The sequence below is a fragment of the Allocellulophaga tsushimaensis genome, from assembly GCF_055383085.1.
The window spans coordinates 749,731-807,401 of the sequence record NZ_AP039451.1 but is presented as its reverse complement, the minus strand read 5'-3'; the positions used below and the strand labels follow the sequence as shown (position 1 = coordinate 807,401).

The 57,671-nt window shown below is 31.7% G+C and carries 58 protein-coding genes (2 of these 58 only partly in view); 32 read left to right on the top strand and 26 right to left on the bottom strand.

Annotated elements, in window-relative coordinates:
* Positions 1 to 5 carry the final stretch of a dethiobiotin synthase gene (gene bioD / locus ACZ451_RS03615; protein ID WP_464215729.1) on the top strand. The gene continues 613 nt to the left of window position 1, outside the view, so the window shows 5 of its 618 coding nt (coding positions 614-618); its start codon lies beyond the left edge, outside the window; its stop codon occupies positions 3 to 5.
* A 10-nt stretch (positions 6 to 15) separates the two neighbouring features.
* Entirely contained in the window at positions 16 to 1,392 is a 1,377-nt protein-coding gene (locus tag ACZ451_RS03610; RefSeq protein ID WP_464215728.1) for a glycosyltransferase family 39 protein, read from the top strand.
* Positions 1,393 to 1,417: 25 nt separating this feature from the next.
* Here the strand turns inward: ACZ451_RS03610 and ACZ451_RS03605 are convergent, their stop codons facing one another.
* On the bottom strand, positions 1,418 to 2,902 hold the full coding sequence (locus ACZ451_RS03605) for an ArnT family glycosyltransferase (RefSeq protein WP_464215727.1): 1,485 nt from the start codon (positions 2,900 to 2,902) through the stop codon (positions 1,418 to 1,420).
* 74 nt (positions 2,903 to 2,976) lie between these two features.
* Between ACZ451_RS03605 and bioA the strand changes: the two genes are divergently transcribed.
* Positions 2,977 to 4,245, top strand: coding sequence for an adenosylmethionine--8-amino-7-oxononanoate transaminase (gene bioA, locus ACZ451_RS03600; RefSeq protein WP_464215726.1), 1,269 nt, complete (start codon positions 2,977 to 2,979; stop codon positions 4,243 to 4,245).
* Here bioA and ACZ451_RS03595 read toward each other — a convergent pair.
* Positions 4,242 to 5,003 carry a glycosyltransferase gene (locus ACZ451_RS03595; RefSeq protein WP_464215725.1) on the bottom strand — a complete coding sequence of 254 codons (762 nt, stop codon included), beginning with the start codon at positions 5,001 to 5,003 and terminating at the stop codon, positions 4,242 to 4,244. The two genes, bioA and ACZ451_RS03595, sit on opposite strands and share 4 nt — an antisense overlap.
* Before the next feature lie 110 nt (positions 5,004 to 5,113).
* Positions 5,114 to 5,551 carry a cytochrome c oxidase assembly factor Coa1 family protein gene (locus tag ACZ451_RS03590; protein ID WP_464215724.1) on the bottom strand — a complete coding sequence of 146 codons (438 nt, stop codon included), beginning with the start codon at positions 5,549 to 5,551 and terminating at the stop codon, positions 5,114 to 5,116.
* A 127-nt stretch (positions 5,552 to 5,678) separates the two neighbouring features.
* Here ACZ451_RS03590 and ACZ451_RS03585 point away from each other — a divergent pair, with 127 nt between their 5' ends.
* Genes ACZ451_RS03585 through ACZ451_RS03575 form a run of 3 tightly spaced genes read left to right on the top strand, consistent with a single transcriptional unit; the run spans position 5,679 to position 8,920 of the window.
* Complete coding sequence (locus ACZ451_RS03585) at positions 5,679 to 6,887, top strand: beta-ketoacyl synthase N-terminal-like domain-containing protein (protein WP_464215723.1); 1,209 nt, start codon at positions 5,679 to 5,681, stop codon at positions 6,885 to 6,887.
* A gap of 24 nt (positions 6,888 to 6,911) precedes the next feature.
* The gene (locus ACZ451_RS03580) at positions 6,912 to 7,490 is read left to right on the top strand and encodes a hypothetical protein (RefSeq protein WP_464215722.1); all 579 of its coding nucleotides are present in this window, start codon (positions 6,912 to 6,914) and stop codon (positions 7,488 to 7,490) included.
* A gap of 8 nt (positions 7,491 to 7,498) precedes the next feature.
* Complete coding sequence (locus ACZ451_RS03575; protein ID WP_464215721.1) at positions 7,499 to 8,920, top strand: flotillin family protein; 1,422 nt, start codon at positions 7,499 to 7,501, stop codon at positions 8,918 to 8,920.
* A gap of 207 nt (positions 8,921 to 9,127) precedes the next feature.
* On the opposite strand, the gene ACZ451_RS03570 is transcribed toward ACZ451_RS03575, so the two are convergent.
* Both ACZ451_RS03570 and ACZ451_RS03565 read right to left on the bottom strand, forming a co-directional pair.
* Positions 9,128 to 9,874 carry a hypothetical protein gene (locus tag ACZ451_RS03570; RefSeq protein ID WP_464215720.1) on the bottom strand — a complete coding sequence of 249 codons (747 nt, stop codon included), beginning with the start codon at positions 9,872 to 9,874 and terminating at the stop codon, positions 9,128 to 9,130.
* A 76-nt stretch (positions 9,875 to 9,950) separates the two neighbouring features.
* A complete protein-coding gene (locus ACZ451_RS03565) occupies positions 9,951 to 11,162 on the bottom strand; it encodes a family 16 glycosylhydrolase (protein ID WP_464215719.1) in 1,212 nt (403 codons plus the stop codon).
* A 208-nt stretch (positions 11,163 to 11,370) separates the two neighbouring features.
* Between ACZ451_RS03565 and bioB the strand changes: the two genes are divergently transcribed.
* Together bioB and ACZ451_RS03555 are read left to right on the top strand one after the other, a co-directional pair.
* A complete protein-coding gene (gene bioB, locus ACZ451_RS03560; RefSeq protein ID WP_464215718.1) occupies positions 11,371 to 12,459 on the top strand; it encodes a biotin synthase BioB in 1,089 nt (362 codons plus the stop codon).
* Between the two features lie 131 nt (positions 12,460 to 12,590).
* A complete protein-coding gene (locus tag ACZ451_RS03555) occupies positions 12,591 to 13,430 on the top strand; it encodes a cupin-like domain-containing protein (protein WP_464215717.1) in 840 nt (279 codons plus the stop codon).
* Between the two features lie 130 nt (positions 13,431 to 13,560).
* On the opposite strand, the gene ACZ451_RS03550 is transcribed toward ACZ451_RS03555, so the two are convergent.
* The 7 genes from ACZ451_RS03550 to ACZ451_RS03520 all read right to left on the bottom strand — a co-directional run bounded on the left by ACZ451_RS03550 (position 13,561) and on the right by ACZ451_RS03520 (position 17,648).
* On the bottom strand, positions 13,561 to 14,034 hold the full coding sequence (locus ACZ451_RS03550; protein ID WP_464215716.1) for a regulatory protein RecX: 474 nt from the start codon (positions 14,032 to 14,034) through the stop codon (positions 13,561 to 13,563).
* A 90-nt stretch (positions 14,035 to 14,124) separates the two neighbouring features.
* A complete protein-coding gene (locus tag ACZ451_RS03545) occupies positions 14,125 to 14,316 on the bottom strand; it encodes a type II toxin-antitoxin system antitoxin (RefSeq protein ID WP_464215715.1) in 192 nt (63 codons plus the stop codon).
* Positions 14,317 to 14,325: 9 nt separating this feature from the next.
* Positions 14,326 to 15,183 (bottom strand): SPFH domain-containing protein, encoded by an 858-nt coding sequence (locus ACZ451_RS03540; protein ID WP_464215714.1) that lies wholly within the window; start codon positions 15,181 to 15,183, stop codon positions 14,326 to 14,328.
* Positions 15,184 to 15,328: 145 nt separating this feature from the next.
* Positions 15,329 to 15,871: a DUF5655 domain-containing protein gene (locus ACZ451_RS03535; protein ID WP_464215713.1), complete on the bottom strand. Its 543-nt coding sequence runs from the start codon at positions 15,869 to 15,871 to the stop codon at positions 15,329 to 15,331.
* A gap of 72 nt (positions 15,872 to 15,943) precedes the next feature.
* Entirely contained in the window at positions 15,944 to 16,225 is a 282-nt protein-coding gene (locus tag ACZ451_RS03530) for a DUF1272 domain-containing protein (RefSeq protein WP_464215712.1), read from the bottom strand.
* Positions 16,226 to 16,229: 4 nt separating this feature from the next.
* Complete coding sequence (locus tag ACZ451_RS03525; protein WP_464215711.1) at positions 16,230 to 16,745, bottom strand: GNAT family N-acetyltransferase; 516 nt, start codon at positions 16,743 to 16,745, stop codon at positions 16,230 to 16,232.
* A 243-nt stretch (positions 16,746 to 16,988) separates the two neighbouring features.
* Positions 16,989 to 17,648: a pyridoxamine 5'-phosphate oxidase family protein gene (locus ACZ451_RS03520; protein ID WP_464215710.1), complete on the bottom strand. Its 660-nt coding sequence runs from the start codon at positions 17,646 to 17,648 to the stop codon at positions 16,989 to 16,991.
* Between the two features lie 291 nt (positions 17,649 to 17,939).
* On the opposite strand from ACZ451_RS03520, the gene ACZ451_RS03515 reads away from it, so the two are divergent.
* Both ACZ451_RS03515 and ACZ451_RS03510 read left to right on the top strand, forming a co-directional pair.
* Positions 17,940 to 19,445 (top strand): aminotransferase-like domain-containing protein, encoded by a 1,506-nt coding sequence (locus ACZ451_RS03515; protein WP_464215709.1) that lies wholly within the window; start codon positions 17,940 to 17,942, stop codon positions 19,443 to 19,445.
* A gap of 58 nt (positions 19,446 to 19,503) precedes the next feature.
* A complete protein-coding gene (locus ACZ451_RS03510; RefSeq protein ID WP_464215708.1) occupies positions 19,504 to 20,238 on the top strand; it encodes a hypothetical protein in 735 nt (244 codons plus the stop codon).
* 65 nt (positions 20,239 to 20,303) lie between these two features.
* Here ACZ451_RS03510 and ACZ451_RS03505 read toward each other — a convergent pair whose 3' ends face one another.
* From ACZ451_RS03505 to ACZ451_RS03490, 4 genes are all read right to left on the bottom strand, one after another.
* The gene (locus tag ACZ451_RS03505; protein WP_464215707.1) at positions 20,304 to 20,915 is read right to left on the bottom strand and encodes a hypothetical protein; all 612 of its coding nucleotides are present in this window, start codon (positions 20,913 to 20,915) and stop codon (positions 20,304 to 20,306) included.
* A gap of 18 nt (positions 20,916 to 20,933) precedes the next feature.
* Positions 20,934 to 21,134 carry a DUF4177 domain-containing protein gene (locus ACZ451_RS03500; RefSeq protein ID WP_464215706.1) on the bottom strand — a complete coding sequence of 67 codons (201 nt, stop codon included), beginning with the start codon at positions 21,132 to 21,134 and terminating at the stop codon, positions 20,934 to 20,936.
* Between the two features lie 119 nt (positions 21,135 to 21,253).
* The gene (locus ACZ451_RS03495) at positions 21,254 to 22,804 is read right to left on the bottom strand and encodes an Rne/Rng family ribonuclease (RefSeq protein ID WP_464215705.1); all 1,551 of its coding nucleotides are present in this window, start codon (positions 22,802 to 22,804) and stop codon (positions 21,254 to 21,256) included.
* A gap of 276 nt (positions 22,805 to 23,080) precedes the next feature.
* Positions 23,081 to 23,371 (bottom strand): HU family DNA-binding protein, encoded by a 291-nt coding sequence (locus ACZ451_RS03490; RefSeq protein ID WP_013549904.1) that lies wholly within the window; start codon positions 23,369 to 23,371, stop codon positions 23,081 to 23,083.
* A gap of 129 nt (positions 23,372 to 23,500) precedes the next feature.
* Here ACZ451_RS03490 and mutY point away from each other — a divergent pair, with 129 nt between their 5' ends.
* The 11 genes from mutY (at position 23,501) to ACZ451_RS03435 (ending at position 37,038) form a co-directional block, all read left to right on the top strand.
* Positions 23,501 to 24,535 (top strand): A/G-specific adenine glycosylase, encoded by a 1,035-nt coding sequence (mutY, locus tag ACZ451_RS03485; protein ID WP_464215704.1) that lies wholly within the window; start codon positions 23,501 to 23,503, stop codon positions 24,533 to 24,535.
* Positions 24,536 to 24,611: 76 nt separating this feature from the next.
* Entirely contained in the window at positions 24,612 to 25,091 is a 480-nt protein-coding gene (locus tag ACZ451_RS03480) for a single-stranded DNA-binding protein (RefSeq protein WP_464215703.1), read from the top strand.
* Between the two features lie 16 nt (positions 25,092 to 25,107).
* A complete protein-coding gene (locus ACZ451_RS03475) occupies positions 25,108 to 26,433 on the top strand; it encodes a gliding motility-associated protein GldE (RefSeq protein ID WP_464215702.1) in 1,326 nt (441 codons plus the stop codon).
* 13 nt (positions 26,434 to 26,446) lie between these two features.
* Positions 26,447 to 26,986 carry a gliding motility lipoprotein GldD gene (gldD, locus tag ACZ451_RS03470; RefSeq protein WP_464215701.1) on the top strand — a complete coding sequence of 180 codons (540 nt, stop codon included), beginning with the start codon at positions 26,447 to 26,449 and terminating at the stop codon, positions 26,984 to 26,986.
* A 39-nt stretch (positions 26,987 to 27,025) separates the two neighbouring features.
* On the top strand, positions 27,026 to 27,328 hold the full coding sequence (locus tag ACZ451_RS03465) for an immunity 53 family protein (protein WP_464215700.1): 303 nt from the start codon (positions 27,026 to 27,028) through the stop codon (positions 27,326 to 27,328).
* A 160-nt stretch (positions 27,329 to 27,488) separates the two neighbouring features.
* On the top strand, positions 27,489 to 29,636 hold the full coding sequence (locus ACZ451_RS03460) for a VIT and vWA domain-containing protein (protein WP_464215699.1): 2,148 nt from the start codon (positions 27,489 to 27,491) through the stop codon (positions 29,634 to 29,636).
* A 367-nt stretch (positions 29,637 to 30,003) separates the two neighbouring features.
* Positions 30,004 to 30,552 (top strand): hypothetical protein, encoded by a 549-nt coding sequence (locus tag ACZ451_RS03455; RefSeq protein ID WP_464215698.1) that lies wholly within the window; start codon positions 30,004 to 30,006, stop codon positions 30,550 to 30,552.
* Between the two features lie 423 nt (positions 30,553 to 30,975).
* On the top strand, positions 30,976 to 31,884 hold the full coding sequence (locus tag ACZ451_RS03450; RefSeq protein WP_464215697.1) for an SH3 domain-containing protein: 909 nt from the start codon (positions 30,976 to 30,978) through the stop codon (positions 31,882 to 31,884).
* A gap of 168 nt (positions 31,885 to 32,052) precedes the next feature.
* Positions 32,053 to 33,075, top strand: coding sequence for a hypothetical protein (locus tag ACZ451_RS03445; RefSeq protein WP_464215696.1), 1,023 nt, complete (start codon positions 32,053 to 32,055; stop codon positions 33,073 to 33,075).
* A gap of 167 nt (positions 33,076 to 33,242) precedes the next feature.
* The gene (locus ACZ451_RS03440; RefSeq protein WP_464215695.1) at positions 33,243 to 36,284 is read left to right on the top strand and encodes a ligand-binding sensor domain-containing protein; all 3,042 of its coding nucleotides are present in this window, start codon (positions 33,243 to 33,245) and stop codon (positions 36,282 to 36,284) included.
* A gap of 4 nt (positions 36,285 to 36,288) precedes the next feature.
* Complete coding sequence (locus ACZ451_RS03435; RefSeq protein WP_464215694.1) at positions 36,289 to 37,038, top strand: LytR/AlgR family response regulator transcription factor; 750 nt, start codon at positions 36,289 to 36,291, stop codon at positions 37,036 to 37,038.
* A 96-nt stretch (positions 37,039 to 37,134) separates the two neighbouring features.
* Here ACZ451_RS03435 and ACZ451_RS03430 read toward each other — a convergent pair whose 3' ends face one another.
* The 3 genes from ACZ451_RS03430 to ACZ451_RS03420 form a co-directional block, all read right to left on the bottom strand.
* Positions 37,135 to 37,803, bottom strand: coding sequence for a hypothetical protein (locus tag ACZ451_RS03430; RefSeq protein ID WP_464215693.1), 669 nt, complete (start codon positions 37,801 to 37,803; stop codon positions 37,135 to 37,137).
* Entirely contained in the window at positions 37,803 to 39,986 is a 2,184-nt protein-coding gene (locus ACZ451_RS03425) for a hypothetical protein (protein WP_464215692.1), read from the bottom strand. The genes ACZ451_RS03430 and ACZ451_RS03425 overlap by 1 nt, the downstream gene beginning before the upstream one ends.
* A 132-nt stretch (positions 39,987 to 40,118) precedes the next feature.
* Entirely contained in the window at positions 40,119 to 40,526 is a 408-nt protein-coding gene (locus tag ACZ451_RS03420) for a hypothetical protein (RefSeq protein ID WP_464215691.1), read from the bottom strand.
* Positions 40,527 to 40,803: 277 nt separating this feature from the next.
* Between ACZ451_RS03420 and ACZ451_RS03415 the strand changes: the two genes are divergently transcribed.
* Positions 40,804 to 41,691: a DMT family transporter gene (locus ACZ451_RS03415; protein WP_464215690.1), complete on the top strand. Its 888-nt coding sequence runs from the start codon at positions 40,804 to 40,806 to the stop codon at positions 41,689 to 41,691.
* 59 nt (positions 41,692 to 41,750) lie between these two features.
* On the opposite strand, the gene ACZ451_RS03410 is transcribed toward ACZ451_RS03415, so the two are convergent.
* From ACZ451_RS03410 to ACZ451_RS03400, 3 genes are all read right to left on the bottom strand, one after another.
* Positions 41,751 to 42,041, bottom strand: a complete 291-nt coding sequence (locus tag ACZ451_RS03410) for a hypothetical protein (RefSeq protein ID WP_464215689.1) — start codon at positions 42,039 to 42,041, stop codon at positions 41,751 to 41,753.
* A 180-nt stretch (positions 42,042 to 42,221) separates the two neighbouring features.
* On the bottom strand, positions 42,222 to 44,288 hold the full coding sequence (locus tag ACZ451_RS03405; protein ID WP_464215688.1) for a M16 family metallopeptidase: 2,067 nt from the start codon (positions 44,286 to 44,288) through the stop codon (positions 42,222 to 42,224).
* A 6-nt stretch (positions 44,289 to 44,294) separates the two neighbouring features.
* Positions 44,295 to 45,620 (bottom strand): M16 family metallopeptidase, encoded by a 1,326-nt coding sequence (locus ACZ451_RS03400; RefSeq protein WP_464215687.1) that lies wholly within the window; start codon positions 45,618 to 45,620, stop codon positions 44,295 to 44,297.
* Between the two features lie 347 nt (positions 45,621 to 45,967).
* On the opposite strand from ACZ451_RS03400, the gene rplU reads away from it, so the two are divergent.
* The 3 genes from rplU (at position 45,968) to ACZ451_RS03385 (ending at position 47,959) form a co-directional block, all read left to right on the top strand.
* The gene (gene rplU, locus ACZ451_RS03395; RefSeq protein WP_464215686.1) at positions 45,968 to 46,657 is read left to right on the top strand and encodes a 50S ribosomal protein L21; all 690 of its coding nucleotides are present in this window, start codon (positions 45,968 to 45,970) and stop codon (positions 46,655 to 46,657) included.
* A 59-nt stretch (positions 46,658 to 46,716) separates the two neighbouring features.
* Positions 46,717 to 46,977 carry a 50S ribosomal protein L27 gene (gene rpmA, locus ACZ451_RS03390; RefSeq protein ID WP_464215685.1) on the top strand — a complete coding sequence of 87 codons (261 nt, stop codon included), beginning with the start codon at positions 46,717 to 46,719 and terminating at the stop codon, positions 46,975 to 46,977.
* Positions 46,978 to 47,191: 214 nt separating this feature from the next.
* A complete protein-coding gene (locus tag ACZ451_RS03385) occupies positions 47,192 to 47,959 on the top strand; it encodes a hypothetical protein (RefSeq protein WP_464215684.1) in 768 nt (255 codons plus the stop codon).
* A gap of 12 nt (positions 47,960 to 47,971) precedes the next feature.
* Here the strand turns inward: ACZ451_RS03385 and ACZ451_RS03380 are convergent, their stop codons facing one another.
* Entirely contained in the window at positions 47,972 to 48,436 is a 465-nt protein-coding gene (locus ACZ451_RS03380; protein WP_464215683.1) for a DinB family protein, read from the bottom strand.
* A gap of 372 nt (positions 48,437 to 48,808) precedes the next feature.
* Here ACZ451_RS03380 and ACZ451_RS03375 point away from each other — a divergent pair, with 372 nt between their 5' ends.
* From ACZ451_RS03375 to ACZ451_RS03345, 7 genes are all read left to right on the top strand, one after another.
* A complete protein-coding gene (locus ACZ451_RS03375; protein ID WP_464215682.1) occupies positions 48,809 to 50,671 on the top strand; it encodes a sigma 54-interacting transcriptional regulator in 1,863 nt (620 codons plus the stop codon).
* 194 nt (positions 50,672 to 50,865) lie between these two features.
* A complete protein-coding gene (locus tag ACZ451_RS03370; protein ID WP_464215681.1) occupies positions 50,866 to 51,825 on the top strand; it encodes a 2-keto-3-deoxygluconate permease in 960 nt (319 codons plus the stop codon).
* A 28-nt stretch (positions 51,826 to 51,853) separates the two neighbouring features.
* Positions 51,854 to 52,990 carry a glycerate kinase gene (locus ACZ451_RS03365; protein ID WP_464215680.1) on the top strand — a complete coding sequence of 379 codons (1,137 nt, stop codon included), beginning with the start codon at positions 51,854 to 51,856 and terminating at the stop codon, positions 52,988 to 52,990.
* A 23-nt stretch (positions 52,991 to 53,013) separates the two neighbouring features.
* The gene (locus ACZ451_RS03360) at positions 53,014 to 53,925 is read left to right on the top strand and encodes a sugar phosphate isomerase/epimerase family protein (RefSeq protein WP_464215679.1); all 912 of its coding nucleotides are present in this window, start codon (positions 53,014 to 53,016) and stop codon (positions 53,923 to 53,925) included.
* A gap of 49 nt (positions 53,926 to 53,974) precedes the next feature.
* Entirely contained in the window at positions 53,975 to 54,940 is a 966-nt protein-coding gene (locus ACZ451_RS03355; RefSeq protein ID WP_464215678.1) for a D-2-hydroxyacid dehydrogenase, read from the top strand.
* A 5-nt stretch (positions 54,941 to 54,945) separates the two neighbouring features.
* Entirely contained in the window at positions 54,946 to 55,323 is a 378-nt protein-coding gene (locus tag ACZ451_RS03350; protein WP_464215677.1) for a RidA family protein, read from the top strand.
* Positions 55,324 to 55,379: 56 nt separating this feature from the next.
* The gene (locus tag ACZ451_RS03345) at positions 55,380 to 56,285 is read left to right on the top strand and encodes a VOC family protein (protein WP_464215676.1); all 906 of its coding nucleotides are present in this window, start codon (positions 55,380 to 55,382) and stop codon (positions 56,283 to 56,285) included.
* Between the two features lie 214 nt (positions 56,286 to 56,499).
* On the opposite strand, the gene ACZ451_RS03340 is transcribed toward ACZ451_RS03345, so the two are convergent.
* The 3 genes from ACZ451_RS03340 to ACZ451_RS03330 all read right to left on the bottom strand — a co-directional run.
* Positions 56,500 to 57,177: a hypothetical protein gene (locus tag ACZ451_RS03340; protein ID WP_464215675.1), complete on the bottom strand. Its 678-nt coding sequence runs from the start codon at positions 57,175 to 57,177 to the stop codon at positions 56,500 to 56,502.
* A gap of 202 nt (positions 57,178 to 57,379) precedes the next feature.
* A complete protein-coding gene (locus tag ACZ451_RS03335) occupies positions 57,380 to 57,598 on the bottom strand; it encodes a hypothetical protein (RefSeq protein WP_464215674.1) in 219 nt (72 codons plus the stop codon).
* A gap of 11 nt (positions 57,599 to 57,609) precedes the next feature.
* Positions 57,610 to 57,671: the end of a hypothetical protein gene (locus tag ACZ451_RS03330; protein WP_464215673.1), read on the bottom strand. It continues 220 nt past the right edge of the window; the window shows 62 of its 282 coding nt (coding positions 221-282); its start codon lies beyond the right edge, outside the window — the gene reads right to left on this strand; it ends in the stop codon at positions 57,610 to 57,612.

Here is a 57,671-nt window from a genome sequence, read left to right as displayed (position 1 = left end):
TATAATGTTCTTTTTATGAATGGTAAAGCTTTTTTTTCAAACAAGATTACTTTCTTAGCAATAATAAGTTTTGTTGCAATTATTGTTATAAGCCTTATGAAAAGTGCTATGGAATTAGAAGATGCAGAGCAAGCATATTATTCTCAATGGTGGCGTTTGGGTTATGATGATCAACCACCATTATATACTTGGTTGCAAAACAGTATAAATGCCATATTAGGAGTTTCAAAAGTTTCTTTTTCATTACTTAGAGCATTGATCTTTTCAGGAATATTATTATGCCTTTATAATTTTACAAAAGAATATATACGAGATGAAAAAAAATCAAACTTAGTAGTATTGAGTTTAATTTTAATCCCAGTTTTTATAGATTTTACATTTAGGAGATTGTCTCATACATCATTACTTTGTTTAGTTGTAATTGTTACCTACATCATAATTCAAAAATTATTAACTCAGAAAATATTTGTGAACTATATTTTCCTGGGTATTATAGTTGGGATAGGCATTCTGGTTAAATATAATTACATCTTAGTTTTGCTAGCATTAATAGGAGCAGTTTTTATTGATAAAAAAATAAGAAGTGTCTTTTTCCATAAGTATACACTAATTTCAATTTTAATAGCTAGTATTATTATTGGACCGCATCTCTATTGGTTAATTACAAATCACGAGTATTTTACTGAGCTTCAGAATAGTATTGTAATGAAGACAGGAGGGGATCTAGATAGTTCTATTATTATTTTAACACCTTTATTAAGTTTCTCCATATCGCTACTGCAGTTATTTAAGATCATTGCAATTTTTTGTCTTGTATGTGTGCTATTTAAAAAACTAAAGTTTAATAAACAAAAGCGCGATTGGTTTATGAATGTATTATTAGTTCAATTAGCAATTTTAGCGATCTTTTTTATACTATTGAATGTTGGGAAAATAGAAGAACGCTGGTTATTACCAATATTATTACCTTTTTTGAGTATACTAATAAGTCATATAAAAATAGCGAATACGGTAAAATGGATTACTGTAGGTTTTTATGTATTTATAATTGTTATTAGTGCTCAAACTTTGCGTACACCTGTTGAAAAAGTTTTTAAAATACCTTCGCAAGTACATTTTGGTTTTGAGCCTATTTCTGATATTTTAAATGAAAAATATTATGATAAAGAATGGATTTTACCTAATGTTACTTATGCGGGTAGTATAAGATTGTTAAATAGCGATAGAGAGATTTTCTCTGCCGATGATTTTTCTTTGCCAGAGATAAAGCAAAAGAGTTTATCAGGAATTAAAGTTATTATAGGAAAAGAAAATTTAGAAAAGCAAAAACCAATAGATAGTTTGTTAAATTATGGTAAGCGAAAGGAAACCATTTATTTTATAAATCACTAATTATTTTTAATCTAGATTATAAAATTTACAGACGTTGGAATATTTCTACATTATTTATGGTTGTTAACGTTTTATAATGGTTTTCAATATAGGTGTTTAGATAGTTGTTTTCTTTGATGTTTTTTACATAATATAGCGATCTGTTTTTCTTTCTAACAATTGTTTTAGGTTGTAATTTTTCTAAGATATACTCCAATTCTTCTAAACTTGTTTTTCTTGGATTATCATATGCAAAGAACATCTCTGATTTATAGATATTGCTGGGATGTGTTGCAGCTTTTGTAGGAGGAGGCTCACTTAATATCCAATATCCAATATGGTACTCTGTAAATAAAATATTTTTGGTTTCTAAATTATTGTGTATAATATAGTTGGCTGCATCAATACCTTCGCCATTAAAAAAACTACCATTGGTAATTTTGTTTTTTACAATTCTATAATATTCTAAATAGGCTTCTGCGGGTAGGAGTAAGAGGATAAAAAACACAAAAGGTTTGTAATTAAAACGTTTCAAAAAAGCAATTTTAGGGATTACAATACCTACTAGAATTAAAAGTAAAGGATGAAGTTGAATAAGATAGTGGCCATTAATTTTTCCACCTTTATAAAAAGAATAAAGTACCCCTAAAATAGCCACTAATATAAATTGTATAGTGCGGTTTTTATAGTTTAGCAATTTTGTTTTCCAAGCTATAAAAAAGAAAGTTGCAATCATTAAAAAAGGATATAATAGCTTTAAAGGAGCTTTGCGTCTGGCATTTGCATATTGTAAAGGCGCTTCTATAACAGATTTCCACCACAATTCAGTTTCACCTTGTAAATAATAAGGTAGTAAAGTGAGTGCTATAATAACAATAATACCTATTCCGTATACGCTTGCATTAGCAAAAGCTTTCCCAAGCTCTTTTTTTCTAAGCTCATAAAAAAATAGATAGAGACCTAAAAACAATACGGTATAAGCCATATTTAATTTTACCATTACTGCAATTCCCATTAAAATTCCAGCAAATAAATAATGTTGCACTTTATGATATTTTATCAAAATATAAAGTGCGGGCATTAAAAAAAACATACAAATATGTTCAGACATTACCCCTTGTAAACTACCTATCATGCTTTGTAAACCCACACAAGCAATACCAATCCATAAGCTTACTTTTTTTGAAGTTATGGTCTCGCTGATTTTATAGCTAAAAAAACCAGTAGATGCTACAATTAGTGAACCAGCTAAACGGATAGCAATAAAGCTCTTTCCAAAAACGGCTATAATACCAGCGAAAAACAAAAAAATTAAAGGGGGCTTTACATCCCATAACTCTGTATAAGGTAAATAACCATCTACTAAAGATTGTCCAAGTAAAATAAAAGTACTTTCATCTCTATCAATATAATCTCTAAAGAAAAAAGGAAACCGAACAAAAAAACTCACTCCAAAAAGTAATAAAAAAACAGTTCCATTTTTTAAGTTTATATAATGCGGAGTTAGTTTCTGTATAAGCTGGTGAAGCATTTGATATTATATTAGCTAGATAATTATCATCTTTGCAAGATAAATAAAAAGTAAGTGCTTTAAATTGAATACTAGTGAAAAATATTTCGGAAAGAGATAAAAAACACATTTGGCATCCGCTAACACAGCATAAATTGCATTCAGAAATGTTAGCAATTGTAAAAGCTAAAGGTGTTTTTTTATATGATGAGAATGGTAAAAAATATGTAGATGGTATTTCATCATGGTATACCAGCATGTATGGCCACTGTAATAATTTTATATTGGATAAAGTAAAGCAGCAAATGGGCGTGTTAGACCAAGTTGTTTTTAGTGGCTTTACACATGAACCAGCAGTAAAACTATCAGAAGAATTAATTAAAATTCTTCCTTATAATCAGGAAAAATTATTTTTTTCTGATAATGGTTCAACAGCCACTGAGATCGGTATAAAAATGGCACTCCAATATCATTTTAATAAAGGTGAAAAGCGCAAAATATTGCTAGCATTTGATGATGCTTTTCATGGAGATACTTTTGGAGCAATGTCTGCTTCTGGACTTTCGGTGTACAATGGATCTTTTGAAGATTTTTTTATTGATGTCGAGCGTATTCCTGTACCAAATGAAACTAATCTGGCGTTGATATTAGAAAATTTAGAAAAACGTTTGCAAAAAAATGATATTGCAGGTTTTATTTATGAACCCCTAGTACAAGGTGCTGCTGCAATGCAAATGCATCACGCAAATCACTTATGCCGCATTTTAAGATTGCTTAAAAAGTATCAAGTAATTACTATTGCAGATGAGGTAATGACTGGTTTTGGAAAAACAGGAACTCATTTTGCGTCAGATCAAATTACCATTAAGCCAGATATTATGTGTATGTCTAAAGCTTTAACAGCAGGTTTAGTGCCCATGGCAGTAACCAGTTGTACAGAAGAGGTGTATAATGCATTTTATTCAGATGAAATTTCTAAAGGACTTTTTCATGGACATACCTATACTGCAAACCCTTTAGCATGTACTGCAGCTTTAGCAGGTTTAACATTGCTACAGTCAAAAGAAGTACAAAATAATATTAAACGTATTATAAAATGGCATCAAAATTTTGATGCAGAAATAAAAGAACATCCAAAAGTAGCTGTCACAAGACAAACAGGAATTATATATGCTTTAGATTTAAATTTAAGCATGGAACGTTATGGAAATCTTAGGGATAAACTTTTTAAACATTTTATGGATAGTGGTGTATTTTTACGTCCGTTAGGAAATACTATTTATATTTTAGCACCATACATTATTAAAGAAGAAGAAATGAAAAAAATTTATGAGGCTATAAAAGAAGTTTTAGAAATAGTTTAATTTTTTAAGTATGCCTTATAATTTTTCTGATGCGTTTTTTTGATTTTGAACAAGTCTATCCATAATTTAAAGGCATAAGATAGTTTAACTTTAGAATCACCAACATCAACCCACTTTTTAACAGGAATCTCTTCCATGAGTTCTAAAGCATCTTTTTTACCATAAAAACATAAAAGCCTGCTGAAGAGTTCCACATCAAATAACCATTTAGATAAAAATGGTTTTTTAAATAAAATTTCAGAAAGATCAGTATTAAAAACTTTGCAGCCGCATTGAGTGTCGTATACTTTAATATCTAATAAACTCGAAATAAATGTAGCTATAATTCTACCAAATAAAAACCTAGAAAACCGACGTTCTACTACAGAACCAATTTTTAAAATCCGAGAAGCAAACACAAATTTTTTACCGTCTTTTAAGTACCTCACATAATAGAAGCATTCCTCTAAAGAAGTTGCTAAGTCTGCATCTAAATACGCTAAGTTTTTAGCAGTTTTGTGCAGTGAGCAATACAATACTCCGTTTCTAACACTTGCCGCTTTTCCGCTGTTTTTTGGATTAGAAATTAAAAAGACTTGATCTGGAAAAACTAATTTTAAATCTTCTAGAACTAATAATGTGTCATCAGAAGAACAATCGTTTACAAAACAGATAGAAGCTTTAGGAGTATTTTTCAGAAAAGTAGTAAATGCAGCTTTAGGCAACCGATTGTATTCATTATAGCAAGGAATAATAATAGTAAGATCAGATTGCTGCATTTAACTTTTGTGGTTTATAATACAAAGTAAAACATCAAAAATACGAATTAGAAGTTTCTTTTGGTGAAGTAATTCTAAGATACTTACATAGTAAAATACAACTAAATATACTAGAATTCTTCCAAAACTTCACCTTCTAAAAGATTTATATCTTCTCCCGTATCATCAATAGTTACATAGAGTTTTTCATACATCCACACACCATCTGTTTTTGTACCAATAATAGTTACATCGCCTTCTCCATTAGGGCCTTTTAAAGGAATTGTAATATTTACTTCACCAGAATCTCCATTAGTTGTAGAGATATTACCTTGCATAATACCATCAGTTTCTACAGGTTCTCCAAGAAATTCAATTACATCTCGGTCTGTGGAAGCTTTTTGTACAGCATATTCATAAGGCTCGGAGCCTGAAATAGCTTTAGAAACTCCAAAAATAAGTGCACCAATACCAAAAACAAATAATAGAATAACAGTTAAACAGCCGCCAACAGGTAGTACCCAAGGCCAATTACGACCAAACCAACTTTTTCTTCTTACTTCTTCCATTTTAGTTTTTTTAATTGTACACTAATATTAGTGATAAAAATATCTTTTTGTTACATTTTAAATTAAAAACTTTCTTTAGTTATATAAAAAGGGATAAGCTGTATTTTTGTTTACAAATTAAGTAGTAGTGTTACAACCAATCTCTATAACTGCCATAGCCTCAATTTCTCCTTTGGGAATTTCACAAGCAGAAACCTGGAACTCTTATATTCAAGAAGAAACCCTATTAAAAGAAAAAGAAATTACTTCTAAAAAGCTTTGGGTAGGAGAATTATCAGCAACCTCAAAAAAAGAAATAGAAACGCTAAGAGCATCAGATTCTAAATACAAATCCTTAGATGACACAGTACTTTATGCCATATATGTATCACGTAAAGCCATTGCAATTGCCAATTGGAAAAAAGCGGATCATTTTGGAGTTAATTTTGGATCCTCAAGAGGAGCAACTGCTTTATTTGAAAAGTATCATAAAGAGTTTTTAGATCAGAATAGAACAACAACATTAAGTTCACCAACCACTACTTTAGGGAACATATCTTCTTGGGTAGCACATGATTTACAAACGCAAGGTCCAGAAATATCACATTCTATAACTTGCTCTACAGCATTACATTCTGTATTAAATGGTATCGCTTGGATAAGAGGCGGAATGACTGATAAATTTTTAGTTGGTGGTAGTGAAGCACCATTAACTCCTTTTACTATTGCACAGATGCAAGCATTAAAAATTTATACTAAAGAAGCATCTTTTGTAACATCAGAATGCAGCCAAAATAAGGTAGCTGAGCGTAGTCGAAGCTATCCTTGCCAATCCTTAAATCTAGAAAAACAAAAAAACACAATGGTTTTGGGAGAGGGGGCTGCGGTAGTCTGTTTGGAAAAAGGAATCACAGAAAATGCTTTAGCAACTATAGAGGGTATTGGCTATGCTACAGAAGTATTAACCCATAATATTTCTATCTCTACAGACGCAGTTTGTTTTCAGCGTTCTATGAAAATGGCTTTAGGAGATATGCATCCAGATGAGGTAGATGTAATTGTAATGCATGCCCCAGGTACTATTAAAGGCGATATTTCTGAAATGGAAGCCATAAAAAAAGTATTTTGTAACAAAATCCCTTTTTGTACTACCAATAAATGGAAGATAGGACATACTTTTGGAGCATCAGGCCTTTTGAGTCTAGAGTTGGGAATTTTAATGATGCAACATCAAAAAGCAATAAAAGTTCCTTTTGTAAGTTATGATTCGGTATCTTTAAAGGTACATAAAGTACTTATTAATGCAGTTGGTTTTGGAGGAAATGCAGTAAGTATTTTATTGAAAAGAGTATGCTAAACTAAAAAATCAAAAATAAAAACTATGGTAGCATTTTTTGAAACGCTTAACACTTTTGAAAAAGTATATTGGCTTGTAGCTGGTATATCCTCGGTGATTTTAATTATTCTTTTAATCATGACACTGATTGGCGGAGATACAGATGGTGTAGATGGTGATGTAGATGCAGAAATAGATGGTGATACTGGCGTAGATTTTCAATTTTTATCGTTTAAAAATTTAATGGGGTTTTTAACCATTTTTGGTTGGACAGGGATTGCAAGTATTGATGCTGATTTACCTAAATTTTTAGTAATTCTAATCTCTGTTTTTTGTGGGCTCTTGATGATGTTTGCTATGGCATCTTTATTTTACTATTTAGCAAAATTAAATGATAGCGGTACATTAGTCTTAAAAAATGCACTTAACCAAATAGGAGAAGTGTATTTAACCATAGGAGCTAAAAGGGCCAAAATAGGAAAAGTTAGTGTTAATGTTCAAGGTACCTTAAGAGAGTTAGATGCTTTAACAGATCATGAAACCGATCTAATACAAGGAAATGTTATAAAAGTTAAAGATGTTACCGATAACGGAATTTTAATTGTTGAATTACTAAATAAATAATCAAAACTATGCTATTACCATTACAACTAGGGGGCAGTGCCTCGCTCTTAGCCATTGGCTTTGCAATTCTCTTCTTTTTTATTATTATCATCGCTTTTATAAGGCGCTATAAACGTTGTCCTTCAGATCGTATCTTAGTGGTATACGGTAAAGTTGGTGGTGGTAATTCTGCAAAATGTATTCATGGTGGTGCTGCATTTATTTTTCCAGTCATCCAAGATTATCAATTTTTAGATTTAACACCTATATCTATAGAAGTAAATTTAATCAATGCCTTAAGTAAGCAAAATATTCGTGTAAATGTACCATCAAGGTTTACCATTGGTATTTCTACAGAACCAGGTATTATGCAAAATGCTGCTGAACGTTTATTAGGTTTGGGGCAGAATGAAATTCAAGAATTAGCACAAGAAATTATTTTTGGTCAATTACGTTTGGTAGTTGCCTCAATGGATATCGAAGAAATTAACTCAGATAGAGATAAGTTTTTAACTAATATCTCTCAGAGTGTAGAATCAGAATTAAAGAAAGTAGGTCTTAAATTAATCAACGTAAACATTACAGATATTGTTGACGAGTCTGGTTATATAGAGGCATTAGGGAAAGAAGCGGCTGCACATGCAATTAACGCAGCACGTAAATCGGTTGCAGAAAAAAATAGAGATGGTTCTATTGGTGAGGCAAATGCAGTACAAGATGAAAGAACGCAAGTTGCCGCAGCAAATGCGCAAGCGGTAGAAGGAGAAAACGTTGCAAAAATAAATGTTGCTAATTCAGATTCTTTACGTAGGCAAAGAGAAGCAGAAGCAGAACGTACGGCAATAGCTGCAGAAAAAGTACAAGCTGCAAAAGCATTAGAAGAATCGTATGCGGCTGAAAAAGATGCAGAAATTGCAAGGGCGGAACGCGTTAGAAGTTCCCAAACGGCAGATATTGTAGTCCCTGCGGAAATAGATAAGAGAAAAGTAGAAATTGATGCAGAAGCAGAAGCAGAGCAAATAAGAAGATTAGCAAAAGGGGAAGCAGATGCCATCTTGTTTAAAGCGCAAGCAGAAGCAAAAGGTTTATATGAAGTACTAACAAAACAAGCGGCTGGTTTAGATGAAATTGTAAAAGCGGCAGGTAATGATCCTAAAGATGCGGTGTTATTACTAGTAGCTGATAAATTACCAGAATTGGTAAAAACACAAGCAGAAGCTATTAAAAATATTAAGATTGATAAGGTTACCGTTTGGGATTCTGGTGCAAAATCTGCAGATGGCAAAGGTTCTACGGCTAACTTTATTTCGGGAATGTACAAATCTGTACCACCATTACAAGAAATGTTTAATATGGCGGGAATGCAATTGCCAGAATATTTAAAAGGTAAAGAGATTCCTGCGGAAGATGCAACTACTGAAGAAGTAAAAGAGAAGAAAGAAGAGAAATAATAATAAATTTTCTTCATTTTAAGACCCGTCAGGTTTTAAAAACCTGACGGGTCTTATTTCATAAAAATAATGCTCTGAGTTTTTTGTAAAAATGTAGAGTAAATTGTATCAGTGGAAAAAGATATTTTGAAACAAAAAGATGATGCGGATTAATGTTTAAGTCTCCACTGGATTATTTCTTTTTATAAAGTAGTTTGTTGTATGTTGTTATATTTTTTTTAATTGAGGTTTAACTTTATCATAAAAGTCTTTGAAGTTAATATTATTTGTTTTTTCTAATCCAGGAAAGCCACAGTTCTCAAAACAAAGTCTTAAGTAGTTTATAAAAGTAGTTTTATTAGGTTCATTTATCAGCTTAGCATCAAAAGATTGCTTTTTAGTTATTTCAATTGCGTAAGGTTCTCCCCCACTTATATTGTCTTTATGGAAACCATCCTCTGATAACTCCAAAAAAGCATACCCAAACTCTTCGTCATCCACATATTCTTGAATATATTCTAACCAATCATCTTCTAATACTTGCTCTAAAACAACATTACTTCCTGAAATTTTAACTGGATCAGCCATTTCCCACATTATAGTACTATTGGTGTTATAATCCCAAACAAAATCTATATGACCAACTATACGATAAAAATATTTTAAGGATAATGGAACAAATCCAAAAGGACTAACTATCGAATCTATTTTTTTTAAATGAGTTTCAACATCCGCTAATGGCTCATAAAACGGTTTTTCAAAGTTGGGGTTAGACTTAGTACTAAATAAATAATTAATATTTAGAAGTTCTTGATGAATGATTTTAATATTATAAGATACTCTCTCAAAAATTTCAGTTAATACTTTTTCGATATCTTTTTTTTGTTCAATATCCAAAGTAGTATAGTCTAGTTCATTTATTTCGTTACAGACCAAAATGGTTTCTCCTTTTAAATATCTTTTGTAAAAATTCATAAGAATTAAATTCTATTATAGTCTTCTTGTTTTTTAAAAATTAAAAGAGATATTAGTCTTACTTAGGATTATTGATTTACTCCATAAAAGTAATTTCGTAGGTGTACTTTGTATTCTCTTTTTTGTTATTAAAGGCTATGATTTTTATATTCTTACCATAACCAGCTAAAGCCTGTAGTGTGGTTTCTAAAACTACAATATGATCAGAATCTAATACTTTAAAAACAACCTTTTTATCGGTATTGGCTTTGTAAATATAAGGGATTTGTATTTTTCCGTTTTCTATAGTTGGTGTATTAAAGAGTTTTACTTCTTCTTGGTATATTGGCGCTCCTTTGCCTTTATATTTTTTTTGTTTAGGGGTAGCATTAATATCAACAAGTGTGTAAGAGCGCACCCAATTGTAATAAGAAGTGTTTATGGTATCATCATTAAGCTCCTCATTAGTAGGGTAAGGTAGTGCCCAATCATAGGTTTCGGTTACCATATTTATGCCCATTTTTCTTGGAAAGGGTTGGTCTACTATATCAGTTCGTATTATAACATCACTTACAAATCTGTTATCCGCATAAAAAGACACTTCATTTGCATTTTTCCAAAAGGCACCGTAGGTATGGAAATCTTCCCATGATTCTGAATGCAACTCCGCTGGAGATTTTTGCCCGTTCCCCTCTACCGCATTATTACCAGCAGAATAAAACTTTTCTTTTCCGCCTTTACAATCAATATACCTGTAATGCGTATTAAAATTCATGTTTTTACGGAATCTGTCTCCTCTACTGATATTCCCTCCAATACTCTCAATAATATCTAGTTCTTGACTGTATTTATCTTTGCGGCAATCAGAGGTATTAATTTTTGTTTTAAAAAGTACAGGGGCTTTATGGTTGCTCATCCAAAAAGTGGTAGACATATTTATTCTAGAAGCTTTAAAATTCACTTCATAATATCCAAAATGAGCTGTTTTTTCTAAAGATTGTACTGCTCCGCCTCTAATGCTATATTTTCTTTTACTGTGTTTTTTAACTTTTTTGTTTAAAACGCCGTTTTTAATTTGTAATAACCCATTTTTTACAGAAACAGCATCTGGCGAAAAATATCCTGGCGTTCTTCCTTTCCAACCATCGTAACTATTCCGCCATTTTTTAGTGTCTAATGTTGTACCATTAAACTCATCAGAATATTGTAAATTCAATACCCATCTTTTTCCTATTTCTGGTTCTGGTGGATCTGCTTTTTTAGCGGTTAAGTTAAATATAGATAAACTAAGTAATAGGAACACTTTCATTATGGCGTAATTTAATTAATACAAAGTTAAACAGCGTAGTATTTTAAAAGTGCTATATATAAACTAGGAAATAACACATATGATTAATTTCTAGTATAAAAACACTGTTTAATCATATTTGTGCCATAGCGAAAGGTATTATTAATTGTTTAACTAAATTTTCTAATCTAATTCTATTATTTTTGAAGAACATTAGTATTTTAATTTTATGACTGAAAAAAGACACGATTGGACAAAAGAAGAAATTCTAGCCATATATAATAAACCTTTTATGGAATTGCTTTACGATGCTGCAACAATACATCGTAAAAGCCATGACCCAAATACAGTACAAGTTTCTACCTTATTGTCTATAAAAACAGGCGGTTGCCCAGAAGATTGTGGCTATTGTCCGCAAGCAGCACGTTACCATACAGATATAGAAGGAAATGATTTAATGTCTGTACCGCATGTAAAAGCGCAGGCATTGCGTGCAAAAGCCTCTGGAAGTTCTAGAGTATGTATGGGCGCAGCATGGCGTAATGTAAAAGATGGTCCAGAGTTTGAGCAGGTTTTAGAAATGGTACGTACCATTAACAAGCTAGATATGGAAGTTTGCTGTACTTTAGGGATGTTAACCGAAAACCAAGCAAAAAGATTAGCAGAAGCGGGTCTTTACGCATATAATCATAATCTAGATACTTCTGAAGACTATTATAAAGATGTAATTTCTACGCGTGCTTTTGAAGATAGGCTAGAAACTATAGATAATGTTCGGAAAAGCAATGTTACTGTTTGTAGTGGTGGTATTATTGGTATGGGAGAACAATTAGAAGACAGAGCGGGAATGTTAGTAGCACTATCTTCTTTAAATCCACAGCCAGAATCTGTGCCTATTAATGCATTAGTGCCAGTAGAAGGGACACCTATGGAAGATATTCCTAAAATTCCTATTTGGGATATGATCCGTATGGTAGCAACAACTAGAATTGTAATGCCAGAAACGCAAGTAAGACTGTCTGCAGGACGTACAGAAATGAGTAGAGAAGGGCAAGCCATGTGTTTCTTTGCTGGTGCAAATTCTATTTTTGCAGGTGATAAATTGTTAACTACCCCAAACCCAGATGTTAATGAAGATATGGAAATGTTTAAACTCTTAGGTTTAAATCCGCAAAAACCATTTACTAAAGTTTCGCAGCCTAAAACAGTAGAAGCTGCAGATTCTAAATATAAGGCCTTAGGAGAAAAACCTAAATGGACAAGACCTGACCATAAAATAGAACGTAACGAAGAGGCAAGAAATACAACAAAAGTGTAGTTGTTAGAGAATGCTAATTGTATTTTTTTGAAGGTCTTTGTATAAATTTTAAGAGAATCTATTAAAGATAATTTTTATTTTTATCTCGTAGAATTTATGTCAACCAGATTATCAATCAAATTTATTTGTCCTTGAAATTAGAAGCTATTCCTAGGGTAAAACATATTACCAAGGATGATTTTATAAAACAGTATTTTAAACTTCAAAAACCTGTTGTAATTGAACGGTTTATTGAAGATTGGCCTGCGTATACCAAATGGAATTTAGACTATATGAAGTCAGTTGCAGGAGATAAAACAGTACCGCTTTACGATGATAGGCCAGTAACGCACAAAGATGGTTTTAATGAGCCACATGCCAAGATGAAAATGGCAGATTATATAGACTTATTGAAAAAAGAACCTACCAAATTCCGTATTTTTTTATGGAATATCTTAAAAGAAGTACCCCAATTACAGAAAGATTATACATTTCCAGATTTTGGTTTGCGTTTAATGAAAGGCTTACCAATGCTTTTTTTTGGCGGTAGCGATTCGCATACCTTTATGCATTATGATATCGATTTGGCTAATATTTTTCATTTTCATTTTGAAGGGAAAAAGAAAATTATACTTTTTTCACAATCAGAAAATAAGTACTTATATAAAGTGCCACACTCTTTAATAACCCACGAAAGTATTGATTTCTCTAATCCTGATTATACAAAGTGGCCTAAACTAAAACAGGCATCTGGTTACGAAACCGAATTAAACCATGGTGAAGTTTTGTATATGCCAGAAGGTTATTGGCATTATATGAAATATATAACCCCAGGTTTTTCAATGAGTTTACGCGCTATAGCCCGTAATCCTAAAAATTTAGGAAAAGCATTTTATAATGTGCTTATTATGCGGTATTATGATAATATGATGCGAAGGCTAAAAGGGCAAAAATGGATAGATTATAAGAATGAAAAAGCGGTAAATTCTTGAGTAATTTTTTCTGAAATGGAATAAATTGTATCAGAAATCGGAGTTTTTAGTTCTAAAACTGTTCTCGATACACTTTTTCGTAGCTCAAAAGCACTCGAACTGACGAAAAGTGTCGATTCCTGAGTATATTTTAAGGAATAAGTTCTTTAATTTTTTCATAAACCAAATGACTCTCCCAACCTCTGTATAATAGATAGTCTGCTAATTTTTTTCTCCTTTTTTGAGTGTTTATTTCTTTTATACTTTCTAAACGTTTTTTGGCTAAAGCATCAAGGGTACTATAATACGTTTCAGCCTCAATTTCTTTAAGTGCTGTTTTTATATTGTATGAAGAAATTTGACGTTGTTTTAATTCATTTATAATTCGGTTTTTTCCCCATTTTTTTATTCTGAATTTGCCACGAGCAAAACTACAAGCAAAACGTTCTTCGTTTAAGAATTTTTCTGCAATAAGATGTCCTAAAATCTGGTCTATAGCATCAGGGATCATACGCATTTCTCGTAATTTGTCTGTTACTTCTTTGTGGCAACGATCCTGGTAAGCACAATAGCTTTCTATTTTTTTTAAAGCCTCTTCAATAGTGTATGATTTAGTATGCTGCATAAAACGTAAAACTACTATAAACAATGCGTGACGACAATTTTAATAGAAATTTAATTTGTCTTGCATACAGAATAATTATAAATCATTTAACTAAAGCCCTTTATCCTGGTCACTCTTCTTAATTTTTGGTTTATTCGGCAATCTTTTGGAATCTTTTAATCCTTTATTTATAATCCATTCAATTTGCCCATTAACACTACGAAATTCATCATCAGCCCATTTTTCTATCTGCTTAAAGGTTTCAGGATCTATTCTAAGGACAAATGATTTTCTTTTACTCACAAATTAAAATTAAGCATTTAGTGTACCTGTATTAACAATTGGAATAACTTCTTTATCACCACATAATACAACCATTAAATTACTGACCATTGATGCTTTTTTATCATCATCAAAATCAATTATATTATCGGTAGACAGTTTTTCTAAAGCGTCTTCTACCATTCCAACAGCTCCTTCAACAATTTTTTTACGTGCAGCAACAATGGCAACTGCTTGCTGTCTTTTTAACATTGAACTTGCAATTTCTGGAGCATATGCAAGGTAACCAATTCTTGCTTCCATCACTTTTATACCAGCAATAGCTAAACGTTCTGTAATTTCATTTTCTAATGCTTCATTAACTTCATCCATTCCAGATCTTAAAGTTAATTCTGCTCGTTCATCATCAAAATTGTCATAAGGATAAGAACCTGCTAACTTTCTTACTGCAGCATCTGTTTGTACTCGAACAAATTCTTCATAATTATCCACATCAAAAGCAGATTTATACGTATCGCTTACTTGCCAAACCAAAATTACATTAATCATAATTGGATTCCCAATCTTATCATTTACTTTAACACGTTCACTATCAAAATTCCTAGCTCTTAAAGAAATTTTTTGTTTTGTAAAAAAAGGATTTGCCCAAAAGAATCCATTTTCCCTAACTGTACCCTTATAAGCACCAAATAATACCATTACTTTAGAACTATTTGGGTTCACTATAAAGAAGCCTTTTGCTATCAAAATTATAACTAATAAACCAACTATTAATAATAGTGGGTTTCCTGCTAATATTAAACTAACAATAAGACCAATAATTATTAAAAACAATATGAGGAGTATTGCATAACCATTTGTCCCTTTAATTTGTACTTCATTTTTCATGTGATATCATTTTGATATCACAATAATACTAATTTTTTTGAATTGAACAAATTTTTATGAATTATAATTAAACGACACTTTAGCGATAATTATGTTGTGATCAAAAAAAGTAAGTGCTTACTAATTGTTTATGGTGTTGATACAGTTAAAGTGCTTTACTGTAGGCTTCTTGTATCCACGTTATTAATTCATCATCAATATCAGACAGTGCTGTAATTTTTACACGATGTGTACACATGGTACCAAAAGGGCCAGAACCTTCTAACCTATCTGTATTTGGTTTGTCTTTTATTTTTAAACCAAGATCAATACGTGTTTTTGTAGCAGGTTTAATTAGTACAAATTGTTTCTTTCTTATAATGCTTACACTTGTTTTTTTAGGACTAATGGTAACATCTTTTCCTAGAGCACTTACAGAAGTAATTAATTTTTCATAGATTGGGAATAAGCTTTCTTTTCCTTTATACTGATTTTTAACTAGGTCATCTGTGCTAGTATTTTCTTCTTTAGATAAGGTTACAATAGTATTAGCAAAGCCATGTGTTACTTGATGTTCTTCTTTTAAATATTTTACTGCTTCACTATGTTTTGCAAAAGCCTTTTTTTGCAGTATTTCTTTCCATTCCGCTAATGATTTACCTGTTTTTTCAGGCATATTAGCAATCATTGTTTGTAGTGCTTTATCCATACGAATACCTTATAAATCTTGAAAACAGAAAGATACTAAAATTATAATTTGCACTATAAATTGCTTTTAATTTTATCTGTTTCTAGGGTTGCTATTCTTATTTTTCTTTAGATAAGAATTGTTTAATACCGGTTTGTGTATTTTGTCTTTTCTAGGAGGGTATTTTAGTAATTGCGCTTTAGGCCGTGTTGGTCTTTTTTCAAATCCACCGCCGCAGTTTGGACATACATTTATAAGAATAGTGTGTACACAATCTTCACAAAAGGTACACTCATAGCTACAAATCATAGCTTTGTCACTATCATTTGGTAGTGATGTGTTACAGTTTTCACAGTTTAGCCTAATTTCTAACATAGTTTTATAATGTTTTTACCATCGCAATAAATTCAAATTTTTCTTTTCCAATTTGAAATCCATGATTGCCAATTTTTTGAAACTCATTTTTTGTATAAAAACGAATTGCTCTTTCATTGCTTATTAAGACAGAGAGCCAAATTTTTTCAAAACCTTTTTCTCTTGCTTTTTCTAGTACTTTATTTTGTAATTGAAGTCCAATTTTCATTGAAATAAAATCTTTTAAAACATAAATTTTCTGCAATTGACAACTTTTCTCTAACGGGATAAAATCTGATGTAGAGTTCAATTTTAATTTTGCATAACCAACTGGCAATTCATCTACCAGTGCAATCCAAAATAGATTATTATTTTTTTGTAATCCATTTCTAATTTTTTCAACAGAAAAAGTTTTTTTACAATATTCTAGTATATCATTTGTATCCTTAAATAAATGCCCAAATGTTTCTGTAAATGTCACCCTTGCTAATAAGGCAATACATTCTGCATCTGATGGTTTAGCGCGTTTTATTTCAATCATAGTTTTCTATTTCATAATGCGGGTTATACGGTATAGGTGTAAAAACACAGCTATAGTACATCCTATAATTATAGGAAACGCATGAATTAAAATCCCATAAATTATATAAATTGCATTAGCAATAACAGAAATTAATCTTAGTTTGTATTCTCCCTTTAAAGCCATAGAATACAGATTAATACCTAATGCTAGATAACCAATAAAGTTTACGGTACTAAAGTCCATACTTGTATATAATTAGGTTTATTTATGCTTTTCATAATAATTTAAAACATGTTCAGGAATTTTAATATCATCAGTTAATAAGGCGTCGCTAATAGGAAATTCTGCTACTTGCTTTAGCGGTAGTAAACCTGCCCAAATAGGAAGACTTTCATCTGCTTTTTCATCTTTTACTCCTACATCTCTAATTTTTGCAGAAGCTGTTTTTATCGTCATCGCTACTACCAAAGTGCCGTCTAGTTCTTTTTTATGCATTGGGCGAATGTCTTCCCACCGCCCTACCATCATATGGTCTACAACACATTTTAATGCTTTTTCTTTTTCTGTAGCCTCTTCAACCTTTATAAGTTCTCCAAATAAAGTAGCAGATCTATAGTTTACAGAATGGTGTAAACCAGAGCGGGCCAGTACTAGAGCATCTAAATGCATCACAGTCATACTTGCTTCTTTACTTTCTAGTAGTGCTAATAACATTCTATTTTTATGAGAACCATGTAAATATATTTTATCTTCATTTCTACCATATGCCATTGGTAAACTAATTGCTTTTCCTTCATAGATATAACTTACATAACCTATAAATCCAGCATCTAGAATATCGTTTATTTTTTCAACCTCGTAGATAGCTCTATTGGCGCCCCTTTTTACTTTATTTAATTCTGAAGTCTTATATGTTTTCATTTTTATTAATGATTTTAAACTTGTTATGTCTTTTGAATACATCAAGCTTTTACGTCAGTTCGAGTGCTAGATTTAAAACATTTTCCGTTTTAAATCTAGTGTATCGAGAACCGAACCTTAATTCCTAAGAATATGTTCTCGATACATTTTTTCTTTATTTCTTTACGAAAAAACACTCGAACAGACGATTTAATGTATTTTAAAATGCACAACAGATTAATATTAAATCAAAATTAATAATTTTGTGGATTAGCTAAGCCATCCAGAAATAATTATTTAAATAGTCCAGTTATGATTCCGTATAAAACTATTATTAAAATAGATAAAAGCAGTAGGCAGCCAGTTTATATACAGTTAACCAATCAATTTATAGACCTGATTAAAAAAAGGACCTTAGCGCCAAATGCAAAACTACCAGGCACAAGAACTTTGGCAGAATTAATCGGTTTGCATCGTAAAACAGTGGTAGCATGTTATGAGGAGTTATTATTACAGGGATGGATCGCCAGTATTCCACAAAAAGGCACCTATGTACATGGCGATATTCCAGAATTGCAACAGCAGAAAATAGGTGAATTAGAAACCGTAGAAAAGAGTGCTAAAACAGGCTTTTCGTTTACACAAAATCCTATTTTTAATCGGAAATACCCTCAAAGTTTTTCTGAAGATTATATGTATGTAAATGATGGCGTTTCAGATGTTCGGTTGGCACCTTCTAATGAAATAGCAATACTATACAGAAAAGTAGTAAGTAAAAAGAGTAGCATAAAGCAGATGAATTATGGTACTACTTATGGGAATATGGAATTAAGAGAAACCTTAGTAGCGTATTTAAATGAAACACGGGGATTGGCGATTACAACAGATCATATCATCATTACTAGAGGGAGCCAAATGGGAATGTTTTTGGCTTCTCAATTACTATTTAAAAATCAAGAATATATCATCATTGGGGAAACAAATTATAGCTCTTCGGATACTACTTTTAAATCTGCAGGAGCCAAACTTTTAAGAGCTAAAGTAGCTAAAGATGGTTTAGATGTTGAAGCTATAGAGCGTTTATGTAAAAAATACCCTGTAAAAGCCATTTACACAACCTCTCATCATCATCATCCAACAACCGTTACACTTTCTGCAGAAAAAAGAATGAAGCTCTTAAACCTAGCTAAAAATTACAATTTGGCAATCATAGAAGACGATTATGATTATGATTTTCATTACAACCATGCACCAATTTTGCCTTTAGCCAGTCATGATAAAAATAATAATGTAATTTATGTAGGCTCTATTTGTAAAACAGTTGCACCTGTATATAGGATAGGATACCTTATTGCCTCTAAAGCTTTTGTAGATGAGTGTGCAAAACTACGTAGGTTTATAGATCGGCAAGGAGATGCTCTATTAGAATTGGCTTTTTCTAAATTTATAAAAGAAGGGAGTTTAGACCGGCATGTTAAAAAAGTAGTGAAGCTCTATAAATCTCGTAGAGACTTATTTTGCAGTTTGCTTAAGAGTGAATTAGGAGACTACTTTTCTTTTGAAATCCCAAAAGGAGGAATGGCCATTTGGGTTACCTTAAATGCAAAATATTCTTGGGATAGGGTAGCTGAGGTTGGAAAAACGCAAGGCATTATCTTATCCGAATGGCAACGATATGATATGATAGGTGCGGGGCATAATGCCATTAGAATGGGTTTTGCAGCTTATAATGAAACTGAGATTAGAAGTTTTATGGCTAGATTGAAGAAGACTATGAATATTGTAGCAAGTGTAGAAGTAAATAGTCTTGAAAAATGAGATTTAAGTAAACTAACTTCAACAATCTTAATTAAATTTGTTTAAAGTAATCTAACAAATGGAGTCTGAATATAAAGATAGTTTGATTAAAGTTTTTTTTGATGTTATTCTTAATGTCATACTTATGTTTCCATTCGCTATTATTATCGGATTGATAGGTTTTGGCAAACTAAGTATATACTATTTTCCACTTGTTATTATTTTTGGATTGCTAAATATTTTTATTTGGCGAATAACATTGGGTTATCAATTTAGAAAATTTAAATCTGATGTTAAAAATGGGAATAAGTCTTGTTTTTTGAAGTTTAAATATGAACAAAAAGAATGGGATGAATTTATAAATACTTTTCTTAAAAAATACAGAAAGAAGCTTTGTGTTTTCTTACTAATAATGTCTTGTCTTACCATTGCTTTATTCTGCTCTCGACAATTTTGGGGTAATGATGTAGAATTTGCAAATATATTAGTGCTAGCCTCTTTTTCATTAACTCTTTTGTGGGGTATAAATTCATATATTTTTAAACTGAAGCCTTTAAAACAGTCTTTAGATAATTCTCTAAAAGAAGTAGATTTTTATCAAGAAGGTATTATTATTACAAGTAATACTTATATGATTAGAACATTTGGTATTAACAACTCAAATATTTTGCTAAGTCGTCGTGTAGAGACAATAAATAAGCAAAAATATATGTGTTTTACTGATAGGTTAATCAATGGCGAAGAACATCAAACCGAAACTAAAACTTGTATTCCAATTCCGAGTAAAGGCTATAGATCTCGAAAAGTTATTTAGCCTGAGTTAAATATAAAAATTCATTTTACATAAAGGAAAAAGAAAATACAGGTTTAAAATAATTCTTATTCTTCATCATTATGTATTCTAACAATACGTTTAATGTTCTCCTGAATAGGAGTAATGGATAATTGTTTTTCATTTTCTACAATATAAAAAATATAAAGACTGTTTTGCCCAATGGTTTTTACCTTTAATTTTTCTCCAGTTTTAAATTCTAATATTTTATTGACTTTTAAATCTCCAGTCTCCATTCTTTTAGACATTTTAACGCCGCTACCTAAAGCCAAACCTAGAAAAACGGAGAGTAATAATAGGCAAACGTAACTTATTACAATATTATTAGAAATTCCATTTTCGTAAAAGGTATCCCATTTTTCAATGTTATATATTTTTTGATACCATTTCTTTTCTCTAAAATAATAATAGATTTTTGATGCCAATACTTTTACATAGAATACACCAAAAGCAATTACGCCAATTATAATTCCTAGGGTTAATAAATTATCAGTTATAACACTAACCGGACTTAAAAGAACATCTAAAATAGAAGAATAAGAAAGGATATTGATATTGAAATAGCTGTAAAATATGGCTTGGTATACAATACCTAAAAATAGTAAAAAGACATAGCCAATAGAAAGGTATTCTTGAATGGTGATTTTAGATTTACTCAAAGTAGTTTGGTTTAAGAATTACACCGTACGCTCAAAATACAAATAATGGTATACTGCTGCTCCAAAAGTTACAGCATCAGTAGAAGCTAGGGTCCAACCTTCTTTGGCATATTGGTCTAGCAATTCTTGCATTTTTTTGGTAGCATCTTTAATAATATGGTTCTTATCAAAAGTAAGCTTAGTATACAGAAGAAATGATTCTACTTTGTATTCTTTCATAATAGTTTTAATTTTTTTGTAAAATACAAAAGAATATTGGGAAAGGGAAAGTCAGTTTGCCATAAACAAAAAAAGCGACCCCAAAATGGAGTCGCTTTGCAGTAAAATAGCTGTAACAGCTAGTAAATGGTTTTACCGTCTTTATTTTTAAAACGGTATTCTAGATAGGTGTAGGCATCTCTAGATTGTATTTTAATCCATTTTTTATGCTCTAAAAACCACTTAAAGCGTATGGATGGGTATCCTTTTGTAAGATATGCTGCAATAAATGGGTGTATATTTAATGTTATTCCATTTTTGCTTGCTGGGCCGTTTAATAATTTTTCTAAATCGGCATTTATCTTATCTATTAAAACAATTGGAGCTTCTACTTCTCCCCCCACTTTCTGATTAGGGTTTTTTTCTGTTGTTTTAATATTCATTTCAGGTCTTACCCGTTGTCTTGTAATTTGTATCAACCCAAATTTACTAGGAGGCAGAATTTTATGTTTAGCTCTGTCATCTTTCATTTCATCTCTTAGATGATCAAAAAGTTTTCTCCTATTATCACCTTTAGTCATATCAATAAAATCTACAACTATAATTCCTCCCATGTCACGGAGGCGAAGCTGTCTTGCAATTTCTGTAGCTGCAAGCAAATTTACTTCTAAAGCGGTGTCTTCTTGGTTTTTGGCTTTATTAGAGCGGTTACCACTATTTACATCTACTACATGTAAGGCTTCTGTATGCTCAATAATTAAATATGCACCTTTGCTCATAGAGGCGGTGCGGCCAAATGATGTTTTTATTTGTCTTTCTATTCCAAATTTTTCAAAAATTGGAGTTCGAGAGTTGTACAATTTTACAATAGATTCTTTTCCTGGTGCAATTTCTTGCACATAATCTTTTACTTGCTCATAAAGCGCTTCATCATCCACTTCAATTCCAGTAAAGGAATCGTTAAAAACATCTCTTAATATAGAAGATGCTCGGTTTAGTTCTACTAAAACTTTTGATGGATGGTGGGCTTTGTGCATTTTTTTACACATTACGGACCATTTGGTCAGTAAATTTTGTAAATCTTTGTCTAATTCTGCAACTTTTTTGCCTTCTGCAACTGTTCTGATGATAACACCAAATCCTTTTGGCTTAATGCTTTTTACAAGCCTTTTAAGTCTGTCTTTTTCTTCTCTGCTTTCTATTTTCTGAGAAACAGAAATGCGTTCAGAAAAAGGAACCATAACTAAATACCGCCCTGCGATAGATAATTCTGAACTAATTCTTGGTCCTTTTGTGGATATGGGTTCTTTAACAACTTGCACTAATAAAGATTGGTTTGCTTTTATAGCATCTGTAATTACACCATCTTTATCAATATCTTTTTCGAATGGAAAGTTTTTCAGCGAAAAATCTTTTAATTTCCCTGAACTAGCTTGCTTAATAAATTTAAGCATTGTAGAAAGTTGTGGTCCTAAATCATGATAATGCAAAAAAGCATCTTTTTCATAACCAACATTTACAAAAGCAGCATTTAAACCTGTTACGGGCTTTCTTACTTTGGCGATAAAAATATCTCCAACAGAAAAATTATTACTGTCTTCTACTTTCTGTAATTCTGTTAACTTACCATTTTTTAATAAGGCAAAATCGACTACATCGGAATTAGATCTTATGATTAATTCTCTATTCACCTGAATCAATTTTGATCTATTTGTTTGTATCCTAATTAAAGGTTTTTTCAAATAGATGATTAAACAATATCTATACAGGTTATGTTAACCTGCTGAAATTCTTTTTTAGAATTCCTATGTCAATGAACGTATTAAAATGAAAAAGTAGTTGAAACAACTACTTTTTCTTGTGTCGGTTAGCTCTTCTACGCTTCTTGCGCTTATGTGTAGCTACCTTATGTCTTTTTCTTTTCTTACCACTAGGCATAAATTATACTTTAATTTAGATTAATATTTTTACTTTACTTCTACGTTACTTTTTACACTCTCAACAAACACTTTCGCAGGTTTAAAAGATGGTATGTTATGTGCTGGTATTTTAATAGTTGTGTTTTTAGAAATATTTCTTCCTGTTTTTTCAGCTCTAGTTTTTATAATAAAACTGCCAAAACCTCTTAAATATACGTTATCTCCATTTTCTAATGAATACTTTACCTCTTCCATGAAAGATTCTACAGTTGCCTGTACATCTCCTTTTTCAATTCCCAGTTTTTCTGAGATTCTAGTTACAATATCAGCTTTCGTCATTTTTTATAAAAGATTTTCTTTTAATGTTTTTTTTCGGGATGCAAATATATAAATAAAAATCAATCAAATACGCTAAAGACTTAATTTTAAGTATTTAAACTAGTACTTTTGGTTTATATTTTATTTTAAATGTCTTTTTCCGAAAAAATATTACAGTGGTATGCCGAAAATAAACGTGAACTTCCATGGAGAAGTACACGAAACCCATACAATATTTGGCTATCCGAAATAATGCTGCAACAAACAAGAGTAGCTCAGGGTACTCCGTATTATTTAAAATTTATACAAAACTTCCCTACTGTATACGATTTGGCTAAAGCCGATGAAGAAAAAGTGCTTAAATTATGGCAAGGCTTAGGCTATTATTCTAGGGCACGGAACTTGCACGCTACCGCAAAAACAATAGTAACGCAATACAATGGTAAATTTCCAGATACTTATGAGGGGCTGCTAAAACTAAAAGGTGTGGGGGACTATACAGCAAGTGCAATTGCTTCTATTTGCTTTAATGCCCCAGAACCAGTGGTTGATGGTAATGTGTATAGGGTATTAGGACGTTATTTTGGAATTGATTTAGCAATAAACGAACCAAAAGGAATAAAATATTTTAAAGCGTTGGCAAGGGAAGTAATGGATACTAAAAATAGTAGAGATTATAACCAAGGTATTATGGAATTTGGCGCAATGCAATGTGCTCCAAAAAAACCATATTGTATGTATTGCCCCTTACGAGAGAGTTGTGTAGCCTTAAAAGAAGGAAAAGTACAAGAGCTTCCTGTAAAACTGAAAAAAACAAAAGTTAGAAATCGGTATTTTAATTATATTGTTCCTATTGATGCTCATAATAATACTATTCTTAAGCAACGTGTTGGAAAAGGAATATGGCAAGGTTTATATGAATTTCCTCTTTTAGAAACCGATAAAGAAGTTGGTATTAAGGAGATTCAGGAAAATGCTGCAACAGTTCTGCCTTATACCTTCTCTGAAATGTATCAATATAATGAGCATAAAATAGTGCATAAACTATCACATCAACATTTGCATACCTTTTTTTGGGTGTTAAAAACCGATGGTATTTTAAAAGAAGGAATTCGCTTAAAAAAAATAGAAGAATACCCTGTACCTATTTTAATTGCAGATTTTATAAAAACGCTTAAAATTTAGTATTTTTGATGTAATAGTATGCTTTAACCTTTGGGCTATTATTTTATACAATACAATCAAATTAAAACAAAATATAATGAGTGGTACTTTAAATAAAGTAATGTTAATAGGACATTTAGGAGATGAAGTGAAAATGCATTATTTTGAAGGCGGTAATTGTATTGGTCGTTTTCCATTAGCAACTAATGAAACCTATACCAATAAACAAACGGGAGAAAGAGTTTCTAATACAGATTGGCACAATATAGTAATCCGTAATAAAGCCGCAGAAATTTGCGAGAAGTATTTAAGCAAAGGAGATAAAGTGTATGTAGAAGGAAGGTTAAAAAACAGACAATGGCAAGGAGAAGATGGAAATCCTAGATATACAACCGAAGTACATGTGCAAGATTTTACGTTTTTAACCACTAAAAAAGAGAGTATGGGGAATACTACGCAAGCTACTCCTCAACAAGTGCAGCAGGCACAGCCACAACAGCAGCAATCTGTAACACAAGCCCCAACACCAACACCTTCTGCCCAGCAATCTGTAGAAGATGATGATTTACCATTTTAATTAAACTTTTTGGACTTTGGACCCAGACCCCTATAGTTGTATTTTAAATTTTATTGTTTTAGATAGTGCTTTTGCCATAAGAGCAGCTGTGCTACTAGTATTGTTATTTTGTTCTGCCTTAATTTCCGGAGCAGAAGTCGCTTTTTTTGGCTTATCTGCCACAGATATTAATGAAATTGAAGAAGAAAAAACAACGAAAGGGAATATCGTTGTAAAATTATTAGCAAAACCCAAAAAGCTTTTAGCAACCATATTAGTTGCAAACAACACCATAAATATTGCAATTGTATTATTGTTTAGTGTTATAGGAGACACACTCTTTTCAGATATTAATTATATATTTTTAGATTTTATATCAATTCGGTTTTTATTAGAAGTGGTGGTTATTACCTTTTTAATATTAATGTTTGGAGAAATTTTACCAAAAGTATATGCCAATCGTAATCAGAAAAGTTTTTCTCACTTTATGGCATATCCCTTAAAGGTTCTCGATGTACTCTTTACCCCCTTAAGCATGCCAATGCGTGCAGGAACACTATTTTTGTATGATAAATTAGGAAAACAAAAATCTAGCTTAAGTATAGATCAGTTGTCGCAGGCATTAGAACTTACTTCAGAGGGTGATACCACAAAAGAAGAGCAAAAAATTTTAGAAGGTATTGTTTCTTTTGGCAATACGGATACCAAGCAAGTAATGCGCCCCAGAATAGATATTTTTGCATTAAATTCCGAAATGAAATTTTTAGAAGTATTGCAAGAAATAAAAACAAAAGGCTACTCTCGTATTCCTGTCTTTACAGAACATATGGATAAAATAGATGGTGTTTTGTACGTAAAAGATTTATTGCCGCATATAGATAGAAAGAATTTTAATTGGGTAGAATTAATACGGGAACCTTATTTTGTGCCAGAGAATAAAAAATTAGATGATTTATTATTAGAATTTCAGGAGAAAAAGAATCATTTAGCGGTAGTAGTAGATGAATACGGAGGTACCTCAGGCATTGTTACATTAGAAGATATTATTGAGGAAATTGTAGGGGATATTAGTGATGAGTTTGATGATGAAGATCTGATTTATTCTAAGCTAGATGATTATAATTATGTTTTTGATGGAAAAACAACATTGAAAGACTTTTATAAAGTAGTTAAAATAGAAGATGAAGAAGATTTTGAAGAGCAAAAAGGCGAGTCTGAAACCATAGCAGGTTTTGTTTTGGAGCTAGCAGGTAGTTTTCCTAAAAGAGGAGAAAAAGTACCCTTTAAAAACTATATTTTTATAGTAGAAAGTTTAGATAAAAAAAGATTAAAGCAAATAAAAATAACATTGCCTAATGCGTAAACCCCATTTTTGTATGCTGTTTTTACTGTTTGTAGTTCTGGGCAGTTGCAAGGAAGAACAGCCTTTACCAAAACCAAACGCAATGCTGCGTTTAGAATATCCATCAGGAGAAGAAGGCACTTTAGAGACAAATAATTTTACTTTTAATTACAATACATTAGCAGAACCCAAAATTGAAAATGCTAGAGGAATTGTTTTGTCTTACCCAGAAATGAAAGGTGCTATTTTTTTGTCTTATAAAAAAATTAATGGCGATTTAAATAGTATGATCAGAGATGCAGAAAAACGCTCTTATGAGCATAAAGCAAAGGCAGATAGAATTGAACCTAGAATTTTTGAAAATAAAGAGGATAAAGTATACGGTGCTTATTTTCAGATTATAGGCAATGCCGCATCACAATCACAGTTTTACGTTACCGATAGTATTAACCATTTTGTAACAGGTTCTATCTATTTTTCTGCAAAACCCAATTACGATTCTATTCTGCCAGCGGCAGCGTATTTACAGCAAGATATGCGCAGTATTATGGAAACTTTGCGGTGGAAGGAGTAGGTTTTTAGTAGAAAGCAGATATTTTAATTTTAATACCGCATGCAGATAGATATTTTAGATTGGATCCAGAATTGGTTTAAGGATAATTGTGATGGAGCATGGGAACAGGGCGAAGTGATCCAAATAACAACCATAGAGAATCCAGGTTGGGAAGTAGAAATAGATATCTCTAATACATCTTTAGCGTATATGAGTATCGATTGGATTCTTAATGAAAACGGAAAACAAGATTGGTATGGTGTTAAAATTAAAGACCAAAAATTTACCGCTGCAGGAGATCCTGAAAAACTAAAATTTTTATTAGGCTTATTTAAAGAGACAATAGAGAAAATTGAAAATTAATTTAATTACTCATACAAGTGTTATGTATTGACCTCCTTAAACATCATTTCTAAAAACGAATTCTAGACCATCCTACACGAATTCTAAAACACCACTAATAACCCTTCATTATCGATTTACATTTGGTTTATAATCAAATTATAAACTCAAAATCGATAGCATGAAAAATCTAATCCTTTTCCTCTTTTTAAGCATATGCTTTTTAGGTAATGCTCAAAAAACAGACAGTCCGTATTTGTCAGTTGCTACAGAAAATGCACAAATTCCATTAAAATCATCTAAAACAGCTGTGCAAATTTCAGGAACCATTGCGCATGTACATATTACACAGGTATACCATAACCAAGGAGATACACCTATAGAAGCAAAATATGTGTTTCCGATGGCAGTAACAGCAGCAGTACATCAAATGCAGATGACTATTGGGGACAGAACCATAAACGCTAAAATATTTGAAAAACAAGAGGCAAAAAAAGTATATGATACAGCTATAAAAGAAGGAAAAAGAGCCGCTAAATTAGATCAAGAACGCCCAAATGTATTCCAAATGAATGTGGGTAATATTATGCCGAATGATGAAGTGGCAATAGATATCTACTATACAGAAATGTTGATACCGATTAATGGCGAATATCAATTTGTATCGCCAGGTGTGGTTGGTCCAAGATTTACAGGAGAAAAGACTGTTTCAGAAGAAACATTTCATCAACCTTATACTAAAAAAGGCATTGCAGACACTTTTGATTTTGATATGACGGTGAGTCTTAACGCAGGTATGATTATTCAGAATATAAGCAGTGTTACACACAAGGTAAATATCAATTATGTAGATGTAAGCGCAGCAGAAGTATTTTTATCTAAAAGCGAAATAAACCCTGCCAATAGAGACTTTATTTTAAAATACAGCCTAAGAGGAAATGAGATACAGTCTGGTTTGTTGTTGTATGAACACGAAGATGAAAATTTCTTCGCCTTTATGATGGAGCCAACAAAGGAAGTAAAGCAGCAAGATATTCCGTCTAGAGAATACCTATTTATTGTAGACGTTTCTGGTTCTATGAATGGGTATCCATTAGAAGTATCACGAGCGCTAATGCGGAATTTACTTTGCAATTTAAGACCTACAGATACTTTTAACGTACAGTTATTTGCATCGAGTTCCACCATGTTTAGCCGAACGCCAGTTGTGGTAGATAAAAATAATATAGAAGCTGCTATTCGTTTTCTTTCGGACGGACAAGGCGGTGGTGGTACACGATTACTAAGCGCTTTACAAACTGCCTATCAATTACCAAGAAAAGATATGACTAGCGCACGATCCATGGTTGTAATTACCGATGGTTATGTGAGTGTTGAGAAAGAAGCTTTTGAGCTGATTCAGAATAATTTAGACAAAGCAAACGTATTCACATTTGGCATAGGATCTAGTGTTAACCGTTATTTAATAGAAGGCATGGCAAAAGTGTCACATTCAGAAGCTTTTATTGCTACTACAAAAGATGAGGCGCAAAAAGTTGCTCAAGATTTTAAAAAATACATTGCATCACCACTATTAACACAGATAAAAGCAGAAGCCAAAGGTTTTGATGTGTATGATGTTGCACCAGCTCGTATTCCAGATGTTTTTTCAGGCAGACCCATATTGGTATATGGAAAATACAAAGGAAAAGCAGCAGGCAAAATTAGCATAACAGGATATAAAGGGAAGAAGAGATTTCAACAAGAATTTAAAGTTTCTAATGCAAATAAAAGTAAAAAGAACCAAGCATTACGCTATTTATGGGCACGTAAAAAGATTGAAGAATTAGATGATTACAAACGCCTTTTTTCCGATGATGTAAAACAAGAAGTAATCAATTTGGGTTTACAGTATAATTTATTAACCAAATACACCTCATTTGTAGCAGTAGATGAAGCAATAGTAAATGCTGATGGTAGTTTAAGGAAAATAAATCAACCATTACCCATGCCACAACATGTAGAAAATAGTGCGGTAGGTGCAGCAGCAGAAATTAAAGCAAAAACAAGCCTTAAAAGTTCTTATTCTATTGAAATAATAGGAGTTGTTGAAAAATCAGAAAAAAGAAAAATAACTATGGAATTCAAAATTTTATATAGAAAATGTGTAACAAATTCTTTAAATCGCTACAAATCAATAAAGATACAATTTAATGCAGAGGGTAAAATAGTAAGTGTTTCCGTATTAGAAAAAAACCAATGGGTTGTTAAGAAAGAACTAACAACACTATTTGCAAAAATAAAAGCATTGTCCTGTAAAAAAGCAATGACTTTAACCTTACAAAAATGATAACATTAAGTTGTATGCTTGCGCCTTTTAGGTCTCAGTATTAAAAAAACCGCTTTAGATCTCTTATTTAGAGTATAGCCCAAAAGTTCTAAGGGCAGTTTAAGAAAATTTAGTTGTTGATACTTCTAGTTTGGGGGAACTAGAAGGAGAAAGCTCATAAGATGTTTAAAATCTTGTGGGTTTTTCTTTTTGTATTGCTTTTTAATAAATACACATAAGAATTAAAAAACTCAATTAATAACGAATTCTAGATGAAACGCTACGAATCCTAAAACCGCTCAAATTTAGATGCAAAGGGCTAGTACTTTTGGTCAAGCAAAACAAATTCATTTATTCTGATGAAGGTCAGGAACTAAAAAAACAAAACATGAAAAATTTAATAATTATTATCACACTAGTATTCGGATTTCAATTTACTACAGCACAAGATTTTAAAAGAACAGAAAAATATAAATTAACCACAAGTGCTAAAGATAAAGGAGATGATTACACACAATACCATGTAACTATAGTAAGTGCTACAGACCCTAATAAAAGTATAGGAGCTTTTACAATAGAAGAAGACACTTTTGAAGATGTTAGGATATCTATATTAGAAAACCCAGCTTTAGATGGAGTAGTAGAGGTGTTAAAAGTAGATGTAGAATATGTAGCATGTTGCGTATATGTAGAATCGTATTACTATATGGTTACCGATACAGAAGTTGTTGCCTTGCCAAGATTAGATAATGGCTATTGTGATGGGCCTGTATTAGAATTTAAATACTTATTTCCAAATCAAAAGTATGGTGTGGAGGGTACTATTGTAAAAGCGGAAGTAAGCTATACAGAAGATATTAAAGTAAAAGACGCCATTGTATTACAAAGCCATATTTGGAATGATGATGATTTTGAAATGGAAGTAGCTGGGGAGTAGGTTTTATACTCATTTTATTGATGAAACTCAATAGTGCAAATTGGACTAATCCCGTTTTTTAGCGGGATTTTGGTTTTTAAAGTCATTAGAAGCAAGAGGTTATCTGAAAAAGCTAAAAAATGGGAATACTAGATTTTTTAGGAAACCTTTTCTCACGCTATTCCTTTTTATATAACAGTTATTTCATATAAAGCTTTTTACCTTTTCTTTTCATGAAATAATAATATATAAAGAATCGCTAATCATCTTAACTAAAAGAGAGGTAATTGCTATGATTTTTACGAATTCTAGATGGCTGACTACGGATACTAAAGTAGCTCTAATTATAGTGCAGACACCTAGTATATTTGAGTAAAGGAAACAGATCTAAGTACTGATCTGCATACTAAAAAATAAAGTCTAACAATTAAAAAAGCAAAGATTATGAAAAATGTAACAAGAGTATTAGTAATGGTTTGTGTGTTAGCAGTATCAAATATGTTTGGTCAGGCTACACAACAGGAAGTACAATTCCAAACTGTAGAAAACAATTTGTCTAAACAAGAGGTAAAAAATCACTATTTACTTGCAGATAAAGTGTATTTAAGAGATTGCGCCTCAACCCTATGTGCCAGAAGGGGAAAATTAGATATAGGCACTAAATTAACTGTTTTAGAAAAAGATATCCAAACCGAAACTTTAGATGGGATAACCAGTAGTTGGTATAAAGTAAAAACAGATGCCGAAATAGGATGGCTCTGGGGTGGTTTTATAGCTCAAAAAGCATTTGGAAGCGAGGCAAATGGAAATATAAAATTTGTTTTTGGAGCTGCAGGGGTTCAAGTAAATGAAGATGGTGTTTTAGAGAAAACCTATCAGATTAGAGCCTTTAGAAACGATACACAGATTAGAAAATTTGTTTTTGCATCTAATGAAGAAATTGATGCGGAAAAAGTAATGAGTATAGGGAATAAAGGGGTAACTAATGTAAGTGATATTATAAAACTCCATATTCCATGCGAAGAGAATAAAAGTCAGAGTGGTGATACCTATGTTTTTTGGAGTGGAAATCGGTTTTATGAAGTAGCTACCCTAAAAGGCAGTAAAACAGAAATAGCAGATGCATACGAAGAGTTTATTTTTCCTTCTGATATGAATGGCGAACGTAATATGATTATTAGAAAAAGCTCTAAAGTAGCAGATTCTGAATATGAAGGTTATGAAGATGATAAAATAGAAAGAGTAGCTACAAGTGTATTCTTAAAATGGGATGGTACTGCATTAGTAAAAACGGTAAAAGAACCAGTGGTAGTAAACTACGAAATTAAGATTGATGAGCTTGCTTTAAACTAAGCTTTGATTGTTGACTATAGAGTAGTCTTGGTTTTCTGAGACTGCTCTTTTGTTAGGATTTAGACCTTAAAGAGACTTTAAAGTTGTTTTTTGATCATAAATAAAGAAAACTCGTTTGAAGCGCTTTTTGGAATATGTTTAAAATAGTAAATGTTAAACTAAAAAACTATGAAGAATTACATCATCAGCATATTTACAAGTATTTTTTTAATGAGTTGTGCAAACTCAGATGAATTAAACAGTACAAACATCAAAAATTCCCAATTAAAAAAAGAAAAAACAATTGTCTTTATTGCAGGTTTTGATGAGGGTGAAAACAGCTATTATACCAATGCTAAAAATTATTTTGTTGCTCAAAAAAAAGAAGTCATAGATGGCCTATATTCGCTACAAGAAATTAATAATTGGTTAAATAAAAATTCTAGTAATACCAATTATTCAGAAATTCATATCGTTAGCCATAGTAATGCTTGGCGTGGGATATCTTTAAGAACAAAGCCAGCAGGGGAGCGTATCACTACAGCAAATATTACTAAAGTAAAAAATGAAATTCCAAATGTAGAAAATGGAATTACAGCTAATACAAAAATTATTTTCCATTCTTGTGGCTTAGGCGAAAACCTAGCATTATTAGAAACTTTAAAAACAGCATTTTCTACAAAAGAAAGCCCTAAAATATATGCCTCATCATTTTTTAATGTATTTGGAGGTACCTATGCAGAACATTATTTAGCAAAGCCATATTATGGCTATTACCCTACTGCAGAATCACCAGGACCATTAGAATTATCAAAAGAATTTAAATCTAAATATCCAGATACTCAGATAGATTGGTTTACCGCATTAAAAACAAGAAAAGAAGGGCATTCTGGAGAGGTTTATAGTTATAAGTTTAATATTCCAGTAGAGTGGGAGTTTAATTTTAATGATATTTCGGAGATTCCAGCTTCACAAGATAGAGATGAGTTATTAGATTGGATTGCTGAAAATGAAGAGTTAGGGATGGCACTATTTAAAATGGGAATTCCTATTGAAAAGTATAGATGGAAATCTGTAATTAAAGATAACACCTTAATTATTAAAGGAAAAACAACTGTGCTATGTGTATTAGAACCAATTATGCGTTCTGATGAAGTAGCTGCATACCGCGCACCAGATGTAGAAGATACTTCTTTGTATCAAATATTATAGTAACTTTTCCGTTTAAAAAAATATAAGGACCTCAGGGTTGGTCCAAAAGATGTTCGTAAGGAAAACTTAAAAATATAAGGGCAAACCTAGGAGCGTTTAAATCTCGATTATTGAGTAAACCAATACTTAAAGTATTGTACTTTTAAAGTATAAAAAAAACCAAGCTTTTGCAAAATACAAAATCATGCATTTTATTGTTACTCTGTTTTTTTGTGAGTGGTATTTTCCTTGCACAAAATAGTCAGCTTAGAGCATATAGCTTAGAAGACGGTTTGCCACAATCTCAAGTATACGATATTATCCAAGAAGATATTGGTTATTTATGGTTAGGTACGCAAGGTGGTGGACTATCTCGGTTTAATGGAGAAGATTTTAAAACCTTTACGGTTAGTGATGGTTTAGGGTCTAACTATATCAACGCACTTTCTTATAAAAATGACAGCCTTTTTATAGGAACACAAAATGGATTGTCTATAAAAATTAAAGACAACTTTTTAAATTTAGTAGGGCCACAGATCTATGATTTTTTTTCTGATGGAAAAGGACTCTACATTGCAACCGAAAAAGGAATTTACGCATATACTAAAACGCATGCCTTATATAAACAAAACATCAATACAATTATAGATGCCAGTGTGGTAAAAGATATTGTTTTTGATGGGCTTTGGTTTTGGATCGCTACAGATAAGGGGCTTTGGAAAGTAGATCAAATAACCAATCCAAAAAAAATTATAGCCATAGAAGAAAACAATTTTACTTCTCTAGCAGTTCATAAGAACAAACTGTTTGCAGCTACATTTAATGATGGTATTTTGGTGTTAGATAGCAAAGGAAAAGAGGCTAATGTATTATTGCGAGAACCCTTGCGTATTAATAATCTTTCGATACATAATACCAATGAACTTTGGGTAGCTACGGACAACGATGGCTTGTCTATTATTAATATAGATAACTATACAGAACAAGAGCGTTTAGACCGTAAAATTGGATTAAAAGTATCGCATATCCGTAAAAGTATTACGGATCAGCAAGGGAGCATTTGGATTGCTACATCTGGAGGCGGTTTTTACAAGTATTTTAAAAATAATTTTAAGCACTATGATCGTGAAACAGGTTTAAAAGAGAATAGAATATATGCTGTACATGCTACATCTAAAAATATATGGCTGTCTAGTGCTGAAGCTGGGCTAACTAGAATAGATTCTTTAGGAATTCATCATATTAAACAAGACAATCGTTTTTCAGGCGTAAAAATAAAGACAATTGCTTCTGATAAAAAAGGAAATATCTGGGCAGGAACAGATGGTAGAGGAATTCTTTTTAGAGAAACTATAGTAGATACTTTTAAGTTAGCGCTGCCTGTGTTAAGTAGCCAGATTCCTGATAGTATTAACAAACCAATACTAATACCAAAAACAACTACCCATGCTATTGCTATAGAAAATGGCTTGCCTTCTGATTGGATTAGTAAAATTATACTAAAAAGTGATACCGTTTGGGCAGCTACTTATTCTAGTGGAATTATAAAATTCACCTATGATTCGGATACCAAAAAAGTAAACATACACCAGAAATTCACTAAAAAACAAGGTGTTGAAGATTTGTATGTTACAGACATGAAAGAAGACGCTAAAGGACGTATTTGGTATGCTACTAAAAATGGGCATTTAGGCTATATTAAAAACGATAAAATAACACATATAGGAGCAGCTTTAGCACAAAAAGTAAGTATTGTAAGCTTACTTTTTAAAGATGACATGCTATATATTGGAACATCTGGTAGTGGTATTTGGTCTGCAAATGTAGAAGAGCCATTAAATTTTAAAAAACTCAACAGCAAAAAACAATCCTATTCTAATACTATATATCAACTAATTTTTGATGATAACGGATTTCTTTGGGCCGGCACCCAAAGAGGAGTAGATAGAATTTCTCTGAATTTAGAAAACGAAATAGAAGCGTTAACTCATTTTGGAAGAAATGATGGTTTCCTTGGAATAGAAACCTGTTTAAATGCTGTTGCAAAAGACGAAAAAGGACATTTATGGTTTGGCGCTATCTATGGTTTAACAGAATACCAAGGAAGTAAAAATGAAATACAAGAAACCAAACCAAAGCTTTACTTTGAAAAAGTTGAGGTTGCTTATAAAACGGTAGATAGCCTTAATTATAAAGAATGGACAAATAATAGTGAAAAAGTATTGGTGCTAAATTCTACCCAGCGAGAAATGGCTTTTGAATATAAAACGGTAGATCTAAACCATCCTAATAGCTTACAATACAGGTTTAAATTAAACGATGCTACTTGGAGTCCATGGTCAAAATCTAATCGGCAAATTCTTCCTGGTTTAGCATATGGGGCACATACCTTTACTGCACAAGCCAGAAATTATCAAAATCAGGAAAGTGAGCCCATTCATTTTCAGTTTTTTATTGAAAGTCCTTTGTATAAAAAAGCCTGGTTTTTATGGTCTTTATTGGTGTTTGCTATATTGCTTTTAGGAAGTATTACCTTACTTTATGTAAAAAGGCTAAAGAAAAAAAATAGAGCGGAAAAACATAAATTAAAATTAGAAAACGATTTGCTTACACTAGAGCAAAAAGCATTGCGTTTGCAAATGAATCCGCATTTTATTTTTAATGTTTTAAACGGAATTAAAGCAATGGGAGCTCATAATCCACAAAAAATGAATACTACCATAAATACTTTTGCTACCTTATTAAGGGAAACACTTTATAATTCTAGAAAGGAAACTATAAGTTTAGCACAAGAAATAAAAACATTAAAAAATTATATAGAAGTAGAGCAATTAATGGCAACAAAACAATTTAAATATACTATTACTGTTGATACTGCTCAAGATACAGAAGAAATTCTAGTGCCACCAATGCTCATACAACCATTTGTAGAAAATGCAATTCGTCATGGAATTTTAAAAGGAGATAAAGAAGGCGAACTTAACCTGAAGTTTTATACTGAAGGAGATTTTTTATATGGAGAAGTTGTAGATAATGGAATAGGTATTTTTCAGTCGCAAAAGGTAAAAACAAAAACAGATCATCAATCAGTTGCATTAGCAGTTACCAAAGAGCGATTAGAATTTATTTCAGGAAAAGATGCTTTGCAAACTAAAGAATTAAAAGATAAAAATAATATGGTATTAGGAACACAAATCTGTTTTAAAATACCCATAGAAACCGATTATTAGAACTATGCTCACAGCAATTATAGTAGAAGATATGCCAGATGCGCTTCAGTTATTGAAGAGTGATATAGAAACACAACACCCCGAAATACAAATTATTGATACCGCACAAAGTGTAGTTGAAGCTTCTAAAAAGTTACGAAAAACAGAGCCAGATATCCTTTTCTTAGATATTATGTTAGGTGATGGTACAGGTTTTGATATTTTAGAAATCTTTCCACAACTAAAGTCAAAAATTATATTTGTTACCGCCAGTGATGAGTATGCTATTAGAGCCTTTAAATTTGCTGCTATAGATTATGTGTTAAAACCATATGGGAAAGAAGATTTAGCGTTAGCGATTAGTAGAGCTAAAGAACAGATAAAACCTACTAGTGAGCGTTTAGAGATTTTAAAAGATACCTTAGCAGCTCCAGAACAAAAACCAGATAAAATATCATTACATACATTAGATAAAATTATTATCGTAAGCCTTGATGATATTGTGCGTTGCGAATCGGACAGCAATAACACTATTTTTTATTTAGAAAATGGAAAAAAAATATTTGTAACGAAGACTCTAAAATATTTTGCTGATATGCTTAAAAGCTATCAGTTTTTGCGAGTGCATCAGAGTCATCTCATAAATCTACAATGTATTAGCGCCTATATAAAAACAGATGGTGGTTATTTACTTTTAAAAAATGGTGAAAATGTTCCTGTTTCTGTTCGTAAAAAAATTGAGGTGATGGAGATTTTAGATCAGATGCATCGGTGATTTACTTGATAATCGAGATTTAAAATACTTCGACGATTGCTTAGAAATCAATATTGATTTTTCTTTTAATATCTTTTGGGCTTGCCACGAGATTATTTACTTTTCAATAATTAACTCACCTTGCTCAATAATCCTTTCTGCATATTCTATATCTTTTGTGATATCAAAAATTTCGAATACTACATGTTTATAGAATACTTTGTTTAAGCAGTCTTTAATGTGTTCTGTGTTTAAACTACTATTGTTTTTTTGTTCAATTCCAATTACAAAATAGGGTTCCACATCTTCATCAACATTTATAAATAATCCTAAGTATACTTTTTTTAGGGGGACTATTTGTAAGTCAATTTTCTTTAATGCTTTTATAATGTCACGCTTATCTGTTTCCGTTACTTTTGAAAATATGTTATGAATAGTAATAATCTCAACTTCATTTTTTAAAAGCGACTCTTGAGTGATATTTGTCATGATATCTTTTGTAACATCAATACCTCCTTTTTGATTTGTTTTATATGCTTTGTAGGTTAAAAAAGGACCTGTAAAAAGATGCCATGGTCCAAATACTAAATTTAATAGATTATATTTTTTTCTAAAAATAGCAATATCATGTTCTCTTTTTATTAAGATGGCTGGTGAAAATCTGAGTAAAGAAATTACCCCTAAACCAATTCTATAGGTAAAAATAATGAATCTAGCACCTAAGCTAATTTCCTTTGTAAGTTCTGATAATTCAGATGTTTTAACATTTAGAAGCTTGTAATTCATTATTTTTCCTCTAATTCTTCAGCATACGTTTTAGCCTCTAATACAATTTTTTCATCTTTTAAAACAGCTTGTAATTGCTCTTCAAAATCAAAATTACCGAGTCTTGCAAAATTTTGCTTTTTATATCTTGGCGTATTAATGGTGCTATAAGATTTCCAGCTTTCAGTTGCCGTTTTCATATAGACTAAAGCATTTTTTTGATGAGCCTTATCCGCAGTAGCCTTATAAAATTCTAAAGCTACAGCAGCTCTTATTTTATGTTCATAATACGTGGCTAAGGCGGCCATTGCTTTGATGTCTAATAGCGTATTTTCTAGTTCTTTAGCGTTTTTATAACTAAGTAGAGTGTTAAGGTCTGGCTTTATTTTTCTAGCATAGGTTGCAAAATTATCTGCAATATCTAAGGGTGTTTTAGAATTATTTATAGCTGTTCTAGAAAGTGTTGCGGTAACATATGCTTTAGGGTTTAGCGTATGAGATCCTTTCATGGTTTCTGTGATCCTAAAATCGTCTACAGATCTAAGTTTACTACCACTCATACAAGCTTCTGGTTGCCACATATAATCCCAGTCTCGCCAATGAAAGCGATTTATTTCTGGGATTACTTTAGAGGCCGTAGCCCAAGTTTCTTGTAGTAGTTTTGCATCTGTATCTTTAAATTTTGTTTTTATAATTTGTTGAAAATGTGTATTAGGAATAGTAGGATTGTAGCCCAGTCTTCCCCAAAGTAAAAATTTGTACCAATGCTTGTTAATCTCTAATTCTCCTGATAGTTCAGCATCTTTACTAATAAATTCTCTTCCCCAAACATAACCATCAGACCCCATGTGAAAACCAACAGTCTGATCTGCTGGAAAACTCGTCATATATGATCTTACAAAATCTGGATCACCCCATCGATGAATATAAATATCATCGTTACGGATATTCCACCAAGCTTTCATATTTTTTTCGGCCATAAATGCAACCAATTCATCACTAAAAGTAGGGTTCGGTGCAGAATATAAACGTGCTTTGGCGTATTTAAAACTTAAATCGAACTGATCTGGATACGTATTCCAATATTTGTCAACCTTCTTCATGTCTGTCCACCAAACACGATGAATAAATTTAATCTCTCTTTCTGGCTGTAGTTTTTTTACATCTGCAATCCCTTTCCCATAGGTATCCCACAACCATTTTTCCTGATCATCGGCATCCATGGGTTTACGCATGTTTTCACCAGCGGTTACTCCTATACCTGTTACATCTGGGTAATTGATTAGAAATTGTTTTACAGATTTTCTGAGATAGTCTTTACTAATCTCATTTTCAAAATCATTGCTAATACCATATTTCCCTTTTTTGTCTCCAACGTCTTTATTAGACCCTGGTACCGCTGCACCATTTAAGCAAATATTCCATGTAATAAAATAAATGTCAATACCTCTATTCTTGGCGTGTTTCATCACTTTTTGCCAAAAGGCTATTTTCTCCTCTATGGTTATTTTTAAGAGTGTTTTCTGATTTTGATTGGGTTCTATATTCGCTAATTCAGGAACATTCCATGCGTAAGGCTTATCTATAGGGTTTATGGTAGTGCCTAAAACATCATTAAAAGCAATGTCTGGATAATCATCTAATTTTACCATAGAAGAAAATGGGTGAGCATTCCAATAGGTAATTGCATTGTATCTATTTCTGGCCATGGTATCAAAGAATGCTTCCCAGAATTCAAAATTCCACATCTCTGCAATATTTTCTTGCGCAGCAGATCCAGAATCATCAAAACTAGACGTTCTGATGTCTAATGGAATATTAAATTTAATACCTCTCTTTTCTAAATAAGGTTCTTGAGTAATTGATGGGATGCTTTCTAAACGATTTCCAGTATTAATTTGCTCTGCTAACTCTAAACCGCCATACATTAAACCAGTGGCGTCTGTCGCTTGTATGCTAATGCTTTTTGAGCTATTGTTTTGTATCTGAAAACCTTCAGGATTGCAACATTCTGGAGTTAATTTAAATTCAATTTTAATTTTCCCTTTTTTTGCAATAGTATAGTTGTGAGTTTCTAATGCTTTTACCAGATCATGAACAGCAAAAACAACTTCGGGTGTGTCTTTATGATACTTTATAGTAACTTTTTGAGCAGAACATATAAAAGATAAAAGTAAAAATAGTGCTAGTATAAGTTTGTTCATTTCTTAAGTATTAATGTTCTATAAAGAGTTTATGAATTTATTTCATATGATAAATGAAATTCTATTCACATGATTGTATAAGTTTTTTAGTAGCGCGTATATATAGAATACAATAACTTTGATAAGGATACTTTACTTTGTAAGTTCTTCTGCATTGGCTATAGCCTTATTAATTTTATCGCGTACTTTTTTTACGTTAATTTCTTCTTCATCCAACCATTTTTGTTTTTTAGGAGAAAGCGCTTTTCCTCTTAAAATTTCATCCTCATCAAAACGCTTTACAAAACGGAGCATCCAGGTCATCATTAAATCATGCGAATGACTAATAGAATCTTGTGCTGCTTTATAGATTGCTTTATTGGAAGCATCTTCGGATTTTTTGTCTTCTAGTTTACTAGTTAATTCACTAAAAACACTCATTTTAGGCATTACTTCATCATGTATTTTCATGATTTGTGTCATTTGAGAAGGCTCTTTTTTTTCTTCCTTACAAGAGAAAGTAAGTAATATAAGGCTAATTAAAAGTGCTATTTTTTTCATGATATGAACTAAATATTAATTTTTATGATATAAATAGATGAAACATTTCTATCATTACAAAAATACAATGTTTTTTATGACTTTATAAGGATAGAAATGTTCTTAAACAAGTTATTTATAGGGCGTATCGTAGCCCTAGATTTATAGTTTCTTGGTTTTAAGTAGAATAATGTACTTTATTTAATTTATATAATTAGTATAAAAACATCACCTTTGTAAAAAAATAATTGTTTCTAATTTAGAAGGCTAAAAGCAACCTTAAAATTATGATTACTCCATGACGGATTACCAAAAAAAATGGTTCATTTTTATTCTTTTATCATTAGTGTGGGGTTCTTCTTTTATTCTCATCAAAAAAGGATTACTAGGTCTTTCTGCTATGCAATTGGGGACATTAAGAATTGTAATTGCAGCATTTTCTTTATTAATTATTGGCTTTCCTAAGCTTAAAACAGTACAGAAGAAAGATTGGAAATGGATAGCATTAGCAGGTTTTTTAAGTTCTTTTTTTCCACCTATATTTTTTGCAGTTGCGCAAACACAAATAGACAGCAGTGTGGCTTCTATATTAAACTCTGTAGCGCCTTTGTTTACTACTTTAGTTGGGGTTCTTTTATTTGGTACTTTAATTTTGCGAAGACAAGTTTTAGGTGTTTTTATTGGGCTATTAGGAACGGTTGTTTTAATTGTAGCTGGTATGGAATATAACCCAAATCAGAACTATTGGTATAGTATTTTTGTTTTAGTTTCTGCATTAGGTTATGCTTTTAATATTAATATAGTTAAAAAACATTTGCAACATTTAGGGCCAATGGCTGTTACTACAGCAAGTTTTAGTTTGGTCTTATTACCTGGTTTAGCTTTGCTGATTAGCACTAATTTTTTCTCTGAAATTTGGGAAAGTCCAAAAATGCAAGCTGCTATAGGGTATGTGGCAGTATTGGCTGTAATAGGAACAGCCATGGCTAGCTTATTTTTTAATAAACTCATAAAACTTTCAAGCCCTGTTTTTGCTTCTTCTGTAACCTATACTATTCCTGTTGTAGCAGTATTTTTAGGAGTTTTAGATGATGAAAAAATTAGTATACTACAATTTTTAGGAGGTATTGTAGTACTAGGTGGGGTGTATATGGTAAATAAAAAACCAAAAGAAAAACTGAAATAAGAATAAGAAGCCTCATTTTCAGTTTTTATCCCTAAAGAATTTGTCTTAGAAGTACTTTTTTAATCTACATATACCACGCTATTTCTAGGAATAGTTATACCTTGTTTTAAAATAATTTCATTAGTGGTAATACCCCAAATAGTTGTGTATACGCGCATTAGTTTATCTTCATGATCTTTAAAATAAATATTCACTTTGTTTTTTAATAAATTACCCAATTGCATTGCTCTTTTAAGATAATAAGCACGTAAACTTTTTTGTTTTTTATTTTTTAAGACTTCTTTGTTCGAAAATTGAATGTTAACAATGAATTCCTTTTCTATAAGGCATGAAGGTGTTGTATATGTCATAATGTTGTTTTTATAGAATTACAATTACTTAGTAGGAACAAACTTTATTTTGCTTACAAAGGAATAGATTTATTAGGTGTTTTTTAACAGTATGTCACTAATGATTCAAAAAAATAAAAAAGCATTTAAAGCTAATATTGTAGCTTTAAATGCTTTTTTTAATAGGGTGATTTATGCTATTTATTCAAAATCAGCATCAGAAACGCCTTCATTAACTTTAATGTCTTGTACTTTAAAATCAAATTTCTGAGGTCCCATAGTTTGTGCTAAAATAAAAGGAAATTTAACTCCAGATACTTCCTTGTAATCTGAATAATTAAATGTGGAAATAATTTTTTGCCCTTGCATTTCTACACTAACTAGGTCCTGAACTTTTAAGCCAGTTTTCACATCATAGAAAGATGTTTTTTCATCTGAAAACTTTACTTTATATGCTTTACTACCATTAACTTCTTCAACACCTTCTAAAGTTGCATTATTTACATCTACCAACTCTGGAAAAGGGTTAGACTCTGCTTTTAATTTTGCAGCGTCTTTTTCTTCTAAATCTTTACGCTGTCCTTGTGCAATAACATAAGCTTTGTCTCCATTTACAACTTGCTTGCTCATAGAATTCCCCATAACTTTTACATCTTGCATGTATTGGTTTTTTGTGGTTTTTTTAATGTCAAGATTTAATTTCATGCCTTGCATTTCTGCTTCTGCAGACATTGCATATGAAGAAACGTTAGTAACCTTATCTTTACCACCAATGGCTTTAATATAGTTGTCAATAACAGTTTTAGCTGTCATACCCTCAGGAATAGCTGCGCTATAATTAGGCTTTTCTGTTTTATTAATCATTTTATCATAATAAAACATAGGAACTTTTTTACCTTTAAAAGTAACTTTCTCTAAATTTTCTAAAACCTCACTTCCTTTGCCTACTACAACTATTCTAGCATTTTTGGTGCTAAAGTATTTTTGAGCAGCTTTTTGTACATCTGCAATGGTAACAGCATTAATACGTTCTAAGTATGTTTTATAAAAGTCTTTAGACAAACCTTCTGTTTCTATGTTAAGAGCATATCCTGCTATAGTTGCAGGCTGTTCTAGAGCTAATATAAAGTTGCCAATATATTTAGCTTTTGTATTTGCCAATTCTTTTTCTGAGACTGGTTTTGTTATAATTCTATCAATCTCACTAAGAATTTGAACTACTGAGCTATCGGTAACTGCATTTCTAACTTGAGCAAAAGCACTAAATCTAGCAGGGCCATATTTATCATCTCCTAGTCTGGAGTAAGATCCATAGGTATACGCTTTATCTTCTCTTAAGTTTAAGAAAAGACGTGCTTCGCCGCCGCCGCCTAAGATTCGATTGGTTATTAATGCTGGGAAATAATCCGCATCACTCATTTTTAAATCAACTAAATTTTGTACTGTAACTTCAGATTGTACTGCGTTTGGTACATCTATAAAATTAATCTGGGTATACTGTACATCAGAAGGTTTTGAGAACTGAAAAGATGGTGGAGTAGCTTTAGTCCAAGAAGTGAAATTATTTTTCACCAACTTTTTTACATCTTTAAAATTAACATCACCGATCACAATTAGGTAAGCATTTGCTGGGACAAAATAATTGCTATAAAACTTTTTTACATCTGCTAATGTTACATTGTTTACCGTTTCTTCAGTAGTAAATTCACCATAAGGGTGTGCTTTACCATATGCAAGTGCACTTTGCGCTCTTCTTGAGATTGCTGTAGCGTTCTTTTCTTGTGATTTTAAACCAGTTAAGATTTTCTCTTTTTCCTTATCAAACTCTTCCTGTGTAAAATTTGGATGTATAGCTGCATCTGCCATTAGTTCTAATATTCTTGGAAAATATTTAGATAAAGAACTTGCAAAAGCGCTTTGAGATCCAAAATTGACACGAGCACCTAGAAAATCTATTTCTTCATTAAAGGTATCTTTATCAATAGAAGTAGATCCATTCCCTAATAAGCTAGAAACAAAACTAGCGACACCAGCTTTGTTGCCTTCAGCAATTGGAGGATTATCAATACGTAATTGTATAGAAACACGAGGTAGTTTTCTATTTTCTACGACCATTACTTTAAGTCCGTTTTTTAACTCAAAACGTTGCGGTTCTTTTAGATTTATTTCAGGAGATGGCCCTGGGCTTGGCATTACACTTCTGTCTACTTGAGCGGTAGCAGTTAGCGCAAATAAAGCTAATACAAATGTGGTATATAAATTTTTCATAGTAATTTAATTTGCTGTTTTTTCTTCTGGTAAGTATTCCATAACCACTCTTTGGTTAGGATTTAAGTATTTGTTTGCTACTTCTTTAATTTCTTCACGGGTTATAGAACGATAAATTTCTATTTCTTTATTTACAAGACTAGTATCTTTGTATAACATGTAATATCTTGCTAAAGAGTTTGCGATACCTTCTACACTAGCATTTGAGTTTACAAATTGATTCTCAAATATATTTTGTAGTTTTTGATAATCGTTTTCAGAAATTAATTCATTTCTTACTTTAGCAATTTCTTCTTCCATTTCTGTTGTTAAATCTAATAGACTTGTTTCTCCCACTGGTAATGCAAAAACAATGTACATACCATAATCTTCTTGTGTTTGATTAAATGCGCCTACTTGTAAAGCTTGTTTTTGCTCATCTACCATTTTTTTATAAAGTTTAGAGCTTTTACCACTACTTAGGTAGCTAGAAATCATATCTAAAATATAAGCTTCACGCTCTTTAAACCCTGGTGTTCTATAAGCAATCATGGATGCAGGTATTTGAATGTTTGCATCATAAGCTTTAGCATTTATTTGTGTTGTGATTGGATCTTCTTTTGGAAAATTTCTAGAAATGTCCTCACCTCTTGGAATATCACCAAAATAATCAGCTATCATTTTTTTAGCTTCAAGAGTTTTAAAATCTCCTGCAACAACTAAAACTGCATTATTAGGAACATAAAACTTTTTATTGAAAGCTAGAAATTCTTCTAAAGAAGTAGCATCTAAATGTGCCATTTTACCTATGGTTGTCCCTTTGTAAGGGTGCTTTTTAAATAGGTTTAGTTTAATATTCTCTATGAATTTTCCATAAGGGCTATTGTCTACACGTAGTCTTTTTTCTTCTTTAACTACCTCATTTTGTGTATCTACTCCAATTTGGTTAATGATTGGATGAAGCATACGTTCAGATTCCATCCATAATCCTAATTTTAAATTATTAGAAGGGAACACTTCGTAATAATAAGTTCTATCATCAGTAGTGTTAGCATTATTTTGCCCTCCATTAGAGGTAACAATTTCGAACCATTTTCCTCTTTCTATATTTTCTGTCCCCTCAAATAATAAATGCTCAAAAAAGTGAGCCATACCTGTTCTATCTGGTTGTTCGTCTTTTGCACCTACATGATACATTACAGATGTTGTAACTAGCGGTGCTGTGTTATCTTGATGAAGAATTACATGTAAGCCATTAGCTAAATCATACTCTTCATAGGCTACTTCTTGAGCTTTGATTGTAACTGCAATAAAGAGCAGTAATACTGCAGTTAGCGTTAATTTTTTTTTCATTTTAATTACATTTAAATTAGTCCTTGAAATGCAGACTTTTATTTTTATTTATTGCAATCTGCATGCTGTTAGTATTGTGTGTTTATTTTTTGTTACACAAAAATACTTTTTTTTTATAGTAAATTTGGAATCAACTTTTTTTTGTTGTGATTATTCTGATTATAATGTAATCTATACCATGCATATAGTGCTGTTTAATTAGCAGTTTTTAATAGTAAAAACTAGAAATACAATAAACAGTTTATAATTCTATAAAAAACGTTTGCGTATTGAGTAATTAGCAGTATATTTGCACCCGCCTATTAAAAAATAGGATAGTTCATATATAATATTAACAAACACAAGCTATGTACGCAATTGTAGAGATAGCAGGGCAGCAATTTAAAGTTGCAAAAGACCAAAAAGTGTATGTTCACCGTTTGCAAAACGAAGAAGGAAGTAAAGTTACTTTTAATAATGTTTTGTTAGTAGAAGATGGTAAGAACATTACTATAGGCGCCCCAGCTATAGACGGAGCCGCTGTTGAGGCAAAAGTCATTAAGCACCTTAAAGGTGATAAAGTAATCGTTTTTAAGAAAAAAAGACGTAAGGGTTACAAAGTTAAAAATGGTCACAGACAATATTTAACGGAGTTAGTTATTGAAAGTATTGCTGCATCCGGTGCAAAGAAAGCTGCTCCAAAAAAGGCTGCTGCCCCTAAAAAAGAAGTTGCTGCTAAAGTAGAAGCTCCCGCTAAGAAAGCTGCTGCTCCAAAAAAAGCTGCTGCTCCTAAGAAAACGGCAAAAGCAGATGATTTAAAGAAAGTTGAAGGTATTGGACCAAAAGCTGCTGAGGCTTTGGTAGGTGCTGGAATTGACACTTTTGCTAAATTAGCGAAAGCAAAGCCTGAAAAGATTAAAGAAATCTTAACTGAAGCTAGTTCAAGAATGGCTCATTTAGAGCCAGGTTCATGGCCAAAACAAGCTAAAATGGCTGCTGATGGTAAATGGGATGAGCTTAAAGAATGGCAAGATAGTCACAAAGGTGGTATAGAATAGTTTTAGAAAATTGTTAAACACAACGTTTAATTTGTTTAAGCGTTCATAAAATAAATATCATGGCACATAAAAAAGGTGTTGGTAGTTCTAAAAACGGAAGAGAATCAGAATCGAAACGTTTAGGTGTTAAGATTTTTGGTGGTCAACCTGCTATTGCTGGTAATATTATTGTTAGACAGCGTGGAACAAAACACAATCCAGGAGAAAATGTTTATGCAGGAAAAGATCATACGTTACACGCACGTGTAGATGGGATGGTAAAATTCCAAAAGAAAGCAGGAGGAAAATCATATGTTTCTATAGAGCCTTTTGAGGCTTAAGAATCTTTCTTTATAATATTAAATCCTTTATAAGTAGTGTAATTATACTGCTTGTAAAGGATTTTTATGTTTTAGAAACTTGTATTTTATTAAATAGAATCTTAAAATTTCTGAATTTTCAGCAAACTAAGAAAAACTTTTTCTGGTCAATACTCTTTAGGCTTGCCTTAAGGCTTATTTATTACTATCTTATATAAGTTTTAAGTTTAAAAATATGAGAAAGATTCTTTATTTATTTTTAATTTTTACTTGCTATGCTTATTCGCAATCAGACACTTCTGTACGTACCATACATATTTTCGTTGCACTTTGTGATAACGTAAATCAGGGTATAGTGCCTGTTTCTAAAGATTTAGGCAATGGTCAGAATACAAAAACAAATTTGTACTGGGGTGCACTTTATGGGGTAAAAACTCATTTTAAAAGAAGTAAAGATTGGATGTTTGTAAAAACACTAGAAAGTACTAATCCTCAAATATTAGAACGTGTATTATTTAAACATGTAGCAACTAATACCTATTTGCTAGCGGATGCTTATAATGGCAAGTATATAAAACAAACTACAATAAATTTCTTGAATGTTGCTAGCGGTAGAGAAAAAGTACAACTTACCATAAATAAAAAAGAACTAAATTTTGGTGGACAATCAAACTTAATTGGATATGTAGGACATGACGGGTTAATGGAGTTTGGATTGAATACCACTTTTAAACCTGCAAATAATGAAAAAAGAGATGTAATTATTTTGGCATGTATTAGTAAAGATTACTTTAAATCTTATCTAAAACAAACAGGGGCTAATCCTTTAGTTTGGACAACTGGTTTAATGGCACCAGAAGCATACACTTTAAAATGGGCTATAGATGGTTGGATATTAAAAGAAACAGATGTGCAAATTAGAGAGCGTGCAGCACAAGCGTATCATAAATATCAGAAATGTGGTATACGTGCTGCAAGAAACTTATTAGTTACAGGGTTTTAATGGTATTTCTAATTATTTTAAAATGTCCCTTATAATTTTAAGATGATGATCTGTATGCAATTTTATAAAACGGATGGTTTGTTTTTTATTTAAAACATTAAAAAAAGGATGCTTAAAATTGGCATTAGGATCTAAAGAAGCTAATAAAGGTAATTTTGTTTCTAAAGCTTCTAATTGTTTTAAAATAGCATCTTCTTTAATTATTTCAGGTGGGCGTACGGCTCTTGGCGCTTTAGCTTTTCCTCTAGGGATATAATTAAAAGTATGGCAAAATACCCGTAGAAAATTAAAATTCCTTTTATAGTGTTTTGGATCAGAATTTAGTACAGCGTCACAGATAGTATCAATTACTTTTAAGCTGTGATCTATATGCCAGGCAACAGGAGCTTTAGATACCTTAGCGTTACTAACATCTTTATATTTCAATGCTTTTTGTAATGCTGTTAATTGAGGGGATAAAAATGTAATAGAATTCATTTTGGATATTATATGTTTACGCTGTCCATGAGATTTAAATGCTCGGAAGCTTATCTTGAGGTAGTATACTACCACTGTCTACTTCTAGAAAACAGGTAATATTAATAAACTCAACTCAAAATTAATGTAATTTTTTTCATTTTAGTATGGTGTAATAGAATTTAATAAAGACAGTGACTTTTTACAGGAATAGTTTTTAGAATAACTAATGCTAGTTCATAGTAATTGATCTTATTCCATCAACTTTTGATATTCAATTACGATAATGAAATTTTACAACATAGAGTTTTTTATATTTTAAAGCAAACAATGTACTGCTATTGCCTAAATCTTTTAAAATTACGACCTTGTGATACCTATAAAATTTATGAAATGCATCAGAAAATACTTTTAGTAGCTCCATATGAAAAGATGTTTACCTTGGCTAAGGATATTGTTAAAAAAAATAAACTTCCTGTGGAAGTTGTATATGGAGAGTTATATGAAGGAGTGGCGCAATGTAGGCAATATGCAAATCATGAAATTAATGTAATCATAAGTAGGGGTGGTACAGCAAAATTAATAAAAGAAGAAATTGCTACACCAGTAGTAGAAATTGGAGTTAGCCCATTTGATCTGCTTAGAATTGTTAAAAAATATAATCAAAAAAAAATTGCAATTATAGGTTCAGAAAATGTAGTTTCTGAAGTAAAGTCATTTGCTGAAATTTTAGAGGTAAAAATAGATTATTACCCAGTAGTTTTAGGAGGAGAGATTCAAGAAAAAATAAAAATTGTTAAAAAATTAGGTGTAGATATTGTTGTTGGAGATGCAGTAGCGGTAAGGCTTGCGGAACAACTTAAGGTGAAATGCGAATTAATTTCCTCAGGAAAAGAATCAATTATTAGTGCTATAGAAGAGGCCTTAAGGATTAACAATGCGGTAATTCAGGAACGTGAAAAAAACTCTGAAATAAATACTGTAATTGGCCTATTGAGTAAAGGTATTGTGGTAACAGATTCTAAGCATAAAATAAAAATAGTAAACCCACCAACTGAGGGTATTTTTGAGTTGTCAATGCAGCAATTAAAAGAGAAAAATTTAGAAAAAATAGTAGCTAGGTATCATTGTAAATTACCTAGAAAAGAGACGTTAGGACATCTGATACAGTATAATAATGCTAATTTTTCTGTAAACTGTAAACCAATAGGTTTAGATGGTAAAATTAAAGGTTATGCTTACAGTTTTGAATATGTTTCGGAAATTCAAAAATTAGAAGAAAAAATTAGAAAATCACTTTCTAAAAATCGATTAATAGCCAAAACAAAATTTAGTCATATTATTGGAAAAAGTGCTTTAATTGTAAACGTAATGCGTATTGCCAAAAGATATGCGAAAGTAGATTCAACAGTACTTATTTTAGGCGAAAGTGGTACCGGAAAAGAAATGTTTGCTCAATCTATACATAACGCAAGTGATAGGCATAAAGGGCCTTTTATTGCTATTAATTGTGCTACATTACCTGGAGATTTACTAGAAAGTAAATTGTTTGGTTATGATGAAGGAGCTTTTACAGGGGCGGTAAAAGGTGGTAAACGTGGTGTTTTTGAATTAGCACATAACGGAACATTATTTTTAGATGAAATTAATGAAATGGATTTGCAGACACAAGCAGGAATGCTACGTGTTTTACAAGAGCGAGAAGTAATGCGGATAGGTGGTGAGAAAATTATTCCAGTAAATGTTAGAATAATAGCGGCTACAAATACGAAACTAATAAAAGAAGTTGAAGTAAAACAATTTAGGGCAGATCTGTTCTATCGCTTAAATGTGTTAAATATAAATTTACCCCCATTGCGGAACAGACAAAATGATGTGCTATTACTGTCCGAATATTTTATAGCTAAATATAGCCAAGAATTTAAGACAAAGCCTGTAAGGCTAACAAAAGAATTAAAAACAACATTTTTAAACCATAGTTGGCCTGGTAATATAAGAGAACTTGAAAATATAATTTTAAAAATTATACTACTAACTGACTCTCAATATCCATCAAAAGAATTAATAGATGATCTTACTCATGAGTTAGACGATCACAAGATGGAAGGTTTGGATGAGAAATTATTTAATGGAAGCCTTGATGATATTAATAAGAAAATAATTATGCAAGTTTTACAAGAAGAAGGAAACAATAAGAGTAAAACTGCAAAACGGTTGGGGATTACTAGAGCTACTCTTCAGAAAAAAATAGCTTAATTTTATTGGAAGTTAATATTGTTTATTTTATGAGCAGTATGTGTTTAATATTTATGCATTTTAAAACTAGTTATTTTTTAAAATATTGATAATCAAATAGTTGTTATTTGGCATGTATTTTGAATTATAGAAGAGATTTTAAAAATTCTTTTATAATTCATACAACTTAAATACTATTACAACCAACCAACATTATGAAAATTAAATCTACTATTGAAAAAATCCCAGGGGGGATGATGGTAATACCGCTTATTTTTGGGGCTTTAATAAATACAGTAAGTCCAGAAGTACTTCAGATTGGAGGATTTACTACAGCAATGGCAACAGGTGCAACAGCAATTATTGGAGTATTTCTTTTTTGTATGGGAGCAGGAATGGATTTAAAAGCAGCTCCAAAAGCAATAAAAACAGGTTTTGCAATTACGCTAATAAAATTTGCTATTGGTGTAGCAATAGGCTTATTAGTAGCCAGATTTTTTGGTCCAAATGGCTTATGGGGCTTATCTTCATTAGCCATAATTTCTGCCATGACTAATACTAATGGGGGACTATATGCGGCATTGACTGGAGAATTTGGTAACAAATCAGAAATAGGAGCTATAGCCATCATTTCAATAAACGATGGTCCTTTTCTTACGATGATTGCATTAGGTACAGCAGGTGTGGCTAGTATTCCTTTTTTATCCTTATTAGGTGTAATATTACCAATTGCCTTAGGTATTATTATAGGGAATTTAGATAGTGATATGAGATCTTTTTTAATGAAAGGGGGGCCAGTGTTAATACCTTTCTTTGCTTTTGCCTTAGGCTGTGGCTTAGACTTAGATATGTTAATTAAAGCTGGTTTACCTGGTATTTTATTAGGAATTTTAACCGTAGTTATTGGTGGGGTATTTAATATTTTGATAGATAAGGGAACAGGAGGTACAGGTGTAGCAGGTGCAGCTAGTTCTGCAACTGCAGGAAACGCAGTTGCAACACCGGCAGCAGTTGCTTTAGCAGATCCTACATTAGCAAGCGTTGCCGCAATTGCAGCACCGCAAATTGCTGCTTCAACCATAACAACCGCATTGTTAGTGCCAATATTAACTACAATGATTGCAAAGAGAAATAAGAAGAAATTAGACCAAAAAATGGAAGTTCAACACCAATAGCTTTAGTCAAATTTTTGAGCACAGATAAATGAAAATAGTAATTGCACCAGATTCTTTTAAAGGAAGCCTAACTTCAATACAGGCGGCCGAAGCTATTGGAAAAGGGATTAAAAAAGTTGATGAAAGGATAGAAACTATCCTTGTTCCTATGGCAGATGGTGGTGAAGGTACAGTGCAATCGCTCATAAATATTTCGAAAGGAAAAATTTTAAATTGTGAAGTTCATGATCCTATAGGCAGAAAAATAACAGCTCATTATGGGGTTTTAGGAGATGGTAAAACAGCGGTTATAGAAATGGCATCCGCATCTGGTTTACCACTTTTAAATGTAAACGAACAAAATCCTTTAAAAACAAGTACTACAGGAACGGGCGAATTAATTTTAGATGTAATAAACAAAGGTTATAAAAAAATAATCTTAGGATTAGGAGGCAGTGCTACGAATGATGGGGGCGCAGGAATGGCAAAAGCACTTGGAGTTTCTTTTTTAGATAAAAATAATAATCAAGTTATTCCAACGGGGGAGACTTTATCAAAAATACATCGCATTGATGTATCAGGAATTGATAAACGCTTAAAAGAGATAAAGTTTATTGTAGCCTGTGATGTAGATAATCCATTATGTGGAGAAAAAGGTGCCTCATATGTATATGCTTCTCAAAAAGGTGCCTCCACTAATGATATAGAAGTACTTGAGCAAAATATGCGTCACTATGCAGAAGTGTTGCATCAACAATTAGGGGAGAATATTAAAGATATGCCTGGAGCAGGAGCAGCAGGAGGATTAGGAGCAGGTACGATGTTATTTTTAAATGCAAAACTTAAAAAAGGAATAGAAATTATAGCAGAAATTACAAAACTTAAGGAACACATAGCAGATGCAGATTTAGTCATCACAGGAGAAGGATGTGTTGATTTTCAGACGGTATACGGTAAAACGCCTTTTGGTGTGGCAATGATTGCTGCTCCATATAAAGTGCCAACTATTGCAATTGCTGGAAGTTTAGGTAAAGGATATCAAACACTTTATGATTATGGTTTTTCGGGACTTTTTAGTATTGTTCATCAACCAATGCTATTAGAACAAGCAATTGATGAAGCGGCAGTTCTTTTAGAAAATAAGGCTGAAAATATTGTACGTTTTTGGTTAAAAACAAAAAAATAAGGATATAAATTTAAATTGAAAAAATGACAGAGTCAATTCGTAAGTATGCAAAAATAGGATTAGTCCATTTTATGGCATTTCCAGAAACGATTAAAGGAGAAGGGCCTATAGAAGAAACGGTTCGTAAAATAGCTTTAGATGATTATTTTGATGCTATAGAAGTAACTTGGGCAAAAGACCAGGGAGTGCGCGATAGAATGAAAAAGATTTTAAATTCATCTCACTTATCAGTTGCCTACGGTGGGCAGCCAAGATTACTCACAACAGGAATGAACATCAATGATATTGATGAAACAAAAAGGCAAGAAGCAGTAGCAAACCTTAAAGAGGGTATTGATGAAGCGTATGAAATTGGAGCAGAGGGATTTGGTTTTTTAAGCGGCCATTACACAGAAGATAAAAAAGAAGAAGCGTACCAAGCTTTAATAAAATCTACAAAAGAAATTTGTGCATATGCTAAATCTAAAGGTAATATAACCATTGCCCATGAAGTTTTTGATTATGATGTAGATAAATGTGCACTTATAGGTCCCGTTGCTCTAGCAAAAAGATATGCAGAAGAAATCTGTGCAGCGCATGATAATTTTGGTTTGTTGGTAGATTTAAGTCATGTGCCAATTATCCATGAAACATTACGTGAATCTTTAGTTCCGGTAAAAGATTATATTGTTCATGCGCACATGGGAAATTGTGTGGTAAAAGATAAAAACGATCCGGCATATGGAGATCAACACCCTAGGTTTGGTTACCCAGGAGGAGAAAATGATGTGGCAGAGTTAGTAGAATACCTTAAGATATTAAAAGAGATTGGATTTTTAGATCCAAACAATAGAAGGTTCTTAAGTTTTGAAGTGAAACCAGTTGGAGATGAAGATCATGATATTGTAATTGCAAACGCAAAGAGAACCTTAAACCTTGCTTGGGCATTAGTTTAGGCATAATTCTGAAAATCATTTAAAGATTTTTAACTTTTAAAACACAAACATGAAAATTGTAGTATTAGACGGATATACATTAAACCCAGGAGATTTAAACTGGGATGGAATAAAAAAACTAGGAAACTTAGAAGTACATGATCGCACAGATTTTTCACCTAGTGAAGTAATTAAAACTATTGGTGATGCAGAAATTGTTTACACCAATAAAACGCCATTACCAAAAGAGGTTATTAGCAAGGTGCCAAATGTAAAATATATTGGTGTTTTAGCTACAGGTTATAATGTTGTAGATGTACATTTTGCAAAAGAAAAAGGGATAAAAGTTACGAATATCCCTACCTACGGAACTGATGCTGTAGCGCAATTTACAATGGGCTTAATTTTAGAAATGTGTCATCGAATAGGAGATCATAACAATGCCGTTAAAAATGGGGAGTGGACCAATAGCCAAGATTTTTGTTTTTGGAACTATCCATTAATAGAATTGGCAGGAAAAACAATAGGATTTATTGGTTTTGGCCGTATAGGACAAGCAACAGCCAAAATAGCTCAGGCTTTTGGGTTACGTGTAATTGCATACAATAGAAGCCAGAACCCTGATATAATTAGTGATACTTGCAGCTATGGAAGTATAGAAGAGGTATTTAAAAAATCTGATATCATAAGTTTGCATTGCCCTTTAACTGATGAAACCAGTGGTATTATCAACAAGGCAAATATTGCCAAGATGAAAGATGGTGTAATGATTGTAAATACTGCGCGTGGACCATTAATTAACGAACAAGAACTAACAGAGGCATTAGTAAGTGGTAAGGTAGCTATGGCAGCAGTAGATGTTGCTTCAGTAGAGCCAATTTTAGCAGATAATCCATTACTAAAGGCTAAGAACTGTATTATAACACCGCATATAGCTTGGGCTTCCAAAGAAGCACGTTCAAGGTTAATGAATTCAACAGTAGAAAACTTAGAGGCTTTCTTAAATGGAAGCCCTATTAATGTGGTTAACCTCTAAATACGATGGAAAAAACGATTATAAATACAGATAAAGCTCCAGCTGTAATAGGTCCTTTTAATCAAGGAATTATGGTTGGAGGATTTTTATTTACTTCAGGTCAGCTTCCTATGCATCCTTTAACAGGAGAAGTGCCAGAGGGTATTGAAGCCCAAACCATACAGGTTTTAGATAATCTTAAAGCCATTGTAGAACGTGCAGGAAGCTCCTTAGATAAAGTAGTAAAAACAACGGTGTATATTCAGAATATGGACGAGTTTGGACTCGTAAACCAAATTTACGCACGGTATTTTCCTGAAAATGCACCTGCTCGTGCATGTGTTGAGGTATCTAAAATGGCTAAAAATGCATTAGTGGAAATTGATGCAATAGCAGCAGTTTAAAAGTGTTTTATTTTTTAAAAATTCTAGATTTCTACATTTAATGAAAATAATTAAAGATGAGTAAGTTAGTATTGAATGTAAAAAAGATGTGCTATGCCATCTTGTTATTACCTATATTGTTTTTTGCGCAAAACAAAAAACAAAAATTAACTCCAGTTGTATTTGAGCATTTGCATATAAATGTTGCAGATATGCATAAAACGGCACAATGGTATGTAGATCATGTAGATCTTGAAATACTTGCTTCTAAAAATAAAGATGTTGTTTATTTGGCAGATAAAGACCATAATTATATGCTAGAATTAAGTCAGATTCCTGAAACTAGAAATACTTATGAAGACATCGATTTAAATTCTTTTCATATCGCTTTTGAAGGCCATAAAAATATAGCAGAAGTTGCTGCAAAAATGCTGGAAAATGGTGCAAAACAGCAAGGAGAATTGTACACTAATAAAGTTGGCGATTATGTGCTTAATTTAAAAGATATTAATGGTTTTAATGTACAGCTCATCCATAGATCTGATGCTTTTTACGATCAGCCTATTAAAAGTGCCATTCGTTTTGAACATTTTGCCTTTAACACTCCAGAACAAAAAACAGCCGCGTTATGGTATGTGCAATTTATGGATTTAGTGATTCCATGGTCAAAAGATATTGACAAAAAGAATGAAATGTTTAGAAATTACAGAGTGCCTTATATTGGAGATGTAGAAAATAGAATGACTTTAGAACTTTTTGGAAAAGAGGTAGAAAATACCTTGGCAAATATGCCTCATAATGTAATTCATATTGCCTTTGCTACCAATGACCCTGAAGCATTAGCAAAGCGAATGATTTATGGTGGTGCTAAAAAAGTTGGCGAAACAAAACATCTAAAAAATGGAGATATTGTAATTGATTTATACGATCAGATTGGAACGCCGATTAGACTTATAAAAAGAAAGAAAAGTATTTTAAAATAGTATCGACTTATCATTTGGTATTCTTATTAAAATATTGAAGTTTTTTGGAAAGCTCTTCCTTACCTTATTTACAACAGCTCCAAATGATGTATTTTGTTGTTAATTTTCGTTGTCTTGTGCGTTTGCTGTAATAAGTTACTTTTTTCAAGTGCAAAGCCGTGTTTGGTTCAAATTTTAGGGGCGTATTAAATTTATAATGTGTTGATAACTAGTTTTATTCTGGATAAATTAATTCCCATTGGTTTCCATCAATATCATCAAACCTTATCAATCCGAAACCATAATCATAAAATACGGTATTTACCTTTTTAGGAATTATGCCGTAAGATGAATTTAAATATTCATTATCACTTCCTGACTCAATTATTATTACATTTTCAAATATGTGATTGTTTACAATCATTTTAGTAGTTGCTTGGGAATTAAAATCAGTCATTGAAATATTTATAGGATTTTGAATTTCATCTATGAAAGCAGAACTTGATGCATTCCATATAGGGATATTTATACCATTTATAAAATTATTCGAATTCTTTGAAAATATATAATTGGTTAGACCTTTGTAATATTCATAGTCATTATTTTCCAGTATCTCTAAACGTATTATTTTTGAGTCATAATAATTAATTAAACTAGTCCCTCCAGAAAAAGTTCCAAAATAATTACCGAGTTTTTTTGTTTCATTTAATATTACCTTAAAGTTCAGTTGCTCTCCAGATTGATTTTGATAAGTTATAATTTGATCTTGACCATAATTATAATTGATAATCAAATTTGTATCTTCTTCATTAAATTGATAATACGGAACATCAAAGCCATTATTATTGTTATCACAAGATATTAGGAATAGAAAAATCAAAACGAGCGGTGTGCGTAGAATTTTGTTTCTCATAATTCAAATGTTTTATATTTATAATGTTTTTTGTAAGCCAGTTGCCAAATATCGTAGGTTATGATTTTGGTTGCAAAAAATCTGTAGGATTATTTCCGGTGTAGTATAAAAATAACAAATTATCATGAATTCCGATTAGGAACTCTGTAGCAACTCACTATATAAGTACTTATTAGGTGTTTTTTTATTAGTTTATTTGGTATTACATACAATTAGAACACCACCAATATTCTTTTATATCATCCATTAATTTCGACTCCGTTTTCTTTCCACATTTTGAGCAGTATCGTTCGTTAGATTCATTCTCAAACGCTCTGTAATTACAACTCGCACAATCCCAAATAGTCAAATAAGATTCATCTTCATCTATTTTCCATGCGAAATTATCAGTTTTACAATTTGGACAGATTTGAGTTGCCATAATTTTAACTATTATTTTTTCCTTAGTAATGCTAAATATTCTGGCTTTATATCATTGTCAATTTCAACCCCGT

Coding starts and splice junctions, on each gene's coding strand:
- ACZ451_RS03450 (WP_464215697.1), top strand. CDS start 30,976: ATGAAAAATGTAACAAGAGTATTAGTAATGGTTTGTGTGTTAGCAGTA.
- ACZ451_RS03350 (WP_464215677.1), top strand. CDS start 54,946: ATGGAAAAAACGATTATAAATACAGATAAAGCTCCAGCTGTAATAGGT.
- ACZ451_RS03405 (WP_464215688.1), bottom strand. CDS start 44,288: ATGAAAAATTTATATACCACATTTGTATTAGCTTTATTTGCGCTAACT.
- ACZ451_RS03550 (WP_464215716.1), bottom strand. CDS start 14,034: ATGCAGCATACTAAATCATACACTATTGAAGAGGCTTTAAAAAAAATA.
- ACZ451_RS03610 (WP_464215728.1), top strand. CDS start 16: ATGAATGGTAAAGCTTTTTTTTCAAACAAGATTACTTTCTTAGCAATA.
- ACZ451_RS03525 (WP_464215711.1), bottom strand. CDS start 16,745: ATGATTGAAATAAAACGCGCTAAACCATCAGATGCAGAATGTATTGCC.
- ACZ451_RS03510 (WP_464215708.1), top strand. CDS start 19,504: ATGGAGTCTGAATATAAAGATAGTTTGATTAAAGTTTTTTTTGATGTT.
- ACZ451_RS03590 (WP_464215724.1), bottom strand. CDS start 5,551: ATGGAAGAAGTAAGAAGAAAAAGTTGGTTTGGTCGTAATTGGCCTTGG.
- ACZ451_RS03465 (WP_464215700.1), top strand. CDS start 27,026: ATGCAGATAGATATTTTAGATTGGATCCAGAATTGGTTTAAGGATAAT.
- bioB (WP_464215718.1), top strand. CDS start 11,371: ATGACTGAAAAAAGACACGATTGGACAAAAGAAGAAATTCTAGCCATA.
- ACZ451_RS03340 (WP_464215675.1), bottom strand. CDS start 57,177: ATGAGAAACAAAATTCTACGCACACCGCTCGTTTTGATTTTTCTATTC.
- ACZ451_RS03575 (WP_464215721.1), top strand. CDS start 7,499: ATGCTATTACCATTACAACTAGGGGGCAGTGCCTCGCTCTTAGCCATT.
- ACZ451_RS03360 (WP_464215679.1), top strand. CDS start 53,014: ATGACAGAGTCAATTCGTAAGTATGCAAAAATAGGATTAGTCCATTTT.
- ACZ451_RS03570 (WP_464215720.1), bottom strand. CDS start 9,874: ATGAATTTTTACAAAAGATATTTAAAAGGAGAAACCATTTTGGTCTGT.
- ACZ451_RS03595 (WP_464215725.1), bottom strand. CDS start 5,003: ATGCAGCAATCTGATCTTACTATTATTATTCCTTGCTATAATGAATAC.
- ACZ451_RS03430 (WP_464215693.1), bottom strand. CDS start 37,803: ATGAATTACAAGCTTCTAAATGTTAAAACATCTGAATTATCAGAACTT.
- rpmA (WP_464215685.1), top strand. CDS start 46,717: ATGGCACATAAAAAAGGTGTTGGTAGTTCTAAAAACGGAAGAGAATCA.
- ACZ451_RS03520 (WP_464215710.1), bottom strand. CDS start 17,648: ATGAAAACATATAAGACTTCAGAATTAAATAAAGTAAAAAGGGGCGCC.
- ACZ451_RS03455 (WP_464215698.1), top strand. CDS start 30,004: ATGAAAAATTTAATAATTATTATCACACTAGTATTCGGATTTCAATTT.
- ACZ451_RS03445 (WP_464215696.1), top strand. CDS start 32,053: ATGAAGAATTACATCATCAGCATATTTACAAGTATTTTTTTAATGAGT.
- ACZ451_RS03500 (WP_464215706.1), bottom strand. CDS start 21,134: ATGAAAGAATACAAAGTAGAATCATTTCTTCTGTATACTAAGCTTACT.
- rplU (WP_464215686.1), top strand. CDS start 45,968: ATGTACGCAATTGTAGAGATAGCAGGGCAGCAATTTAAAGTTGCAAAA.
- ACZ451_RS03490 (WP_013549904.1), bottom strand. CDS start 23,371: ATGACGAAAGCTGATATTGTAACTAGAATCTCAGAAAAACTGGGAATT.
- ACZ451_RS03370 (WP_464215681.1), top strand. CDS start 50,866: ATGAAAATTAAATCTACTATTGAAAAAATCCCAGGGGGGATGATGGTA.
- ACZ451_RS03400 (WP_464215687.1), bottom strand. CDS start 45,620: ATGAAAAAAAAATTAACGCTAACTGCAGTATTACTGCTCTTTATTGCA.
- ACZ451_RS03480 (WP_464215703.1), top strand. CDS start 24,612: ATGAGTGGTACTTTAAATAAAGTAATGTTAATAGGACATTTAGGAGAT.
- ACZ451_RS03580 (WP_464215722.1), top strand. CDS start 6,912: ATGGTAGCATTTTTTGAAACGCTTAACACTTTTGAAAAAGTATATTGG.
- ACZ451_RS03530 (WP_464215712.1), bottom strand. CDS start 16,225: ATGTTAGAAATTAGGCTAAACTGTGAAAACTGTAACACATCACTACCA.
- ACZ451_RS03535 (WP_464215713.1), bottom strand. CDS start 15,871: ATGGATAAAGCACTACAAACAATGATTGCTAATATGCCTGAAAAAACA.
- gldD (WP_464215701.1), top strand. CDS start 26,447: ATGCTGTTTTTACTGTTTGTAGTTCTGGGCAGTTGCAAGGAAGAACAG.
- ACZ451_RS03420 (WP_464215691.1), bottom strand. CDS start 40,526: ATGAAAAAAATAGCACTTTTAATTAGCCTTATATTACTTACTTTCTCT.
- ACZ451_RS03380 (WP_464215683.1), bottom strand. CDS start 48,436: ATGAATTCTATTACATTTTTATCCCCTCAATTAACAGCATTACAAAAA.
- ACZ451_RS03345 (WP_464215676.1), top strand. CDS start 55,380: ATGAGTAAGTTAGTATTGAATGTAAAAAAGATGTGCTATGCCATCTTG.
- ACZ451_RS03425 (WP_464215692.1), bottom strand. CDS start 39,986: ATGAACAAACTTATACTAGCACTATTTTTACTTTTATCTTTTATATGT.
- ACZ451_RS03540 (WP_464215714.1), bottom strand. CDS start 15,183: ATGAAAAATGAAGTACAAATTAAAGGGACAAATGGTTATGCAATACTC.
- ACZ451_RS03460 (WP_464215699.1), top strand. CDS start 27,489: ATGAAAAATCTAATCCTTTTCCTCTTTTTAAGCATATGCTTTTTAGGT.
- ACZ451_RS03365 (WP_464215680.1), top strand. CDS start 51,854: ATGAAAATAGTAATTGCACCAGATTCTTTTAAAGGAAGCCTAACTTCA.
- ACZ451_RS03605 (WP_464215727.1), bottom strand. CDS start 2,902: ATGCTTCACCAGCTTATACAGAAACTAACTCCGCATTATATAAACTTA.
- ACZ451_RS03515 (WP_464215709.1), top strand. CDS start 17,940: ATGATTCCGTATAAAACTATTATTAAAATAGATAAAAGCAGTAGGCAG.
- ACZ451_RS03565 (WP_464215719.1), bottom strand. CDS start 11,162: ATGAAAGTGTTCCTATTACTTAGTTTATCTATATTTAACTTAACCGCT.
- ACZ451_RS03385 (WP_464215684.1), top strand. CDS start 47,192: ATGAGAAAGATTCTTTATTTATTTTTAATTTTTACTTGCTATGCTTAT.
- ACZ451_RS03335 (WP_464215674.1), bottom strand. CDS start 57,598: ATGGCAACTCAAATCTGTCCAAATTGTAAAACTGATAATTTCGCATGG.
- ACZ451_RS03435 (WP_464215694.1), top strand. CDS start 36,289: ATGCTCACAGCAATTATAGTAGAAGATATGCCAGATGCGCTTCAGTTA.
- ACZ451_RS03415 (WP_464215690.1), top strand. CDS start 40,804: ATGACGGATTACCAAAAAAAATGGTTCATTTTTATTCTTTTATCATTA.
- mutY (WP_464215704.1), top strand. CDS start 23,501: ATGTCTTTTTCCGAAAAAATATTACAGTGGTATGCCGAAAATAAACGT.
- ACZ451_RS03410 (WP_464215689.1), bottom strand. CDS start 42,041: ATGACATATACAACACCTTCATGCCTTATAGAAAAGGAATTCATTGTT.
- ACZ451_RS03375 (WP_464215682.1), top strand. CDS start 48,809: ATGCATCAGAAAATACTTTTAGTAGCTCCATATGAAAAGATGTTTACC.
- ACZ451_RS03355 (WP_464215678.1), top strand. CDS start 53,975: ATGAAAATTGTAGTATTAGACGGATATACATTAAACCCAGGAGATTTA.